Annotated in this window: 51 protein-coding genes (1 of these 51 only partly in view); 28 read left to right on the top strand and 23 right to left on the bottom strand. The window is 66.5% G+C overall.

Annotated elements, in window-relative coordinates:
• The 3 genes from IHE57_RS13435 to IHE57_RS13425 form a co-directional block, all read left to right on the top strand.
• Window positions 1–896: the 3' portion of a hypothetical protein gene (locus IHE57_RS13435; protein WP_209326184.1), read on the top strand. It extends 22 nt beyond the left edge of the window; the window shows 896 of its 918 coding nt (coding positions 23–918); its start codon lies beyond the left edge, outside the window; the stop codon is at window positions 894–896.
• Window positions 897–977: 81 nt separating this feature from the next.
• Window positions 978–1,439 carry a DUF3151 domain-containing protein gene (locus IHE57_RS13430; protein WP_209373735.1) on the top strand — a complete coding sequence of 154 codons (462 nt, stop codon included), beginning with the start codon at window positions 978–980 and terminating at the stop codon, window positions 1,437–1,439.
• A 187-nt stretch (window positions 1,440–1,626) separates the two neighbouring features.
• On the top strand, window positions 1,627–3,126 hold the full coding sequence (locus tag IHE57_RS13425) for an MFS transporter (RefSeq protein ID WP_209373734.1): 1,500 nt from the start codon (window positions 1,627–1,629) through the stop codon (window positions 3,124–3,126).
• A gap of 136 nt (window positions 3,127–3,262) precedes the next feature.
• Here the strand turns inward: IHE57_RS13425 and IHE57_RS13420 are convergent, their stop codons facing one another.
• The 7 genes from IHE57_RS13420 to IHE57_RS13390 all read right to left on the bottom strand — a co-directional run bounded on the left by IHE57_RS13420 (window position 3,263) and on the right by IHE57_RS13390 (window position 8,516).
• On the bottom strand, window positions 3,263–4,201 hold the full coding sequence (locus tag IHE57_RS13420; RefSeq protein ID WP_209373732.1) for a polyphosphate polymerase domain-containing protein: 939 nt from the start codon (window positions 4,199–4,201) through the stop codon (window positions 3,263–3,265).
• Window positions 4,198–4,833 carry a DUF4956 domain-containing protein gene (locus IHE57_RS13415; protein WP_209373731.1) on the bottom strand — a complete coding sequence of 212 codons (636 nt, stop codon included), beginning with the start codon at window positions 4,831–4,833 and terminating at the stop codon, window positions 4,198–4,200. The genes IHE57_RS13420 and IHE57_RS13415 overlap by 4 nt, the downstream gene beginning before the upstream one ends.
• Before the next feature lie 93 nt (window positions 4,834–4,926).
• Complete coding sequence (locus tag IHE57_RS13410; protein WP_209326189.1) at window positions 4,927–5,595, bottom strand: response regulator transcription factor; 669 nt, start codon at window positions 5,593–5,595, stop codon at window positions 4,927–4,929.
• Window positions 5,592–7,028 carry a sensor histidine kinase gene (locus IHE57_RS13405; protein ID WP_209373729.1) on the bottom strand — a complete coding sequence of 479 codons (1,437 nt, stop codon included), beginning with the start codon at window positions 7,026–7,028 and terminating at the stop codon, window positions 5,592–5,594. Before IHE57_RS13405 ends, IHE57_RS13410 begins: the two co-directional genes overlap by 4 nt.
• Complete coding sequence (locus IHE57_RS13400; protein WP_209373727.1) at window positions 7,018–7,467, bottom strand: hypothetical protein; 450 nt, start codon at window positions 7,465–7,467, stop codon at window positions 7,018–7,020. Before IHE57_RS13400 ends, IHE57_RS13405 begins: the two co-directional genes overlap by 11 nt.
• A gap of 69 nt (window positions 7,468–7,536) precedes the next feature.
• The gene (gene crcB / locus IHE57_RS13395; protein ID WP_209373725.1) at window positions 7,537–7,914 is read right to left on the bottom strand and encodes a fluoride efflux transporter CrcB; all 378 of its coding nucleotides are present in this window, start codon (window positions 7,912–7,914) and stop codon (window positions 7,537–7,539) included.
• Entirely contained in the window at window positions 7,911–8,516 is a 606-nt protein-coding gene (locus tag IHE57_RS13390) for a fluoride efflux transporter FluC (RefSeq protein ID WP_253720273.1), read from the bottom strand. Before IHE57_RS13390 ends, crcB begins: the two co-directional genes overlap by 4 nt.
• A 156-nt stretch (window positions 8,517–8,672) precedes the next feature.
• On the opposite strand from IHE57_RS13390, the gene IHE57_RS13385 reads away from it, so the two are divergent.
• The 4 genes from IHE57_RS13385 to IHE57_RS13370 all read left to right on the top strand — a co-directional run bounded on the left by IHE57_RS13385 (window position 8,673) and on the right by IHE57_RS13370 (window position 14,620).
• A complete protein-coding gene (locus tag IHE57_RS13385) occupies window positions 8,673–10,307 on the top strand; it encodes a sensor histidine kinase (RefSeq protein WP_209373723.1) in 1,635 nt (544 codons plus the stop codon).
• On the top strand, window positions 10,304–11,092 hold the full coding sequence (locus tag IHE57_RS13380) for a response regulator (RefSeq protein WP_209373721.1): 789 nt from the start codon (window positions 10,304–10,306) through the stop codon (window positions 11,090–11,092). Before IHE57_RS13385 ends, IHE57_RS13380 begins: the two co-directional genes overlap by 4 nt.
• 163 nt (window positions 11,093–11,255) lie before the next feature.
• Window positions 11,256–12,110 (top strand): ABC transporter ATP-binding protein, encoded by an 855-nt coding sequence (locus tag IHE57_RS13375; protein ID WP_209326195.1) that lies wholly within the window; start codon window positions 11,256–11,258, stop codon window positions 12,108–12,110.
• Window positions 12,107–14,620: an ABC transporter permease gene (locus tag IHE57_RS13370; protein ID WP_209326196.1), complete on the top strand. Its 2,514-nt coding sequence runs from the start codon at window positions 12,107–12,109 to the stop codon at window positions 14,618–14,620. Before IHE57_RS13375 ends, IHE57_RS13370 begins: the two co-directional genes overlap by 4 nt.
• Before the next feature lie 70 nt (window positions 14,621–14,690).
• On the opposite strand, the gene IHE57_RS13365 is transcribed toward IHE57_RS13370, so the two are convergent.
• The 3 genes from IHE57_RS13365 to IHE57_RS13355 all read right to left on the bottom strand — a co-directional run bounded on the left by IHE57_RS13365 (window position 14,691) and on the right by IHE57_RS13355 (window position 17,763).
• The gene (locus IHE57_RS13365) at window positions 14,691–15,230 is read right to left on the bottom strand and encodes a hypothetical protein (protein WP_209373720.1); all 540 of its coding nucleotides are present in this window, start codon (window positions 15,228–15,230) and stop codon (window positions 14,691–14,693) included.
• An 86-nt stretch (window positions 15,231–15,316) separates the two neighbouring features.
• Window positions 15,317–16,441, bottom strand: coding sequence for an FUSC family protein (locus IHE57_RS13360; RefSeq protein WP_366933961.1), 1,125 nt, complete (start codon window positions 16,439–16,441; stop codon window positions 15,317–15,319).
• A gap of 71 nt (window positions 16,442–16,512) precedes the next feature.
• On the bottom strand, window positions 16,513–17,763 hold the full coding sequence (locus IHE57_RS13355) for an aminotransferase-like domain-containing protein (RefSeq protein ID WP_209373717.1): 1,251 nt from the start codon (window positions 17,761–17,763) through the stop codon (window positions 16,513–16,515).
• 308 nt (window positions 17,764–18,071) lie between these two features.
• Here IHE57_RS13355 and IHE57_RS13350 point away from each other — a divergent pair, with 308 nt between their 5' ends.
• The 4 genes from IHE57_RS13350 to IHE57_RS13335 all read left to right on the top strand — a co-directional run bounded on the left by IHE57_RS13350 (window position 18,072) and on the right by IHE57_RS13335 (window position 22,586).
• Entirely contained in the window at window positions 18,072–19,358 is a 1,287-nt protein-coding gene (locus tag IHE57_RS13350; protein WP_209326199.1) for an adenylosuccinate synthase, read from the top strand.
• A gap of 242 nt (window positions 19,359–19,600) precedes the next feature.
• Entirely contained in the window at window positions 19,601–20,527 is a 927-nt protein-coding gene (locus tag IHE57_RS13345) for a Bug family tripartite tricarboxylate transporter substrate binding protein (protein WP_209373715.1), read from the top strand.
• 11 nt (window positions 20,528–20,538) lie between these two features.
• The gene (locus IHE57_RS13340; RefSeq protein ID WP_209373713.1) at window positions 20,539–21,072 is read left to right on the top strand and encodes a tripartite tricarboxylate transporter TctB family protein; all 534 of its coding nucleotides are present in this window, start codon (window positions 20,539–20,541) and stop codon (window positions 21,070–21,072) included.
• Window positions 21,069–22,586 carry a tripartite tricarboxylate transporter permease gene (locus IHE57_RS13335; protein ID WP_209373711.1) on the top strand — a complete coding sequence of 506 codons (1,518 nt, stop codon included), beginning with the start codon at window positions 21,069–21,071 and terminating at the stop codon, window positions 22,584–22,586. Before IHE57_RS13340 ends, IHE57_RS13335 begins: the two co-directional genes overlap by 4 nt.
• Window positions 22,587–22,653: 67 nt before the next feature.
• Here IHE57_RS13335 and IHE57_RS13330 read toward each other — a convergent pair whose 3' ends face one another.
• From IHE57_RS13330 to IHE57_RS13320, 3 genes are all read right to left on the bottom strand, one after another.
• Complete coding sequence (locus tag IHE57_RS13330) at window positions 22,654–23,097, bottom strand: carboxymuconolactone decarboxylase family protein (protein WP_209373708.1); 444 nt, start codon at window positions 23,095–23,097, stop codon at window positions 22,654–22,656.
• Between the two features lie 104 nt (window positions 23,098–23,201).
• Window positions 23,202–23,480, bottom strand: coding sequence for a hypothetical protein (locus tag IHE57_RS13325; RefSeq protein WP_209326201.1), 279 nt, complete (start codon window positions 23,478–23,480; stop codon window positions 23,202–23,204).
• Window positions 23,481–23,581: 101 nt separating this feature from the next.
• Window positions 23,582–24,334, bottom strand: a complete 753-nt coding sequence (locus IHE57_RS13320) for a helix-turn-helix transcriptional regulator (RefSeq protein WP_209373707.1) — start codon at window positions 24,332–24,334, stop codon at window positions 23,582–23,584.
• An 87-nt stretch (window positions 24,335–24,421) separates the two neighbouring features.
• Between IHE57_RS13320 and IHE57_RS13315 the strand changes: the two genes are divergently transcribed.
• The 4 genes from IHE57_RS13315 to IHE57_RS13300 all read left to right on the top strand — a co-directional run bounded on the left by IHE57_RS13315 (window position 24,422) and on the right by IHE57_RS13300 (window position 28,198).
• Window positions 24,422–25,774 carry a CynX/NimT family MFS transporter gene (locus IHE57_RS13315; RefSeq protein WP_209373704.1) on the top strand — a complete coding sequence of 451 codons (1,353 nt, stop codon included), beginning with the start codon at window positions 24,422–24,424 and terminating at the stop codon, window positions 25,772–25,774.
• Between the two features lie 44 nt (window positions 25,775–25,818).
• Entirely contained in the window at window positions 25,819–26,655 is an 837-nt protein-coding gene (locus IHE57_RS13310; protein ID WP_209373702.1) for a helix-turn-helix domain-containing protein, read from the top strand.
• Window positions 26,656–26,781: 126 nt separating this feature from the next.
• A complete protein-coding gene (locus tag IHE57_RS13305) occupies window positions 26,782–27,195 on the top strand; it encodes a VOC family protein (protein ID WP_209373701.1) in 414 nt (137 codons plus the stop codon).
• Between the two features lie 85 nt (window positions 27,196–27,280).
• Complete coding sequence (locus IHE57_RS13300) at window positions 27,281–28,198, top strand: arylamine N-acetyltransferase family protein (RefSeq protein ID WP_209373699.1); 918 nt, start codon at window positions 27,281–27,283, stop codon at window positions 28,196–28,198.
• Window positions 28,199–28,217: 19 nt separating this feature from the next.
• Here the strand turns inward: IHE57_RS13300 and IHE57_RS13295 are convergent, their stop codons facing one another.
• Window positions 28,218–29,417 (bottom strand): GAF domain-containing protein, encoded by a 1,200-nt coding sequence (locus IHE57_RS13295; RefSeq protein WP_253720266.1) that lies wholly within the window; start codon window positions 29,415–29,417, stop codon window positions 28,218–28,220.
• A gap of 164 nt (window positions 29,418–29,581) precedes the next feature.
• Between IHE57_RS13295 and IHE57_RS13290 the strand changes: the two genes are divergently transcribed.
• On the top strand, window positions 29,582–31,402 hold the full coding sequence (locus IHE57_RS13290) for a flavin-containing monooxygenase (protein ID WP_209373697.1): 1,821 nt from the start codon (window positions 29,582–29,584) through the stop codon (window positions 31,400–31,402).
• 170 nt (window positions 31,403–31,572) lie between these two features.
• On the opposite strand, the gene IHE57_RS13285 is transcribed toward IHE57_RS13290, so the two are convergent.
• On the bottom strand, window positions 31,573–32,094 hold the full coding sequence (locus IHE57_RS13285) for a TetR/AcrR family transcriptional regulator (RefSeq protein ID WP_209373695.1): 522 nt from the start codon (window positions 32,092–32,094) through the stop codon (window positions 31,573–31,575).
• A gap of 140 nt (window positions 32,095–32,234) precedes the next feature.
• Here IHE57_RS13285 and IHE57_RS13280 point away from each other — a divergent pair, with 140 nt between their 5' ends.
• Window positions 32,235–33,806: an MFS transporter gene (locus IHE57_RS13280; protein ID WP_209373693.1), complete on the top strand. Its 1,572-nt coding sequence runs from the start codon at window positions 32,235–32,237 to the stop codon at window positions 33,804–33,806.
• 99 nt (window positions 33,807–33,905) lie between these two features.
• Here the strand turns inward: IHE57_RS13280 and IHE57_RS13275 are convergent, their stop codons facing one another.
• The 3 genes from IHE57_RS13275 to IHE57_RS13265 are packed head-to-tail and all read right to left on the bottom strand — an operon-like array spanning window position 33,906 to window position 37,157.
• A complete protein-coding gene (locus IHE57_RS13275) occupies window positions 33,906–35,450 on the bottom strand; it encodes a tripartite tricarboxylate transporter permease (protein ID WP_209373691.1) in 1,545 nt (514 codons plus the stop codon).
• Between the two features lies 1 nt (window position 35,451).
• Window positions 35,452–36,123 carry a tripartite tricarboxylate transporter TctB family protein gene (locus IHE57_RS13270; protein ID WP_366933960.1) on the bottom strand — a complete coding sequence of 224 codons (672 nt, stop codon included), beginning with the start codon at window positions 36,121–36,123 and terminating at the stop codon, window positions 35,452–35,454.
• Window positions 36,120–37,157, bottom strand: coding sequence for a Bug family tripartite tricarboxylate transporter substrate binding protein (locus tag IHE57_RS13265; RefSeq protein WP_366933959.1), 1,038 nt, complete (start codon window positions 37,155–37,157; stop codon window positions 36,120–36,122). The genes IHE57_RS13270 and IHE57_RS13265 overlap by 4 nt, the downstream gene beginning before the upstream one ends.
• Window positions 37,158–37,514: 357 nt before the next feature.
• Between IHE57_RS13265 and IHE57_RS13260 the strand changes: the two genes are divergently transcribed.
• From IHE57_RS13260 to IHE57_RS13215, 10 genes are all read left to right on the top strand, one after another.
• Entirely contained in the window at window positions 37,515–39,758 is a 2,244-nt protein-coding gene (locus tag IHE57_RS13260) for a S9 family peptidase (RefSeq protein WP_209373687.1), read from the top strand.
• Window positions 39,759–40,022: 264 nt separating this feature from the next.
• Complete coding sequence (locus IHE57_RS13255; protein ID WP_209373685.1) at window positions 40,023–41,009, top strand: ABC transporter substrate-binding protein; 987 nt, start codon at window positions 40,023–40,025, stop codon at window positions 41,007–41,009.
• A gap of 95 nt (window positions 41,010–41,104) precedes the next feature.
• Window positions 41,105–42,088 carry an ABC transporter permease gene (locus IHE57_RS13250; RefSeq protein ID WP_209373683.1) on the top strand — a complete coding sequence of 328 codons (984 nt, stop codon included), beginning with the start codon at window positions 41,105–41,107 and terminating at the stop codon, window positions 42,086–42,088.
• A gap of 5 nt (window positions 42,089–42,093) precedes the next feature.
• Window positions 42,094–42,885 (top strand): ABC transporter ATP-binding protein, encoded by a 792-nt coding sequence (locus tag IHE57_RS13245; RefSeq protein WP_209373681.1) that lies wholly within the window; start codon window positions 42,094–42,096, stop codon window positions 42,883–42,885.
• Window positions 42,886–42,956: 71 nt separating this feature from the next.
• Complete coding sequence (locus IHE57_RS13240) at window positions 42,957–43,517, top strand: TetR/AcrR family transcriptional regulator (protein WP_209373679.1); 561 nt, start codon at window positions 42,957–42,959, stop codon at window positions 43,515–43,517.
• Window positions 43,514–43,873 carry a DMT family transporter gene (locus tag IHE57_RS13235; protein ID WP_209326390.1) on the top strand — a complete coding sequence of 120 codons (360 nt, stop codon included), beginning with the start codon at window positions 43,514–43,516 and terminating at the stop codon, window positions 43,871–43,873. The genes IHE57_RS13240 and IHE57_RS13235 overlap by 4 nt, the downstream gene beginning before the upstream one ends.
• Window positions 43,870–44,184, top strand: a complete 315-nt coding sequence (locus IHE57_RS13230; RefSeq protein WP_209326391.1) for a DMT family transporter — start codon at window positions 43,870–43,872, stop codon at window positions 44,182–44,184. Before IHE57_RS13235 ends, IHE57_RS13230 begins: the two co-directional genes overlap by 4 nt.
• A 498-nt stretch (window positions 44,185–44,682) precedes the next feature.
• Entirely contained in the window at window positions 44,683–46,911 is a 2,229-nt protein-coding gene (locus tag IHE57_RS13225) for a BCCT family transporter (protein WP_209373677.1), read from the top strand.
• A 19-nt stretch (window positions 46,912–46,930) separates the two neighbouring features.
• A complete protein-coding gene (gene betC, locus IHE57_RS13220; protein WP_209373675.1) occupies window positions 46,931–48,529 on the top strand; it encodes a choline-sulfatase in 1,599 nt (532 codons plus the stop codon).
• A gap of 134 nt (window positions 48,530–48,663) precedes the next feature.
• Window positions 48,664–50,064 carry a TIGR01777 family oxidoreductase gene (locus IHE57_RS13215; RefSeq protein ID WP_209373673.1) on the top strand — a complete coding sequence of 467 codons (1,401 nt, stop codon included), beginning with the start codon at window positions 48,664–48,666 and terminating at the stop codon, window positions 50,062–50,064.
• A gap of 53 nt (window positions 50,065–50,117) precedes the next feature.
• On the opposite strand, the gene IHE57_RS13210 is transcribed toward IHE57_RS13215, so the two are convergent.
• The 3 genes from IHE57_RS13210 to purL form a co-directional block, all read right to left on the bottom strand.
• Window positions 50,118–50,477: a hypothetical protein gene (locus tag IHE57_RS13210; RefSeq protein WP_209373671.1), complete on the bottom strand. Its 360-nt coding sequence runs from the start codon at window positions 50,475–50,477 to the stop codon at window positions 50,118–50,120.
• Between the two features lie 60 nt (window positions 50,478–50,537).
• Window positions 50,538–51,767 carry a cobalamin-independent methionine synthase II family protein gene (locus tag IHE57_RS13205; protein ID WP_209373669.1) on the bottom strand — a complete coding sequence of 410 codons (1,230 nt, stop codon included), beginning with the start codon at window positions 51,765–51,767 and terminating at the stop codon, window positions 50,538–50,540.
• 257 nt (window positions 51,768–52,024) lie between these two features.
• Entirely contained in the window at window positions 52,025–54,409 is a 2,385-nt protein-coding gene (purL, locus tag IHE57_RS13200; protein ID WP_209373667.1) for a phosphoribosylformylglycinamidine synthase subunit PurL, read from the bottom strand.
• A 198-nt stretch (window positions 54,410–54,607) separates the two neighbouring features.
• Here purL and trhO point away from each other — a divergent pair, with 198 nt between their 5' ends.
• On the top strand, window positions 54,608–55,519 hold the full coding sequence (trhO, locus tag IHE57_RS13195) for an oxygen-dependent tRNA uridine(34) hydroxylase TrhO (protein ID WP_209373666.1): 912 nt from the start codon (window positions 54,608–54,610) through the stop codon (window positions 55,517–55,519).
• Between the two features lie 42 nt (window positions 55,520–55,561).
• On the opposite strand, the gene IHE57_RS16775 is transcribed toward trhO, so the two are convergent.
• Window positions 55,562–56,017 carry a DUF1731 domain-containing protein gene (locus IHE57_RS16775; RefSeq protein WP_366933958.1) on the bottom strand — a complete coding sequence of 152 codons (456 nt, stop codon included), beginning with the start codon at window positions 56,015–56,017 and terminating at the stop codon, window positions 55,562–55,564.
• Complete coding sequence (locus IHE57_RS16770) at window positions 55,938–56,309, bottom strand: NAD-dependent epimerase/dehydratase family protein (RefSeq protein ID WP_343071944.1); 372 nt, start codon at window positions 56,307–56,309, stop codon at window positions 55,938–55,940. The genes IHE57_RS16775 and IHE57_RS16770 overlap by 80 nt, the downstream gene beginning before the upstream one ends.
• Between the last annotated feature and the right edge of the window lie 481 nt (window positions 56,310–56,790).

Below are 56,790 nucleotides of genomic sequence, written 5' to 3'. Positions count from 1 at the left end.
GCGTCGACAGAGACCGCTATGGGCGCGGAGTCAACGACCCTCTGCCGGCGGTCGAACCCGAATCCCATGAGCGTCTCCCGGTGCCCGAGCGTCCGGAGCCGAAGAAGTTCAACGCACCCCTGTGGGCCGGTGCGATCGTCCTCGTCGCCCTCGTCGGCGTGCTGCTGTTCAACATCTTCGGCAGCAAGGACCAGCTGACCGTCGATTCGCTCAATCCGCCGGCCGTCGCCGCACTCGACGGCGGTTCCGCCGTGTACCCGGCCAATTCGAAGCTCGCCTTCACGGAGAACGTGAAGTTCGGCTACCTCCCGGCGCCCACCCTGAGCGCTCTGAAGGACGGCACGATCGTCGCCGCCGACCCCGAGACCGCGGCGAAGTCGATGGGCCTGAAGAAGGGCCTCGACGAGGTCACCGCCGACGAGTTCGACGACGCATCGATCTCGCCTCCGCGCAAGGACACGAAGGCCGGTGAGCCCATCACCTGGGACGAACTCGTCGACGAGCTCGGCGGCGACACCGTCTTCCTGCCCGAGATCGATTCCGCTAAGGTCGCCGGTCCCGCCCTGCAGACCATCACCGAGGCGGAGCTGACGGATTCGACGATCGTGCGCACCGCCGACGCCGAGGTGGCCCGTGCCGCCGCCGATGCCGGCGTCGACGCGATGTTCACCGGGGACTATGCGACGTCGTCTCCCGAGGACCTTGCACAGTCCGGCTACACCGCGGTGGCAGTGCGCGCTGACGCCGTGTCGACCTGGGCCGATTCGGACCTCGATGTGTGGGCCACCGGCGTCAAGGACGAGAAGCAGCTCGACAAGCTCGCCGATGCGGGCGCCTTCGGCGCACTGAGCACGAACCCGTATGAGGTGCTGCCCTCCGAAGTGAAGACCGATTGAACGTGACTCGGAGGCGGGGAGCCGCCTCGGCGAGCAGATGACGATACTGATCAGGAAGGAACTGATCAAGAAGGAGAAGCAATGACCCAGCCCATCGGCAGCCCATCGCACATCGGCAACCTGGACGCGAGCCAGCTCGGGCCGCAGCCGACCTACCTGCCCGACGACCACCCGGACGTGGAGGCCAAGACGCGCATCGACGCCGGCGAGGAGCCCGTCGACGTCGTCGCCGCCCTCCCCGCCTCGTCGCTGGCCTGGGCCGAGCTCGCCGATGAGGCGCACAAGGAGGGCCGTCTCGTCGACGCCTATGCCTACGCCCGCGTCGGCTACCACCGCGGTCTCGACGCTCTGCGCGCCGCCGGCTGGCGCGGGGCCGGGCCGATCCCGTACTCGCACGAGGTCAACCGCGGATTCCTCCGCGCCCTCTACGCGCTCGGCCGGGCCGCCGGCGCCATCGGCGAGGGTGAGGAAGCCGCCCGCATCGAGGAGTTCCTGCGCTCGTCGGACCCGACCGCCGCCGAGGCGATCGGCAAGGGGGAGTAGGCCCGCTCTGACGGGACGGCTTCCTTGCGGCCCTGTCTGCGACAGAAAGCACTGGTTGCGAACAGGGCTTTCTGTCGCAGACAGGGCCGTTTGCAGTTGACAAGGAGAAGCAGCCCTCGAGGTGCGTGAGCAATCGCACCACGGTCACCGATTGTGCTTGTGAGCGCGGGGGAGTAGAACAATACGAATGAGTGATACTTCCGAGACGGTCATGACCGCCGAGCAGCGCAAGATCCTTGCGGTGATGCTCGTCCCGATGTTCATGTCGCTGCTGAGCGTCTCGATCGTCAATGTCATCCTCCCTGACATGCAGCGCTCGATCGGGGCGTCGAACTCGGCGATCCAATGGGTGCTCTCGGGCTATACGCTCGCCTTCGGCGTGCTCCTCGTCGCAGCCGGGCGCGCCGGCGATCTCTTCGGTCGGGGCCGCCTCTTCATCATCGGCGTCAGCGTCTTCGCCCTCGGCTCCCTCATCTCCGGGCTGTCCCCGGATCCGCTCGTGCTCAACATCGCCCGCGTCGTCATGGGCCTCGGCTCCGGTCTGCTCAGCCCCCAGGGCGTGGGGATGCTCCAACAGTACTTCCACGGCAAGGTGCGCGGTCGCGCCTTCGGGATGTTCGGCACGATCGTCGGCGTCTCCGTGGGCATCGGGCCCGTCCTCGGCGGCGGGCTCATCGCCGTGCTCGGCGAGGAGTGGGGATGGCGTTCGGCGTTCCTCATCAACGTGCCGATCGCCCTGGCAGCGATCATCCTCGGCCGGTTCTGGCTCCCGAAGAGCGCCTGGGTCGGCACCGACTCCGAGTCCGACACTGAGCCCGAGTCCGACACTGAGTCCGAGCCGCACGACCGGCAGCGCGCCGACTTCGACCCGGTCGGACTCGTCCTGCTCGCCGTGGGCACGCTGCTGATCATGCTGCCCTTCCTCGAACGCAGCGCAGGGGCCTGGATCTACGCGCTCGTCCCGGTCGGCGCCGTCGTCATCTGGCTGTGGGTGCGGTGGGAGAACCGCTACTCCCGCCGAGGCGGATCGCCGATGGTCGACATGCAGCTGTTCCGGACCCGCAGCTTCGCCTACGGGGCATCGCTGACGTCCATGTACTTCGTCGGCATGCCCGGCATCTGGGTCATCGTGGCCCTCTACCTGCAGAACGGCCTCGGGTTCTCCGCCCTCCATGCGGGCCTCGTCGGCCTGCCCTCGGCACTGCTCTCGGCCCTCGCCGCGCAGGCGGCCGGCCGCGTCGTGCTCACCTTCGGACGCAAGATGGTCGTCCTCGGGGTCGGAATCGGCCTGGCCGGGGTCGTCGCCTCGGCGCTCCTGGTGCTGGCCCATGAGGCCTGGGGCATCAGCATCTGGTGGCTGCTCCTCACGCTCGGGATCACCGGTCTCGGGCAGGGCATGGCGATCAGCCCGAACCAGACGCTCACCCTCGCCGAGGTTCCCGTCGACTACGCGGGAAGCTCCGGCGGCGTGATGCAGACCGGACAGCGCGTGGGCACGGCCATCGGCATCGCGATCGTCACCGCAGTCTTCTTCATCGTCCAGCCGATGGCCGGCTACGGCGCGGCCATCGTCGCAGGCTTCGGGTTCATCGCGCTCGTCATCGTCTTCGCCGGAATCATCGGACTGGTCGACCTCGCCCGCGGGCGGAAGAAGACACAGCCCCGGTCGGAATACACGCACTCCTGAGCTTCGGGCGCACGACAGTGCGGCCCGTTCAACGGTGCGGCTCGTTCAACGCTGAGTCAGAATATCGTCGCTGCCCCGTGTCGATATTCTGTCGCAGCGTTGAACGAGGCCGGGCTCCGGCTCAGCAGGGCCGACCTCACCGGAAGTACCGGCGGATCGTCCTCTCCCAGGGGTTGCTCGGCAGCTGCGGGTAGAGCAGCGCGGCCGAGACGCAGTACTTGCTCACCTTGTGCGGCCGGACGCCGACCTGCTTGAGCAGACCGTCCCAGATCCCGCCGCCACCGGGCGACTTGGTCTCGACGAGGACATCGCTCGGCCCGACGTGCTGCTCATCACCGTGGACCGCGCGGATGTCGAGGTCACAGGTCAGCCGCTGGTCCGCATGGCAGAGGGTGATGCGGTCGTAGACAGTCTCGACTACGGGTTCGAGGTCCGCGGCCCGCAATCGGGCACGGGCGCTCGCACTGTGGCCAGTGCTCGCGCTGCGGCCAGCGCTCCCAATGCGGTCGGCTGAGCTACGACCCGCCTGAGCCGGTGCTCCGTCGAGGACGGAGTCGATGAACTCCCGGTCCCCGGGCGTGAGCGTCAGCGGAGACTCGAGGGGATGGGCGATGCGCTCCTTGACCGTCTGACCGCGGTAGCCCTTCGACTTCACCTCGAGATGACAGGTCCCGGTATCGACATAGGTGCGGGTGCGGACCTTGAACCGGTGCCGACGCTCCTGGACATGGTCACGGTAGAACCGGAAATCGGGAGTATCGAAATAGGTGGTGCGGTACTCGAAGCGGTGCTTGCCGCCGATCTCGAGGACACGGAAATCGTCCCGGGTCGCCGCGAGCAGGTCGATGAAGAGCCCGCGCGGAAGGAAGTACTTCCGATCGACGCGAGTCATCAGCCTCGCCTGCGCGTTGATCTCGTCGAGCGAGATCGGTGCCAGCCGCTGCAGCTGCGTCTCGAGGGCGAGCCCGCTCGCGGTGGCGGCCTCGGCGCTGTCGGCGCTCGCCGGCCCGCCTGCCAGGGCGGGGTTCATGCCCTCGTCGGGGACTGCCTCGGCGATGGTGGCGTCCCGCATCATCGGACCTCGGTGTCGAGCATTCCCGGCATATGGTCGGCAGCGGCGCGGCTGCCGGGCTGCGCGGCCTCGGCGGCACCGGACCGGCGGCGGGGCTTGGCCCGGTAGCGGACGTCGACGAGCGTGGTGTCGCGGACGAGGTCGATGTCGAGGACCTCGACGCGGACGGTGTCGGCGGCGAACATCTCGGTCAGGTGCGCCATCAGCGCGTCCCGATCTGTGATCGCACGGTCCAGGGTCAGGGTGTGACGGTGCGTCGAGGCGGCGATGAGCGGGCTGTCGAGGACCGCGATGGCCAGGATGACGAGCGCGGAGAGCACGGGGGTCAGCCACATCGGCTCCGGATGGAGTCCGGCCAGCAGGCCGAGCGCCAGGGCCGTGAAGTAGTAGGCGATCTCCTGCTGCGTGATCTGGTCCGAGCGCAGACGGATGATCGAGAGGATGCCGAACAGACCCATGCCCAGCCCGACGCCGACCTCGACCGATCCCAACGCCGAGGTGACCGCGACGACTCCGATGTTGAGCGCAACATAGGACAGCAGCAGATCGCGCCGACGGTGACGGCGGAAGTACAGGACGTAGGCGAGTACGACGATGGCGACCAGATCGGTGCCCACGGCGATGGCGAATGGCATGGTTCCTCCTTTTGACGTTCACCATCCACTCTGGTGGGCGAGGTTAAGACCACGATGAGGTGAAGATGAGAGCTTTCACATCTTCGAGAGCTTTCACATCTTCGTCACGCGCAGCCGGTAGCCGGCGCCGCGGACGGTCTCGAACGTCTCATGGCCGAGCTTCTCCCGCAGATAGCGCACGTAGACGTCGACGACATTCGAACCGGGGTCGAAGTCGAGGCCCCAGACCCGGCTGAGCAGCTGGGCGCGGCTGAGGACCTGGTCGGGGTGTTTGACGAAGACCTCGAGGAGGGTGAATTCGCGGGAGCTGAGCTCGACGGTGGTGTCCCCGATATGGGCGCGGCGGGTGCGGACGTCGAGGGCGATATCGCCGGCCCGCAGCACCGTCGCCTCCTGCGGGTCGGCGGCGCGCAGGCGCAGCCGGATGCGGGCGAGGAGCTCATCGAAGGCGAACGGCTTGCGCATATAGTCATCGGCGCCGCTCGACAGTCCGGCGACGGTGTCCTCGATCGACTCCCGGGCGGTGAGGATGATGACGGGCAGCTCATGGCGTTCGCTGCGGATCATCCGCAGCACGCTGAAGCCGTCGAGGCCCGGCAGGCCGAGGTCGAGGACGACGAGGTCGTAGCGGCCGGTGCGCACGAGCTCGATCGCCTCGTGGCCGTCCTCGACGACATCGGGGGAGAACCCCTCGGCCCGCAGCCCCTTGGCCACGAAGGAGGCGATGCGGTCTTCGTCCTCGACGATGAGTATGCGGGTCAACTGGTCTCTCCTTCTTCCCGGTGCCAGGGCAGTCGCAGCAGGAACGTCGCCCCTTCGCCCTGGACGGAGCTGACGGTGACGGACCCGCCGTGGGCCTTGGCGATGCGGTCGACGATCGTCAGCCCCAGGCCCGTGCCCTGGCGGCCATGTCTGGTCTTCTTCGAGCGGGCGAAGCGTTCGAAGATCCGGCTCTGATCCTCGGCGCCGACACCGGTGCCCGTATCGCGGACCCACAGCTCGACCATCCTCTCGGAATCCTCGTCTGCGATCCGGCCGCCGAAGGCGATGGTGTCGGACTCGTCGGTGTAGTCAACGCTGTTGGCCGCCAGCTGCAGCAGCGCCTGCGTCAGCCGCTGTTCGTCGACGACGCCGAACGCCTCAGGGGTTGTGTCGATGATCCACCGGCGCGGGGCCAGTGCGCTCGCCTTCGAGAAGCTCTCGAGCACGAGGTCGGTGAGGTCCGCTTCGGCGAGGACGAGGAAATCGGGGCGCTCGCTGCGGGCGAGCATGATGAGCTCGTCGACGAGGCGGGACATGCGTTTGAGCTCGTCGCCGACGAGTTCGAGCGTGTGCCGCCGGTCCTCGGGATCGTCGCCCATGACGTCGAGGTGTCCGCGCACGACCGTGATCGGCGTGCGCAGCTCGTGACCGGCGTCGTCGAGGAACTGCCGCTGCCCGTCGAAGGCGGATTCGAGCCGGTCGAGCATCCGGTTGAAGGTGTCGCCGAGGTGGGCGACGTCATCGTTGCCCGTGACCTCGATCCTCCGGGTGAGGTCGTCCTCGCCGATGCCCGAGGCGGTCTCGCTGAGTTCGCGGATCGGAGCGAGGACGCGGCCGGCCACGAGCCAGCCGAAGAATCCCGCGGCGATGAGGGCGATGACCGCGATCCCGGTCATCGTCCAGATCGTCGCCCACGCCTCCTCGTACTGTCCGGCGAGGAATTCGACGATGACCAGCTGCGCCGTCTGGGACTGTCCTTCGACCTCGACGGGCATGACCGCATAGGCGACCCGCCCGGAGTCGGTGCTCAGCTCGCCGGTCTGCGGCGTGGTCACCTTCGCGGCCTCGGCGACGAATCCGGGATCCTTGTCGAGACGGACCGGGGGATTGTCGACGCTGCGCTGGTCCTCCTTGCCGTCGATGATGCTGAAGAAGGTCTCGGACTGCTCGGGCAGGTTGGTCTGCAGGTGGCTGGTCATGAGCTTCTGCACCGAAGCGTAGGGGCGACCGTCGGTGGGGTCGGGCTTCGAGGCGAAGTCGCGGAACTTGTCGACTTCGTGCTGCAGCTCCGCGTCGGCCTGGATCCTCACCCGGGACAGCTCGGCCCGGGCGGTCGAGAGGACGATGACGAAGACCGCGATCGTGAGCACGAGCATGATCCATGCGAGGATGCGCGTGCGGGCGGTCACCCCGCGGCGCTGATCAGTCGTCATCGTCGTCCTCGTCGTCATCCTCCGCGTCGTCATGATCGTCGTGGTCGTCGTCTTCATCGTAGGCGTCGTGACGGTCGTCATCGTCGCGGTCGTCGTCCGTGTCGTCGCGGTCGGCATCATCGGAGTCATGATCGTCATCGTCGCGATCATCGTCGCGCTCGTCGTCTCCGGCATGGCGCGGCGGGGCCGGGGCGATGCGTTCGGCGCCGGTGGCATCGCCGTCCGCGGATCCGGGCGGGGGAGAGCTCGGCGACTTCGGGGCGCGGGACTCTTCGAGCGTCGGTTCGCTCTGCGGCGCCGTCGTCGAGGTGGCCGAGGGGATGACGATCGGGGGACCGAGCTTCGTCTCATCATCGGCCAGCGACTTCCCGACGACGATCCAGGCGAGGACGCAGAGCAGGACGGCGCCGATGCCGAGAATCCAACCGTAGCGCCTCATGCCCCCAGTATGGACGAGGGGCGGGAGAGTTTCAGCGCCGCGGCGATGAGAGTTCTCTCATCCCCGGTCTCACACCAGTCCGCCGAGCCACAGGCCCACACCCGCGGCACCGGTGGCGAGCACGAGCGTGCCGAGGGCGTTGACCAGGCTGGCCGCCCATCTGCGCTCCTGCACCAGCCGCACCGTCTCCACACTGGCGGTCGAGAACGTCGTATAGCCGCCGAGGAATCCCGTGCCGATGACGAGATGCCAGACCTCCGGCAGCAGATGATGCGCGGTGAGTCCGGTGAGGAAGCCGAGGGCGAGCGAGCCCAAGACGTTGATGAGGATCGTCCCCCACGGCACGGCTCCGGCCAGGCGGGCCTTGATGAGTCCGTCGAGCAGCATGCGGACGGCCGCGCCGAAGCCGCCGGCGACGGCGATGCCTGAGAACACGATCCACGTCATCGCTGTCCTCCGTTCCGGGACTCGGGAGCCGCCTCGGCGAGGTCGGGATCGACGGGCACCTGCTGCGCCCCCGGTCGGCGGTGCGTGGCGGCTCCGACGGCGATGCCGGCCCAGGTGGTCAGACCGCCGAGGACGACCGTGGCCAGGCCATAGCCGATCCCCGCTGCCGCGGCGCCTCGGCCGAGCAGCTGTGCCGCATCCGCGGCCAGGGCGCTGTAGGTGGTGAAACCGCCCATGAAGCCGGTGCCGATGAGGATGCGCATCGTCCTCCGCACGCCTTCGTCGGGTCCGCTGCGGGCGAGGGCTTCGAGGAGGAGGCCGAGGAGGAAGGCGCCGAGGACGTTGATGGCGAAGATCGCGACCGGAATGCCGTTGACCGCGGGCACGGCGAGGCTGATCGCCTCACGGGCCGCGGTGCCGCCGATGCCGCCGACGAAGGCGAGACCGAGGAAGGAAGCGCGCAGGTGGGTGGGACGATGCATGTTCTCTCCTACCTTTCGGGCATGCCGGTGCCGACTGAGGTAGGGACTGTTGTCGAGGACCGTGAACGGGAACCCGAGGTTGGGTACGGCGAGCCCCACCGCCGCGGCGCATGCGATCATGCGTCGTGAGTCATTGTGTCATATCGCTTGGCGTCGCTGCTCAGGCTCAGCCCGGTCGAGGCAGACTCTCAGCATCGCCGGGGACAGCCGCAGCACCGTCGGGGTCAGCCCTCGGTATGATGCACCGTCGCCGGGGCGCGCACTAGCATGAAGCACATGAGCGATCGACCGTCCGAGACCCCGAGGAGCCTGCCCGATCCCGCACGAGCCGAACCCGACCGGCTGGAGCGCCTGCGCATCTTCCTCGCCTCCCGTCCCTGGATCTTCGACTCCATCGTCTGGGCGCTGCCGGTCACCTTCATCGGTGTGAGCACCGAACTCGCTACCGCCGAGGCCAGCGACCTGTCCTCCCTGCCGGTGCCCATCCACGTCCTCATCGCCCTGCTCCAGACGGTCCCCTTGGCCCTGCGCCGCATAAGACCGCTGATGAGTTCGACCGTCATCGCAGTCGGCTGCCTGCTCAGCGTGATCACGATGATCGGCCCGAACCTCGGGATCGTGGCCGTGCCGCTGACCATCTATTCGACGACGGCCTTCGGCACCCGGGCCCACGGCCGCATCGTGCTCGTGTTCGGCCTCGTCGGAGCGCTGCTGCTCGGCGGGTGGCTGTACCTCGTATCGCTGCAGGCCACGATCGGGCCCGATTCGCGGCCCTTGGAAGCCGGCGAGTATCTGCTGCTTGCCACGATGGTCGCCCTGTGCGCGGCGATCGTCCTCATCGCCTGGCTGCTCGGCGGGGTCGTCTTTCGCAGGCGGCGTGAGATCGAAGGCGTCAGGGAGCGCAACCGCCTCCTCGAACGCGAACGCGAATCCGAGACCCGCCTGGCCGCCGATGCCGAGCGCATGCGCATCGCCCGGGAGATGCACGATGTCATCGCCCATTCGCTCTCCGTCGTCATCGCCCAGGCCGACGGCGGCCGCTATGTCGCCAAGACCGATCCGAGCGCGGCCGTCGGCGTCCTCGAGACGATCTCCCAGACGGGACGCGAAGCCCTCGCCCAGACCCGCTCACTGCTCGGCTTCCTCCGCTCCGACGAGGACGACAGCCGGTCCAAGGCTCCGCTGCCGGGCATCGGCGACATCGAATCGCTCATCGCCGATGTCCGTTCGGCAGGCCTGCCGGTCTCGGCTTCGGGGATCTCCGGCTTCGACGAGGAGCAGCTGCCCGACGGGGCAGCGCTCGCGGTGTACCGGATCGTGCAGGAGGCGCTGACGAATGTGCTCAAGCACGCCGGCAGCAGCGCGCGCGGACATGTCAGCCTGCAGGTCGAAGGCCGTGAACTCGTGATCCGCATCAGCGACGACGGGGCCGGGGAGGAGCCGGAGAAGGACCGCGCCGGAAACGAACGCGCCCACGGCCACGGGATCATCGGCATGAAGGAGCGCGCCGCCCTCTACGGAGGCTCGTTGAGCACGCGGACGATCCACTCGACGGGGATCACCGATTCCGCCGACGCTCCCGGTTCGGCCGGCATGTCCGGTGCCTCCGGCACCTCGGGGGCCGAGCCCGCGTTCACCTCGGGCAATGTGCCCGGCAGCGCCTTCGGGACCGCGACCGGGTTCCTCGTCGAGGCCCGGTTCCCTCTCAAACGCGGTGCCGAGGCGAGTGCGAAGGGCCTCGACGACGAAGGTGCGAACGACGTCGGCGCGGCGGGCGCGGATAATGTCGGGGAAGCGGGGGCGAATGTCGCAGGCGCGACCGCGCTCGGCACGACGTCCGGCACGACGTTGCCGGGCACGGCGCTGCCGGGCACGACGACGCCGGGCGACGAGAACGGGGGCAGGCGATGACCGAGCAGGCAGCGGATCCCGACACCCTGCGCGTCGTCCTCGTCGACGACCAGGCCCTCGTGCGGGCCGGCTTCGCCATGGTCATCGACTCCCAACCCGATATGCACGTGGCCGGTCAGGCCGGCGACGGGGCGGCCGGCATCGACATCGTCGGCCGCGAACAGCCCGATGTCGTGCTCATGGACGTGCGCATGCCCCGCGTCGACGGGATCGAGGCGACCGAGCGGATCCTCGAGCTCGCCGACAGCGGTCGGATCCGCACCCCGAAGATCATCGTGCTCACGACCTTCGACGATGACGAGTACGCTCTGCACGCCCTGCGGGCCGGAGCCTCCGGCTTCCTCCTCAAGGACACCCTCCCCGAGATGCTCCTCGACTCGATCCGCACCGTCATCGACGGGGGAGCCGTCATCGCCCCCACGACCACCAGGCGCCTGCTCGACAACGAACTGCTGCCCCGCCTCGGCGCCGGCGGACGGGGCACCGATCACGCGGCAGGCGGCGGGCCGGGCGAAGCGGCACCGAAAGCCGAAGCGGCGCCAACGCAGCCGAGCCTGCTCGACGATGCCGCGGCCCGTCGCCTCGACTCGCTGACCCCGCGCGAGCGGGAAGTGCTCGTGCTCATCGCGCAGGGACTGAGCAACACGGAGATCGGGCAGCGCCTCTTCCTCGCCCAGCCGACGGTCAAGACCCACGTCGGACGCATCCTCATGAAGCTCCAGGCCCGCGACCGCGTCCAAGCCGTCGTGCTCGCCTACGAAGCCGGACTCGTCGGCGGGCACTGAGGCAGGGGCCCAGATCCCGAGGGCAGGCACCCTCAGCGTCTGAGCCTGTCGGCCCGCTGTCATCCCCTGGTATGACTCGAGGCCGCCGAGGCGACCGCGGCCGCCCGCGAAGACCATCCTCCGGTCCGATGCCTCCTCCGCCCGCAGCGACGAGACTGGAGGCATGAACTCATCACATGCAGACTCCCATCCGTCCTCCGGTCCGGCCACCGCGCCGGCCCCGGCAATCCGCGCCATCGGACTGCGCAAGACCTACGGAGACGGCGACGCCATGGTCCGCCCCCTCGATGACCTCAGCCTCGACATCGAGGCCGGACGCTTCACCGCCATCATGGGGCCCTCCGGTTCGGGCAAGTCGACGCTGCTGAATATGCTCGCCGGCCTCGACACCCCTGATTCGGGCGAGGTCATCATCGGTGGGACCGCGCTGTCGGGACTCAGCGACCGCAAGCTCACCGCGCTGCGCCGCGACCGCATCGGCTTCGTCTTCCAGTCCTTCAACCTCGTGCCCGCGATGGATGCGGAGGAGAACATCCTCCTGCCCTCGCAGCTGGCGGGGAAGAAGACGGATCGGCGCGTCTTCCGCCGCATGGTCGACCTCCTCGGGCTGAGCGAACGGCTCCACCATCGCCCGCACGAGCTCTCCGGAGGCCAGCAGCAGCGCGTCGCCGTCGCCCGTGCCCTCGTCTCGCAGCCGGACGTCATCGTCGCCGACGAACCCACCGGCAACCTAGATTCGAACTCCGGCGAAGAGGTGCTGAGCATCCTGCGCTCCTCCGTCGACGAACTCGGACAGACCGTCGTCATGGTCACCCACGACCCGCGTGCCGCCGCTCGCGCCGATCGGGTCGTGCTCCTCGCCGACGGCCGCCTCGCCGGAGAGCTGATCGACCCGGATCCCGAATCCGTGGCCACCGCACTGATGAACGTCACCGCGACCACCGGTGCCGCGGCCGCCGGAACTTCGCGCGCAGGAGCTTCGCACTCCGGCGTCTCACACGCAGGGGGTGGACGATGATCCGCATCGCCTGGTCCAATCTCCGCAGCGCCTCCGGTCGGCTCTTCGCAGCGACGATCGCGATCGCCGTGTCCGTGGCCTTCATCGTCGCCGCGCTCCTGTTCTCGCAGGCCTTCGGCGACACCCTCCGCGATCAGGTGCGCGCCCAATGGGCGGGCGCCGACGTCGCGGTCACCGCCTCCCAATCCGATCCGAGCGCCTCCGGCGACTCGCCCCTGACCGAGTCCCTGGCTAAGTCCGTGGCCGGTGTCGACGGCGCCGAGAGCGCGCAGCTGACCGAAACCGGCTTCGTCTCGGTGGCCGCGGGCGGTGCCACCGTCTCGGCCATGCCCACGAACGTCCCGCAGAACCAGGACGAGACGATCGCGGGCTCGGCGCCGGGCTCGGACGACGAGCTCATGCTCCACGAAGCCGATGCGACGACCCTCGACGTCGGCGTCGGCGATGAGCTGACCATGAAGGCGTTCAACGGCGCCGGCGGCAGCGGTTCGAAGGAGCGGACGTACACGGTCTCCGGCATCATGCCGGGCTCGTCCGCCTCGGCGCTGGCCCTCTACCTCACCGATTCGGGCCTGCAGACGGTGCCGAGCGAACTCACAGCCGATTCCGTGCGCGTCGTCGCCGCGAACGGAACCGATCGAGCCGAACTCGCCGAGGAGGTCCGCGCAGTCGTCGCCGAGGCGGGGGAGAAGGACGCGCTCACCGTCCAGACCGTCGACCAGGTCGTCGACGCACAGCTCGAAGCGATGTCGGATTCCACGAACGTCCTCAACACGGTCGGCCTGGCCTTCGGGCTGCTGGCCGCCGGAGTCGCCGCGCTCGTCATCTCGAACACGTTCAACGTCCTCGTCGCCTCCCGCACCCGAGTGCTCGCGCTCGTCCGCGCCGTCGGCGCCTCCAAACGGCAGGTGCGCGGTGCCGCGGTGATCGAGAGCCTCAGCCTCGGGGTGATCGGCTCCGTGATCGGCGTCGGGCTCGGACTCCTGCTCGGCTGGGGACTCGCGGCCGCCGCCCGCGCGTTCTGGATGCCCGAGTTCGCACAGATGTCCCTGACACCTCTGGCCCTCGTGGCCGGGCCGGCCGTCGGCATCCTCGTCACGGTCGCCGCCGGACTCATCCCCGCGCTGCGGTCCTCCCGCGTCTCGCCCATCGAGGCGCTGCGTCCCGTCGACGTGCCCGCCGCGGCTCCCCGCTTCCGGTGGATCCGCACGAGCATCGCGCTCGTCCTCGGCATCGCCGGAATCGCCCTGTGCCTGCTCGGGGCGAGCTCGCAGTCCGTGCTCTTCGGCATCCTCGGCTGCTTCGGCCTCTTCGTCGCACTCCTCATCGGAGCCAGGGTCTTCGTGCCGCCGCTCGTGGCCCTGCTCGCCCGGATGATCGCCCTGGTCACCAGGCGCTCGCCCACGGTCAAACTGGCCGGACGCTCGGCGAGCACCGCCGGCGGACGGACCGCCTCGACGACGGGTGCCCTGCTCATCGGGATCACCCTGGTCACAGCCGTGGTCGTCGGTTCGGCGAGCCTGCAGCGCACCCTCGAACTCGCCACCGCCGAGGACACTCCCGTCGACCTCGTCGTCGCCGACAGCGGACACGACGTCGATACGGTCCTCGACGACTCGACCGTGGTCGAGGACCGAGTGGAAGTTCCTGCCACGGCCGCCTCGGTGAGCATTGAGGGCTCCGAGGGCTCGCACGACCTCACGATCGCCAGCGCCGCCGAGGCGGGGGATTCCCCCGTCGTGCGCAGCGGCGGCTACGAGGCCGAGCAGGGGACGGTGCTCATCTCCCCGGACGAGCTCGGTGTCGACGGTCTCACCTCCGACATCGACGGCAAGCCCGTGACCGTGGCGGTCGGCGGTGAGACGCTTAAGCTCGAGGCCGTCGGCTCACGGGACGTCCCGGCCGGCACGGCGCTCGTCAGCGGTGCTGATGCGAAGACCGTCGAACAGGCCGCAGGCGACGCCGTGGCGGAGCAGACCTGGGTGAAGATCGCCGATGACGCCTCGAGCTCTCAGATCGAGGCGCTGACCTCGGAACTCGACGGGATCGGCGTCGACTCCGATGCGGAACCGGCACTCAACCGGGCGGAGTACGCCTCGATGTTCCAGGTCGCGCTCACGGTGGTGCTCGGTCTCCTGGCGGCGGCGGTGATCATCGCGGTGATCGGCGTGAGCAACACGCTGACGCTCTCGGTCATCGACCGGCGGCGAGAGGGAGCGCTGCTGCGCGCACTCGGGTTCACACGACGGTCGATGTCGCGGATGATCACGGTCGAATCGCTGCTGATGACGGTCATCGCCCTGGTCGTCGGAACCGCGGTGGGAACGTTCTTCGGCTGGGTGGGCACCGCCTCGATCACCCCGGACGCGACCGACCCGGTGCTGTCGGTGCCGCCGCTGCAGCTCGGGCTGATCGGAGTGGCCGCGGTGCTGGCCGCCGTGCTCGCCTCGGCGATTCCGGCTCGGACCATGTCGCGGATCGCCCCGGCCAAGGGCATGAGCATGGAATGAGCGCCGAATGCACTGCGCGCCGCGACCTCGAGGAGTTCGAGGTCGCGGCGCGCAGTGTGTGGGAGCTGTCTCAGTCCTCCCAGTCGGTGCAGGTCATGGTTCCGTCGAGCGTGGCCGAGCCGAGCTTGGTCCCGTCGAAGGTCACGCTCTCGTCGCCGACGTCGACGCCCTTGGGGTTGTTGGCCTTAAAGGGGCGGCCCTGACCGATCTTGGCCATGACGAAGTCTGTGCCCTCGGCCTTGACCAGCGGCAGTTCGTTGTTCGTCTTGCCGATGATGTGCTGGAGGCTGCCCGGTTCCCCGGAGCAGTAGACATCGGTGGGTTCGATCGTGACGGTCTTCTCACCGGTGTCGAGAGTCAGCTTCGAGTCCGCGGAGTCGTCGGCGGACTCGGAGTCCTTCTCCTGATCGGACGAATCGTCCGAGTCCTCGTTCTCGTCCGAGTCCTCGGGCGGGGCCTGCTCGCTGGGGGTCTCCTCGGCGGCCTCCGGGCTCTGGGACTGCGTGTCTTCGCTCTGGGGCTGCTCGGAGTCGTCCGAGGCGGAGCCGGAGCATCCGCTGAGAGCGAGGAGACCGGCGAGGGCAACAGTTGAAATCGATCTGATACGCATAGGTCCATTATCGCCGAGAAATCAGGCTGCGTCCCCCGAAACCCGGGTCCGGAGTACGTGCGATTGTGCACATCTGGGACTCAGAGTCATTTCTGGCGAGAGCGCTTCTCCCCCTCACGCGCTTCGCGATCGGAGGCGACGTCGTCGACGATGACAGCGATGTGGCGCACGCTGGTGATGAGCGCGCCGTAGAGCGGCCAGGTCTGCGAGGGCAGCTCGCCCTGCACGAGCCGGCTCGAGAGTTCGTTGAGTCGATCGTGGATCGGTGCCACGTCCGCATCGGGATCGGCGACGGACTTCCCGGCGTCGGTGACGATATCGGCCCACTCGACCCGGAACCGGTCATCCCACTTCCCCTCGCCGTAGGAGGCCTCGGACAGGGTGCGCGTGAGATTGCGCAGGTGGGACACGCCCTCGTCGACCCGCTCGAGGATGTCCTCATAGCCGACCTTCGCCGAGGAGGAGCCGCTGCTCCCATGCGAGGCGGAACGGCGTGCTCGGAGGTAGTCGCGGGGATTGACCCGCCGGCTCTCCCGCGCGAAGCGCACGGACGCCCAGGCGGAGTTGAGCTCCTCGCTCATCGACAGGGTCTCCTGCAGCCAGCTGTCCGACTGGTCGGTGTCCCAGGACTCGCGGAACTCCCGGCCCATGCTGCACAGGACGTCGCCCATCCTGCGGTTGATGCTGTCGACGTACCGGGCCGCCTGCTGATCCCGCAGCGGTGGGATGACGATGAGGTTGACGGCCAAGCCGATCGCCACTCCGAGAGCGAGCTCGCCGATGCGCTCGCCGAGGAGGGGCTGCTGACTGCTGAATCCGCTGCCGAGGATGAAGATCGAGGTCGTGGCGATGGCGACGCCCTCGTCGCGGATCCAACTCAGACGGGCACCGGCCAGTCCCACGAGCAGCGCCAGGGCGAAGGTCCAGAGGCTGACACCGAGGAAGTTGCCGATGAGGAAGGAGATCCCGACCCCGATGGTCGAGGCCACCGTCGTCTGGATTCCGCGTGAGAAAGAGCGGTGGACCGTGGCGTGGACTGTCAGCAGCGCCGTCCACGGAGCGAGGAACGGCATCTGCGAGTCGAGTACGTATCCCGAGAGCCACCAGGCGGCTGTGGCGGCGATGACGCTCTTGCCGATCTGCAGCAGATCGGTGGAGACCTCGGGTTCGCGCAGCCATGCGCGCACTCGTGTGAACGGCTGATCCGGCACGGGCGTCTCCTCCTGATGGAAATCGGTCAGGCGATCAGCCTATCTGCGCGCTCACCAGGTGGGAAGCCACCTTATGCCCGGTGACGGCCGACGGCTCCGCGCAGGCGCTCCAATCCCTCGTCGATGCGTTCGGGGGTGTTCGAGGCGAAGCACAGACGCAGCGCATTCGAGAACTTCCCCGCGGGGGAGAAGGCGGGGCCGGGAATGTAGGCGACGCCGTCCTCCAGGGCGGTGGGCAAGAGCTCCTCGGTGTTGATCGTCTCGTCGTCGAAGGTCACCCACAGGAAGAACCCGCCGTCGGGGTCGGTGGCGCTGACTTCGCCGGGGAAGAGACGTTCGAGACCCGCTGACATCGTCAGCTTCCGTTCTCTGTAGGCCTCGCGCAGAACCTCGACGTGGGACTCGGCACCGCCTTCGGACAGCCATTGGGCGACGAGATGCTGGTTGGGCACCGGCGCGCATGTGTCCATCGTCTGCTTGGCGTTGACCGCGAGCTCGCGTACAGCCGGATCGACATCGATCCAGCCCAGCCGCAGTCCGGGGGCGACGAACTTCGAGAACGTGCGGACACCGAAGATGAGGGGATCGTTCGGACTGAGGTCGCTGAGCGCCGGCAGGGACTCGCCCGAGAAGCGCAGCATGCCGTACGGATTGTCCTCGATGATGACCGAGCGGTGGCGGTGGGCGAAGGACAGCAGCCGTTCGCGTCGCGGCAGGGACATCGTCACGCCTGCCGGGTTCTGGAAAGTGGGGACCGTGTAGATGACCTTCGGGGCCCGGCCGGTGCGGGCGACGTGGTCCTCGAGCGCCTCGACCTGCATGCCGTCCTCGTCGACGGGGATCTCGAGGATCTCCGCCTCGTAGCTCATCGCGGTGGCCGAACCGTTGGTGTAGGTGGGGGATTCGCAGGCGACGAGGTCGCCGGGACTGACGAAGAGCTTGAACCCGAGGTCGAGGCCCTGCATGCCGCCGGAGGTGATGAGGAGGCGGTCGGGGTCCCCCTGCTGCTCGACGGGGATCTGGTTCGTTGAGGAGAGGTAATCGTGCAGCGCATCGAGGAGGACCGGCTCGCCCTTCGTCTCCCCGTAGGTGAAGTTCGCCGGATCGAAGACTTCCCCGGCGATGCGCGCGAAGTCCTTGGCCGGCAGCATGTCCGGGGCGGGAGCGCCCATGCCGAACTTCACGATGTCATGGTCATAGGAGGCCAGCAGCGTGGTGGAGGCGTCGATGACGGATCCGACGAGCTGATCGGCGCGGCTGGCGAATGGCAGCGAGGGGTTCTGCGAAGAACTCGTGGTCGCATTCATTGAGGTGGTGGACATGAGCAACCTCCTACGAGCGGTGATGCCCTGAAGTCGACTGCTCCGGCGACGTTCAGAAGGCTCCTGCCCGAACGACGGAATACGTGGGTGACCTCAGCATAGGGCCGACCACCTCGGCGAACAAGGGCAGCGCGCACGGCCTGGACGGAGAGGGCAGGGCAGGTTGCCTCGGCCGGCAGGGACAGGTTCTGTTGCCTGGGTGGACGGGGAGAGGCGAAACCGTTCGCCCGCTGACGGCCGTGTCGGTGTGACCCAGTAGACTTGGCGCGTAATGACATCCCCCTCTCACTTCGAGGTGAAGTACTCTCATGCCAGCAATCGTTGTCGTCGGCGCTCAGTGGGGCGACGAAGGTAAAGGTAAGACCACCGACATCCTCGGCACCAGCGTCGACTACGTGGTCAAGCCCAATGGTGGGAACAACGCAGGCCACACGGTCGTCGTCGGCGGAGAGAAGTACGAACTCAAGCTCCTGCCCGCGGGCATCCTCTCACCGAACGTCACCCCGGTCATCGGCAACGGCGTCGTCGTCAACCTCGAGGCTCTGTTCGAGGAGATCGACGCCCTCGAATCCCGTGGGGCCGACACCTCGAAGCTGCGCATCTCGGCCAACGCCCACCTCGTGGCTCCCTACCACCAGACCCTGGACAAAGTGACCGAGCGCTTCCTCGGCAAGCGGGCCATCGGCACCACCGGCCGCGGCATCGGACCGGCGTATATGGACAAGATCGGACGGTTGGGAATCCGCGTCCAGGACGTCTTCGACGAGTCGATCCTGCGGCAGAAGATCGAAGGCTCGCTGCGGCAGAAGAACGAACTGCTCGTCAAGGTCTACAACCGTCGTGCCGTGTCGGTCGAGGAGATCGTCGAGTACTTCGAGCCCTTCATCGAACGGCTGCGGCCCTATGTCGCCGAGACCGAGCTCATGCTCAACGAGGCCCTCGACCGCGACGAGGTCGTCGTCATGGAAGGCGGCCAGGCGACGATGCTCGACGTCGACCACGGCACCTACCCCTTCGTCACCTCCTCGAACCCGACCGCCGGCGGATCCTGCGTGGGTTCGGGCATCGGACCGACTCGCATCAACCGCGTCGTCGGCATCGTCAAGGCCTACACCACTCGTGTCGGCGCCGGACCGTTCCCGACCGAGCTCTTCGACGAGATGGGCGAGTACCTGCAGAAAGCCGGCGGCGAGTACGGCGTCAACACCGGACGTCCGCGCCGCTGCGGCTGGTACGACGCGGTCATCGCCCGCTACGCCGCACGTGTCAACGGCTTCACCGACTATGTGCTGACCAAGCTCGACGTGCTCACCGGGATCGACCGGATCCCCGTCTGCGTCGCCTACGAGGTCGACGGGCAGAGGGTCGACGAGATGCCGGTGTCCCAGACCGAGTTCCATCATGCGAAGCCGATCTTCGAGTACTTCGACGGGTGGAGCGAGGACATCACCGGCGCTCGGACCTTCGAGGACCTGCCGAGCAACGCGCAGAAGTACGTGACCGCACTCGAGGAGCTCTCGGGCTGCCGCATGTCGGTCATCGGGGTCGGTCCCGACCGCGAACAGTCGATCGTCTGCCACGACCTGCTGGACTGAAGCTCGGCCAGTGGTGCCACGGCCTGGTTCGTTCCGACAGACGGCACCGCCGGGCCGGACGTTCAGGCGACGCGTCTCATTCTTTCAGGCTCCATTGAGGTTGGGGAGCCGAGATTGGTAACGTGCCGACCATGTTCCATTTCGGGATCCAACCGGCGCGACCGTTCTCGCTGCCGCGAGCAATCAGACGCATCGTCAGTACATCTGCCGGTCTCTCGCTGGTCGTCGCGACGACTGCCTGCATGCCCGACATCCACAGGAACGAAGGGTTTCCGCCGCCGCGCGTGACCGCGATCGCCGCAGGTTCGCCCGGGGGCGGCCTCGATCTGACCACTCGCATCACGAAAGACGGCTTCGATGCGGCCGGAATCGACACCTTCATGTCGATCGAGAACATGGGAGGAGGCGGCGGCAATCCCGCCCGTGCTGCCGTCCTGCAGAGGGAGAGCGACGGGACTTCTGTCGTCTTCGAATCCAATCGCATCTTCCTCTCCAACATCACCGGCACGACAGATATGTCCTTGGACGACTTCACTCCGCTGGCTCAGCTGACGACTGACTACGAAGTGTGGATCGTGAAATCAGGATCGAAATACAGCTCCGCAGAGCAGGTGCTCAAGGCCATCAAGCAGGACCCTGGCTCGGTCAACTTCGGAATCGGCACGGTTCCCAGCGATGATCAGCTCAATATCCTCCGTCCCGCGAGCGAGTACGGTGTGGAAGACCTGACTCGACTCAACCTAGTTGCATTCTCCGACGGCGGAGACCTCAACAATGAGCTTCTGGGAGGCCGCATCGACGTGGCGTCGACGGGGATGTCCGAGGCGATGGAGCTTGTCGACAGCGGCGACGTCGAGATCGTTGCGGTCTCGGCCCCCGAACCGGTCGCTGCTGCCCCGGAAGCACCGACATGGCATGACCTCGGCCTGAACATCACGATCAACCACTGGCGGGGTGTATTCGGCCCTGCGGACATGCCGCAGGATGCGGTCGACTGGTGGCGAGAGTCTTTGGAAAGAGCCGTCGAGTCAGACGAATTCGTTGAACAGGCCGAGTCTTTGGGGATCAACCCTGACTATGTTGCCGGAGACGAATGGCTCGATACGGTGATTCGCCCCGAACAGAAGGAATCGACCGAGGTGCTGACGAAAGTGGGCTTGGTGAAATGAGCGCAAAACGGGTGACGCCCCAGTCCATTGACGACCAGCGAGCCGACGTCGGAAGTCGGACCGCCTCGGCGGCGCTCTCGAGCGTTGTGCTCGGCTTCCTCGCAGTCTTCTATGTCATCAACGCCTTCCTGCTGCCGGACGCTGCTGTGGAGGAGGGGATCGGGCCGAAGACGTTCCCTCTCGTCGTCGGTATAGTCCTGCTCTGCACCACCGGTCTCGGCATCATCGCGATCGTGCGCGGCGGTGTCGAGGTCAGGCCCGTCGGCGGGCAGGAGGTTCTGCGCGTCGCGTCGTGCATCGTCCTCTTCGGCCTGTACACGGCCTCGATCTTCCTCATCGGTTTCGTCGAGGCGTCGGTGATCTTCTCGATGCTGGTGTCGATGACGGTGTTCGGAGTGCGACTCAGTGCGGTCAGAGCTGTCGGCCTCTTCGTCATCAACATCGTCATTGCGATGGCGCTGTTCCTCATCTTCGACGTCTGGCTCCATGTCCTGCTGCCCGTCGGCTGGTTGGAGTTCTGGGTCTTCGGAGGTCTGCAGCTGTGAACACCATCAACGAACTGCTCTCCGCACTCAGCGGAATCGCCACCTCGCCGAGCCTGCTGCTCATCATCCTCGGCGGAGTCGTTCTCGGAACCGTCGCCGGCCTGCTTCCGGGCATCGGTCCGTCGACGGCCATTGCGCTACTGCTGCCGGTTGCGATCACCGTCCCGGCCGAGGTCTCGCTGCCGCTCATGGTCTCGTTGTATCTCGGTGCCGAATACGGCGGCAGGATCTCCGCGATTCTGCTGAATATCCCCGGGGACCCAGGAGCCATCATGACCACGCTGGACGGGCACCCGATGGCGTTGAAGGGCAAAGCGGCGACCGCGTTGTCGATCTCCGCTCTCGCGTCATTCGTCGGGAGCGTGCTGGCCTTCTTCGGATTGGCCTTCATCGCCGGACCGATGTCAGAACTGGGTTTGGCTTTTGGACCCGGAGCCTACTTCGCCGTCGTTGTCATGGCCCTCGTCCTCAGTGCGACCCTTGTCGGTTCGGCTCCGATGCTGGGGCTGACCGCGGTGGCAATCGGTGTTGCCGTGTCGACGGTCGGAATCGAGCTTCAGTCGGGTCTTCCCCGCTTCACATTCGGCAGTTTCACGCTGTTGGAGGGAATCGATCCGATCGTAGCCATCATCGGTGTGTTCGGCGTTGGGGAGATCCTGGCCAGCACCGCGATGAGCAAGGACTTCCAAACAGTGTCGAAGCTGTCCGGACGATTCCTGCCTACAGGTCTCGAACTCAGACAGGGGACACTTCCCAGCCTGCGAGGCTCGATCATCGGCTTCATCGCCGGTGTGCTGCCGGGGGCGGGTACCACGATCGCCGCTTTCTTCTCCTACGGTCTGGAGAAGAGACTTGCGCCGGAATCGGCCGGTATGGGCAAAGGTGCCGTGCGAGGACTGGTTGCCCCGGAATCCGCGAACAACGCGGCGGTGTCCGGTTCGATGGTTCCACTGCTGACCCTCGGCATCCCCGGTTCGGGGACCACGGCGGTCCTCCTCGCCTACCTGATGATGTACGGTCTCAATCCCGGCCCCGGATTCTTCGATGCGAACCCTGAACTGGCGTGGACGATCATCGGTGCACTGCTGGTCAGCGCGATCCTGGGTGTGGTCATCAATATCGGAGCATCCCCGCTGCTGGCGAAGATCCTCGCCATTCCCATGCCTTTCATGGCTCCGGTGATCCTCATCCTCGCGCTCATCTCGTGCTACAGCATCCACAATTCAGCGACCGATGTGTATATCGCTTTGGCGTTCGGTGTGCTTGGCTATGTGATGCGTCTGGTCGGAATGTCTCCGGCTCTGCTCGTCATCGGTTTGGTCTTGGGCGAAATGCTCGAGCGCAATCTGCAACAGGCACTCGGCCTGACCGGAGGCAACTTCTGGGCAGTCATCTCGGACTCGCTGGCCCTGGTGTTCATCGTCATTGCGGTGCTCGCGCTCGTCTCGGTCCTGCCATGGAGGAGACTGTTCGGCAAGAAGGCGACTGAAGCGAAAGCGGACGTAACCAAGTGAAACGCGGGTGACCGCGCCTGTACACGGCCCGGTTCGTTCCGACAGACGGCACTACCGGGCCGGACGTTCAGTCCAGGTGCTGGTGGGTGCTCACAGCGAGGCGGTTCCAGACGTTGATCGCTGAGATCGCCATGAGCAGCTCGACCATCTCCTGTTCGGAGAAGACGGCAGCGGCGGCCTTCCAGGTCTCGTCCGAGACGCCGTCGGCGATGTGCGTGACCTCCTCGGTCATGCGCAGCGCCGCCTGCTCACGGTCGCTGTAGACAGAGGTCGCTTCCTTCCATCCCGCGAGGACGTCGACCTTGACCTGATCGACCTCGGCCTTCCGGGCCTCACCTGCGTGCATATTCAGGCAGTAGGCGCAACCGTTGAGCTGGGAAGCGCGCAATTTGATCAGGGACAGCAGCCCCTCGCCGAGGCTGCCTCGGTGGATGTACTTCTCCAATGAGTAGAGCGGCTGGTAGGCCGCCTCGTCGACTGCCAGGATGTTCAGGCGCTGGGTGTCGGACATGTGCATCATCTTCTTCACATCGTGCGATTAGTCTGACGTCTGCTCGTCAGCCGTGTCTGTCTCGCACGATACGCCGCTGCTGGACGTGGGGCCAGGGCCGCGGCTCAGTCGCGCAGCTTGCGGATGGACTCGACGGCTCCGTCGTAGGCTGCGGTGATGTCGACGATGTCGATCCGGTCCGGCAGATCGCCCGACGCCTGATGGCTGAGCATGAACTCGACCACGGCGCGGGCGGTCTCCTCATCGTTGTGCAGGACCCCCTCGGAGGCGTCGTCGACGTCGGCAAGCATGAGGACGAGCTCATCGGTGCCGGTGGCCGTGTGGATGAGGGCGAGGAACTCGCCGGTGTCCTGCAGTTCGATCTCGATCTCTTCTTCGGCCATTGCCAGCCTCCCGTAACTCGATGAATGCGAGGGATCTGCTGCCAGCATAGACCCGTCGGTCAACCGAAGGGCGGAAGGGCGGCCTACATATCGGGCCGGGTTCAGTCGCGCAGGGAGTGCTGGTACCGACCCGGGCTCATCCCGACCAGAGAGGTGAAGGCGGTGATGAACGAGCCAGGGTTGGCCCAACCGCATTCGGCGGCGGTGTCGTAGACGCTCAGCCCATCGGCCAGGAGCAGCAGCGCCCGATGGACTCGCAGCTCCGATCGCCACTGGCGGAACGTCATTCCGGTCTCCCGTTGGAACAGACGCGACAGGGTCCGCTCGCTCGCTCCGACCTGATGGCCGAGCTCGGCCAGAGACACCGGATTCGCCAGGTCCTCCTCGACGAGCTTCGTCACGGCCAGCAGCCGATCATCATGGGGCTCGGGCAGATGCAGCGGCTGCTCGCCGGTGGCCGTCAGCTCGTCGATGATGACGAGACGCAGCCGGTCCGTGCTCGCCTTCGACCGGCGCCGCGGGCCCGTCAGAGCCAACATGGCCTCCGTGGCCAGCGGGGTCGTCGCCAACACGGCGGGCCGAGCGACGAGGGCCTCGGCCATCTGTTCGGGGAGGAAGACCACGCGCATGTCCGCAGCCCCATGCGCCCGGTGCTGATGCTCGAACTCCGCAGGCACCCAGACGACGCGATTCGACGGCGCGATCCACGAGCCTTCACTGGTCACCAGGGACAGCACCCCCGTCGCCGGATACACCAGATGCCCGAGGTCGTGGGTGTGCGCCGGCGTCCGCTCATCGTGGCCGAGTAGGTGGATGAGTTCCGGACTGAGGGATTCGTGGCTGAATTTGTCCATTTGCAGTCAGTTTAATGGTTCCCCGCCGAGGCGGGGCCCGTTTGAATGGGGGAGTACCGAAGGACCGGACAGAACGAAAAGGATGCAATGAAGAGACTCGACCCGAACACCGACCCGGAACCCTCCCGCACCGAGGAGGGCAGCGTCCTCGTCGCACCGCCTCGGCGGACGGCACCTGGCGGCGATCGGAGTCGGCTCGGTCTGCTGGTCCTCGGGGCCGGGCTCATCCTCATCGGGCTCAACCTGCGCATCGGGGTCGCCTCGGTGGGACCGGTCCTCGGGGACATCCTCGACGATCTCCGTCTCAGCGCCACGGTCGGCAGTCTGCTGACGACGATCCCGGTCTTCGCGTTCGGTGCGTTCGCGTTCCTCACTCCGGGTCTCACGCGTCGGTTCGGCATGCACCGGGTGCTCGGGATCCTCATGATCGTCCTCGCCGCCGGCATCGCCCTGCGACTGCAGCCGAGTCTGCTCGCGCTCTTCTCCGGTACGGTGCTCGTCGGCGCGGCCATCGCTGTCGGCAATGTGCTGCTGCCGACGGCGATCAAGAGCGACTTCTCGCATCGTGCCGGTCTGATGATGGGGCTGTACTCGACGGCGCTGTTCCTCGGCGCGGCGCTCGCCTCCGGACTGACGGTGCCGATCATGTCGGCCGTCGGCGGATCCTGGCGTTGGGCGCTCGGCATCTGGGCGGTCCCGGCTGTTCTGGCCGCACTGCTGTGGATTCCGCAGATGCTGCGGCGCCCGGCGAGCTTCTCGGGCGCGGGCGCAGTCGCGGGCTCGGACGCGACGGCGGACTCGCCCAGCGAGATCGGGGAACCGTCCTTCCGCTCGATCCTCACCGATCCCATCGCCTGGGCGGTCACCGGCTTCATGGGGCTGCAGTCGATGAGCTACTACGCGGCGCTGACCTGGGTGCCTGTGATCTTCCAGGACAGCGGCATGGCCGCCGATCGTGCCGGGTGGATGCTCTCCTTCTCCGCCTTCCCGGCGATCCTCACCTGCCTCTTCACTCCATCGATCGCTCAGCGGCTGCGGCCTCGGTGGATCGGCGTGGCCGCCGCCTCGGTTCTCGTCGGTGCCGGGTTCGCCGGTCTGCTGGTCGCACCCGTGGCGGGAGCCTATGTGTGGATGACACTGCTCGGGATGGGGCAGGGCGCGGCGATCAGCCTGTCGCTGTCCTACATCGTGTGGCGGTCCCCGGACGCTCACCACACCGGTCATGTCTCGACCATGGCGCAGGGCTTCGGCTATCTCTTCGCCGGTCTCGGACCCCTCGGCCTGGGATGGCTGCACACGGTCACCGGTTCATGGACCGCACCGTTGATCGCACTCCTCGCCCTGCTCGTCCTCCAGCTGGTCAGCGGCGCATTCGCCAGCCAGGACCGCCACGTCCGTGCCCGGAGCGCCCACACTCGCGAGGTGCTGGTGCGCGGCTGAGAACCTTCCGGCCGGCCGCTCAGCTGTGGGATTACACTGTGTGCATGACTGCGGCACCTGTCGACGAACTCATCCGCAGCCCGCACCCGCGTCTGCGGCCCTATGTCGGTGACTACGTCGGCTACGACATCTCGGGCGTCCCCGCAGGGACGCACCTGGGTCTGCCATCGGGCGCGATGACGTTCATCGTCTCGATCGACGAGCCGCTGCGGCAGTGGGACCCGGAGACCGGGGCGGTCGAGGACTTCGATGTCCTGCTGGCCGGGCTTCACCTCCGAGCGACGCACATCCGGCACAACGGGGCAATGACCGGCATCCAGATCAACTTCACCCCTTTCGCCCCGCGGATCCTCTTCGATGCCCCGGCGGTCGAGTTCGCCCACCGCAGCGCCGAGCTCGGCGACATCTCAGCGCCCATCGCCGCCGAGCTCCACGAGCGAGTCAACTCCGCAATGACTTGGGCGGCCCGTTTCGACGTCATCGACGAGGTGCTCCTGCGCGCCGTCGACGAGGAAGCACGACCGCGCGCGGAAATGGTTGAGTCCTGGAAGCACATCGCGGACTGTCACGGACAGGTTCCGGTCGCACTCCTCGCCGACCGGATCGGGTGGAGCCGGCGACATCTCAACGGCCGGTTCCGCGCGGAATTCGGCATCGGGGTCAAGGATACGGCGCGGGTCATGCGCTTCGACCGAGCCAGAAGAATGATCGACACCGGCGGAGCTTCGCTGGCCGAGATCGCGGCAGTGTGCGGCTATGCCGACCAGTCCCATCTCAACCGTGATTTCAAGTCACTGACCGGCACGAGCCCGCGACAGTGGCTGAAAGAGGACCCTGTCGTGCGCAAGTTCCGCAGTGACGTTCCGGGGACGAACCGATAGATCGGATGCCGGGCATGATTTTCCGCAGTTCCCATTTGTCCAAGACCTCGCCGAGGCGGTCGATCCATGATGGAAGCACGGGACAGCAGACGGCTGTCCGATGACGAGCGAATTCTAGGAGCTGACATGTCGAATGGAACCGCAGCGAACATCTGGCCGACCTTCCGCTATCGGGATGCGAAGGGTGCAATCGCCTTCCTGCGGGAGGCCTTCGGATTCGAGGTCGTGGTCGAGTACGCGAACGCCGACGACCCGCAGCGGGTCGACCATGCCGAACTGGCCTGGCCCGAAGGCGGAGGCATCATGCTCGGCTCGGCCCGCGACGACGGGGGTGTGATGACGAAGACCGGTGTCGCCTCCGGCTCGGTCTACGTTGCGGCAAGCAACGTCGAGGAGCTCTACCATCGTGCGATCAGTGCCGGGGCCACCGTAGTCATGGGCCTGACCGAGCAGGACTACGGCTCACTCGACTTCTGTGTGCAGGACCCCGAGGGAGTGCTCTGGTGCATCGGAACGTACCGGGGCGCGGGCGAGGAGTGACCGGGGCCCACACGGTTTTCGCGGACTAGGCTGAGAGCCGGAAACTGATGTGCCGACTCTGCGGAGCACGAGAGGAGACCACTCGATGACGACGACCATGGCGTCCTCGCTGCTGGAACGATATATCGAACGGCTCGGTCTTGAGGCCTCCGTGCCCGAGCTGCGCCAGCGGGCCGGAGGGGCCTCGGGACAGGTCGTCGAACTCCTCGACGATCTGCTCCGCGCGCACATCCACGCGATCTGCTTCGAGAATCTCGACGTCGTGGCTGCGCGTGCTCGCGGCGAAATCCGAGCCGTCTCCGTCTCCCTCGACGAGGTCGCTGACAAACTCCTCGGGGGTCGTCGCGGCGGGTACTGCCACGAACATGCGGTGCTCATGCGTGGGATCCTCGCGGAGCTGGGGCTTGCCGTCTATCCGGTGCTGGCGCGTGTCCACCTCGGCGCCGGACGCGTCGAGCCCGCAGGGCTGACCCACCAAGCGACGATCGTCGGGCTCGGTTCCCAGCGGTACCTCGTCGATCCGGGCTTCGGCGGCGGCACTCCCGAGTGTGCGCTGCCTCTGTCCGGAGAAGCGCGGGCGACCGTGCGCGGGGAGCATCGCATCGCCCGGGCGGAATCGGCGCTCGAACCTGCCATGCGTGCCGAGAGCGAATGGGTTCTCCAGTCCCGGACCAGCGATGACCAGGACTTCCGCAATGTCTACGCCTTCGCCGATAGGCCCCGACAGCGTTCGGACATCGAGGTCTCGAACTGGTACACCTCGACGAAACCGGGAACCCGTTTCACAGGTCCACCGGTTCTCGCTCGGTCTCTGCCCGATGGCGGAAAGCTGACCGTGGAGGGGCGACAGCTGCGGTACGTCCGCCGCGGTGCGGTGCCCGAGCGTCGGGAACGGACGATCACAGATGCCGCGGATTTCGCTCGAGTGCTCACCGAGGATTTCGAACTGAGAGTCCGGTGCGAGTTCGCCGCTCTCGTGTGGGGTGCGAACTCCCAGTCCTGATCGAACCGATCAGCCCTGATCAGCAGGACCCGCTGGAGGCGGAGTCGGGACCGTCGAGCCGCGCGAGCACTCCTTCGGCCCAACGATACGGCTGAGTGGCGAGGAGGGCGCCGACCGAGCGGCGCACCCGCGAGATCTCGGCACGCACGGTCACCAGATGATCGGCGTCGCCGTAGAGCTTTCGGCTGAGCTGGGATGCGCTGATGCCCGCCGCCCCGGCCTCGGTGATCGCGGCGAGGACCTGCGCCCTGCGAGGAGTGAGCGGGATCGTCAGCGGCTCGGTGTCCGAGTCGATCTCGAGTACGGCCGGGTGAGCCGAGAGCCTGAGCGTGACCAGGACCGGCCGATCAGCCTCGGTGCCGGAGGGGCGCAGCAGCCAGCCGCCGGTGATCTTCTCCGGCAGGCACAGCCCCGCACCGGGGATGAGGATCGAGCGGTCGGCCGCGGGCGCTTCGATGCGGTCGCGGCTGCGGACCCCCTGCTGATAGGCGACCCAGCCCTCTTCGTCGACGACCAACGCGGGACCCGGTGTGCCGGCGAGCATGGCGGACATGCGGTCGCGCAGGCTGTTCAGCTGCTCCTGCTGGACGATCATCAACCGCGCCTCGGCCAGCCGCACCGCAGTCGTGACCAGTGACCGCACCGCCGGGTGGAGGGTGAGCGCCGGCCCGCTGATATCGACGACGCCCAGGAGGGTTCCGTCGTGCGGATCATGCACCGGCACGGCGCTGCAGTACCACGGGTGCTGGGTGGACTCGAAGTGCTCGGCGGAGAACAGCTGGACGGAAGATTCCTCGGTCAGGGCAGTGCCGATGGCGTTCGTGCCGACCACCGACTCGGACCAGTGCGCCCCCTCGACGAAGCCGAGATCATCGGCCTGACGGCGAGCAGAGGCGGCACCGTCACGCCACAGGATGACGCCCTCGGCATCGGTGACGACGAGGATGTAGGGCGCGGCGTCGGGGGCTCTCAGCAGAACGGACTTCATCTCTTCGACGACCAGCCGCAGCTTCGAACGCTGTCGGCGGGACTCGATCTTCGCATCATCATCGACGACTCGGCGGTTGGCCCCGGCGGGGTCGAGGCCCAAGCGCAGCATTCGCTCCCACGAGCGCCTGACGAGCGCGCGCGGTTGCACCGGCGGCGGGGCCCCGGTGATCACAGCATCGTGAATGCGTGTCAGATCTCTGGCGAGATGCGCCAGGTCCGGCTGAGGCATGAGACGAGTATAGGCAGAGACGCAGTCCCTGACCATGGAATCGGCTCGGACGATGCGGCCGCACCTCACAGTGCTCATCCGCCTCATGCAACTCGATGCAACTCTTCCCGCGCACGTGCTCTCGGCATAGCTTGGACTCACTGTACTCAATGAGGAGGAATGAGATGACCACGACGATCGAACGACCGCAGCTGACCGCCGACGACATCGCCACGAGGTGGCTGCAGGATTTCGAGTCCGCGCTCAGCCGCCGTGATATCCCGGCCGCGGCCGGGATGTTCGCCGCCGCCAGCTATTGGCGGGACCTGGTGTCCTTCACCTGGAACCTCAAGACGGTCGAGAATCCCGACGGGGTCGCCGATCTGCTGACCCACAATCTCGACCGGGTCTCTCCTGCCGAATTCGAACTCAGCGAACCCGCCGCCACCGCGGACGGAGTGACCGAAGCATGGTTCACCTTCACCACCTCGGTGGGGCGGGGGAAGGGGCTCGTCCGGCTCATCGACGAGGACGGCACCAAGGCCTGGACCGTGCTCACCGCGCTGCAGGAGCTCACCGGCCATGAGGAGCCACGGGGGACACGGCGTCCCAAGGGTGCGGTGCACGGCGTCGATCCCGAACGGAAGAGCTGGTCGGAACGACTCGCCGAGGAGGACGCGGCCTGGGGCAGGACCGCCGATCCCTACATCCTCGTCGTCGGTGGGGGACAGGGCGGGATCGCCCTCGGCGCTCGCCTGCGTCAGCTCGGGGTGCCCGCCCTCGTCGTCGATCGGTGGGAGAGGCCCGGGGATCAGTGGCGCTCGCGGTACAAGTCGCTGTGCCTGCACGACCCTGTGTGGTACGACCACCTGCCCTATCTCAAGTTCCCCGACAACTGGCCGGTGTTCGCACCCAAGGACAAGATCGCGGACTGGTTGGAGTTCTACACGAAGGTGATGGAGATTCCCTACTGGTCGTCGACGACGGCCACCTCGGCGACCTACGACGACGAGACGGGCCAGTGGACCGTGGACGTCGACCGTGACGGCGAGGCGGTTACGCTGCGGCCGACTCATCTGGTGATGGCCACGGGGATGTCGGGCAAACCGAACATTCCGACGTTCCCGGGCGCGGACGTGTTCAAAGGTGAGCAGCAGCATTCATCTCAGCATCCCGGCCCCGACGCCTACGCGGGGAAGAAGGTCGTCGTCATCGGCAGCAACAATTCGGCCTTCGACATCTGCGGAGCACTGTACGAGAACGATGCCGATGTCACGATGGTGCAGCGATCGAGCACGCACATCGTCAAGAGCGATTCGCTCATGGAGATCGGCCTCGGCGACCTCTACTCGGAGCGGGCCCTGGCGAACGGAGTGACGACGGAGAAGGCGGACCTCATCTTCGCTTCCCTGCCCTATCGGATCATGCACGAGTTCCAGATACCGCTCTATGACCAGATGAAGGAACGCGACAAGGACTTCTACCAGCGGATGGAGGATGCCGGTTTCGACCTCGACTTCGGAGACGACGAGTCCGGTCTGTTCCTCAAGTACCTGCGTCGCGGCTCGGGCTACTACATCGACGTCGGATCGGCCGAACTCGTCGCAGATGGGAAGGTCAAGCTGGCGAAGGGACAGGTCGACCACCTGACCGAGGACGCCGTGGTGCTCGACGACGGGACCGAGCTGCCGGCCGACCTCATCGTCTACGCCACCGGGTACGGGTCGATGAACGGCTGGGTCGCCGACCTCGTCGACCAGGAGACTGCGGACAAGGTCGGCAAGTGCTGGGGCCTGGGCTCGGAGACGACGAAGGACCCGGGCCCGTGGGAGGGCGAGCAGCGCAATATGTGGAAGCCCACCCAGCAGGAGAACCTGTGGTTCCAAGGCGGCAATCTCCACCAGTCGCGGCACTACTCGCTCTACCTGGCCCTCCAGCTCAAGGCCCGCTACGAAGGGATCGAGACTCCGGTGTACGGACTGCAGGAGGTCCATCACCTGAGCTGAGCTGATGCTCTGGGCAGTTCAGAGCTTCAGCGGGACGCTGGGTGGACGAAATGGGCTGATTCTGGTGAAGCAGAAGCATCCCATTTCGTCCACCTTGAGTCCGGTTCGCGTGAGCCGCGGCCTGCTATCGGGGCAGATGCTCGGTATCGGGCCAGATGTCGTTTGCGGTTCTACAGCCCCAGGCGCGTGAGCACTCGTTTCACGTGTTCGAGCGCTTCGCCCTGGGAGAGGCCGAAGTTCTGGTTGAAATACATACCGTCGCCGATGAGCTGGATCGTCATCGCGAGATCCGGATCGCCGAGGTGGGCGTTGAGGACGTCGAACCAGGCTTCGCGGGTCTTACGCAGCGCGGCCTTGGCATCGTCGTTCTCCAGGGCGAGGCATCCGGCCGCGATGAGACTGCGATCGAGCGCCGTGCCGACCTCGGCCGAGGTCTCCAGATAGTAGTAGTGGAGACGCTCTCCTGCGGCTTTCATGTCCTCGATGTCCTCGGCGACCAGCTGGTCGAGGCGCTTGAGGCTGCCGTTGATCAGCTCGGCCTTCGAACCGAAATGGTAGAGGAGGCCGCCCTTGGAGACTCCGGCCTTCGCCGCCACGGCGTCGAGCGTCGCCCCAGCCGTTCCATGCTCATCGAGCAGAACGTCGAACGCGTCGAGCAGCTTCTCTTTGGTCTCGGTCGGATTGCGTGCCATGGCCCCGAGCCTAGTCGATGCGCTTGCGGCTGAAGCGACGTGACGGCACGGCAGCTCCTGCCCGCACGCTGCCTGAGCACCGCATTCGGGACGACGCTCCCACTTTTCAACTGTACCGTCCGGACGGTACAGTTGCGGTTATGACGACGACAATCGCTCCTCAGCTGCGCGCCGGCCGGCGCGAGTGGGCCGGCCTGGCTGTGCTCATGATCCCCGTGCTGCTGATCTCGGTCGACAACACGGTCCTGGGGTTCGCCATCCCGGCCATCAGCGTCGGTCTCCACCCCACGGGAACGCAGCTGCTGTGGATCGTCGACATCTACGCGCTCATGCTCGCCGGTCTGCTCGTGGTGATGGGCAGCCTCGGCGACCGCCTCGGCCGTCGTCTCCTGCTCGTCATCGGCTCGTGCGGTTTCGGGGCGGCCTCTCTGCTGGCGGCGTTCTCCGTCTCACCGGAGATGCTCATCATCGCGCGGGCGCTGCTCGGCATCTTCGGCGCCACGCTCATGCCCTCGACCCTCTCGCTGATCCGCAACATCTTTTCCGATGACAAGGACAGGCGGATCGCGATCGCGACCTGGGCCGCGATGTTCTCCGGCGGCGCCGCGCTCGGACCCATCGTCGGCGGCGTCCTCATCGAGCACTTCCACTGGGGTTCGATCTTCTTCATCAACCTGCCGCTGATCGCGGCCTTCATCCCGCTGGCAATCTGGCTGCTGCCCGAGTCGCGGGACCCGAACCCCGGCCGTGTGGATCCCGCCTCGATCGTGCTGTCGATGCTCGCGCTAGCGCCCCTGGTGTTCGCGATCAAGCACGCGATGGCAGCGGGCCCGGACATGCTCTTCTGGGTGACCGTGTCGGTGGCGCTCGGGGCGGGCGCGAGCTTCGTGCTGCGCCAGCTGGCCCTGCCGACCCCGATGCTCGACGTCCGGCTCTTCGCCAACAAGGTGTTCACCTCGGCCGTGGCCTCGAACCTGCTGAGCATCATGGGCCTGGCTGGTTTCCTCTACTTCGGCACCCAGTTGCTCCAGCTCGTCCTCGGGCTCTCCCCGGTCGAGGCCGCACTCGTGCTCATCCCCGGCCTGGTCACATCGATCGTCGCCGGCTACCTCGTCGTGCCGATCGTCGCTCGATTCGCCCCGCGGGTCGTCGTCCCCGCGGCCCTGCTGCTCAACGCACTCGGTATGGGCATCGTGGCGTTCACCCCCGAGCACACGGTGACCGGAATGCTCGTGGCCTTCCTCATCCTCGGCATCGGCCTCGGAGGCGCGGAGGTCGTGACGAACGACCTCATCCTCGCCGCGGTGCCCGCGAACAGGGCCGGAGCCGCCTCGGCGATATCGGAGACCGCCTACGAGTTCGGCTCCGTCATGGGCACCACCGTCCTCGGCGGGCTCTCGACCTTCGTCTTCGGTTCCGCGCTGCACTCCGCGATCGGTGATGATGCGAACCGGGCCCAGTTCGACACCTTGGGCTCGGCCCTCGAATACACCGCGGGACTCGGCGGGCAGGCTGCACACCGCACCGCCGAGGCGGCAGTCGCGTCCTTCGAGACCGGCGTGCAGTGGGCTGCCGGTGCCGCTGTCGTCCTTGTCGTCATCGCCGCTGTGCTCACGAGCATCGGCCTCAAGGGGGCCGGCCGGCTGCTGCCTGGCGCGAGTGCTGGGGCGGAAGGGCAGGAGCCGCGCCCCTGTCCGAAAGATGACGACTGAGGCTGAGGCCCTCGTTCAAGCCTGCGCGCAGATGTCGAATCGTGCGTGCCTCGACATCTGCGCTGCGGCTTGAGCGAGCGGCGGTGAGGTTCGTCGCCGTCAGGAGATCGGTGACTCCGCCGGAGCGGCCGCACGCTGAACCTGCCTCTGCCGCTTACGCGCCAGCACCCGTCCGACGCCGGTGTAGACGAGCGCGCCGATGAGGATGATGTAGAGGACGATCGTGATCGGCGAGGACACCAGCACCGAGGCGTCTCCGCCCGCGGCCAGCAGCGCATCGCGCAGGTTCGACTCCGCCAGGGGACCGAGCACCATGCCGATCATCAGCGGTGCCAGAGGCACACCGTAGCGTTTGAGCACGAAGCTGATGACGGCGATGCCCAACAGCACGAGCAGCTCGAACGTCGACGCCGAGGTCGCATAGATGCCCAGACCGCAGAAGACCGCGATGCCACCGTAGAGGTACGGGTCCGGGATCCTCAGCAGCTTCGCCCACAGGGGAGCGAACGGCAGGTTGATGATGAGCAGGACGACCATCGCGACGAAGAAGCTCGCCAAGAGTCCCCAGACGAGTTCGGGGGAGCGGTCGAAGAGCAGCGGACCGGGCTGGATGCCGTACTGGCGGAACGCGGCGAGCATGATCGCCGCGGTCGCCGAGATCGGCAGACCCAGAGCCAGCAGCGCACCCATCGCGATGCCGGTCGTGGCCGAACCGGCCGCCTCGGGGGCGGCGAGGCCGCGGATCGCGCCCTTGCCGAACTGCGGCTCCTTGCGCCGTGAGTCGAGCTTGCGCTCGAGCCCGTACGCCATGAATGTCGGCACATCGGCGCCGCCGACGGGAATGACGCCGAAGGGCAGACCGATCGCGGTTCCGCGCAGCCACGCCGGCAGCGCTTCCCCTACTTCCCGGCGGGAGAGGAACGGCCGGCCGGAGGAGTTGACCGTATTGTCCTTGGCCTGCCGGCGGATCCGCGAGGCGATGAAGAACACTTCGCCGAGGGCGAGAATGCCCACGGTCACGGTGACCAGGGAGACTCCGTCGAAGAGCTCGGGCACGCCGAAGGTGAAGCGCTCCGTGCCCGAGACCGAGTCGATGCCGATGACGGAGAACCCGATGCCGAGCACGAGTGCCATGAGCCCCTTGAGCACGGAATCGGCGACCACCGAGGAGGTGGCGACGAAGGCGAAGAGCGCAAGGGCGAAGAACTCGGCGGGGCCGAAGCTCGTCGACAGATCCGCCAGTGCCGGGGCGACGAAGACGACGAGGAAGCAGGAGATGAAACCGCCGATGAACGCGCCGATCGCGGCCGTGGCCAGGGCTTGCGGAGCGCGACCGTCCTTGGCCATCTTGTGGCCTTCGAAGGTCGAGGCGATCGCCGAGGCCTGCCCGGGCGTATTCATGAGAATCGCCATCGTCGAATCGCCGAAGAGCCCGCCGAAGTAGACGCCGGCGAACATGATGAAGGCGCCGGTCGGGTCGAGTGCGAAGGTCATCGGCAGCAGCAGCGCCACCGCCATCGACGAACCCAGGCCCGGCAGCACGCCGACGGCGGTGCCGAGGAAGCAGCCGACGAGGACCCAGAGCAGGTTCATCGGCGTCAGAGCATGTGCGAAGCCCTCGAAGAGCGACTGAAGAGCATCCATCTCAGAAGCCACCTCCCAGGATTCCCGAGGGAAGGTTGAGCCCCAGCAGCACCGCGAAGGCGATGTAGACCAGGGACGAGAACGTCAGTGCCAAGGTGAGGTCGAACAGCGGCTTCTTCGAGCCCATCGACCGGGCGACGCACCAGAACAGGAGCGCCGCGGCGATGATCCACCCGGCGAATTCGAGGATGAGCGCGAAGGCGGCGAAACCGCCGGCGCCCCAGGCCAGGGACACGAAGTCGCTGTGCGTGCGGTGCTTCGAATCGGCGACCCGGGCCTCGGCGAGGGCCCTGCGGTCCTCGGCCGGCTCGTCCTCCTCGTGCGGGGACAGTCGCGAAGCCGCGACCGCAGAGGTGACCGGAGTCGAGAACGCCTTGTCCTCTTCGATCTCGGCGGGCAGCTCCGCGTCGGCGTCGACCGGTTCCGGATTGCGGATATAGGCGATCGTGAGCAGGATCGTCAGCGCGTAGCCGACGAGCATGATGAGCATCGGGAAGAACTGCGGACCCGGTTTGTCGGCATCCTCGGCGACCTCCATCGTGAGGATCCCGACGAGCAGGTAGGTCGAGAACGCCCCCATGATGAGCGGCACGACGAGCCCTGAGCGGCCCTGCCACCAGGTCCCGGCGCCGAGGTGGCCCGTCCGGGTCTTCGTCTGCGTCTGCGCGCTCACAGTCCCAACTCCTTCAACAGCTTCTCCACTCGTGAGGTGTCTTCCTTGACGAACTCGGCGAACTCCTGACCGGTCAGCCACACATCGGTCCATTTGTTGCGCTCGAGCGCGTCCTTCCAGGCCGCGCTGTCGCGGGTCTTCTGGAGGATCTCGAGCAGCTGCGCGGATTCGTCGCCGGTGATGTCAGGGGCACCGAGCCAGCCGCGCCAGTTCGTCAGTGTGACCTCGTAGCCCTGTTCGGACATGGTCGGCACATCGTCGAATCCCCTGATGCGCTGCGGTGCGGCCACGCCGATGGCCTTGATCCGGCCGGCTTCGATCTGGTCGGAGACCTCATTGAAGCCGCAGGAAGCGAAATCCGTCGTCCCCGACAGCAGGGTCTGGATCGCCTCGCCGCCGCCTGACTTCGGGATGTAGGTGATGTCCGAGGCGGAGATCCCGCCGAGGAGGGCCAGCTGGGCGATGGTCAGGTGATCGACGGATCCGGCCGAACCGCCCGTCCAGACGAACTTCTTCGGGTCCTTCTTCCAGGCGGAGACGACATCGTCGACGGTGTCGTACGGGGCATCCGCAGCGGCGATGAGCACATCGTAGTCCTCGGCCACGCGGGTCAGGAGCGTCGTGTCGACGAAGCCGACCGGGGACTCGTTGAGCGCGATGCCGCCGACCATGGCCGTGCCGGTCGCCAGAATGGTGTCGGCCTGGCCGTGCATGGTCGAGAACTTGCCGAGCCCGATGGTTCCGCCGGCACCGGGGATGTTGACGACCTGCGCGTTGTTCGCCAGAGCGTTCACGCGCATGGCCTGCTGCGTCTCGCGGGCGAAGCCGTCCCAACCGCCGCCGGCACCGGCAGGGGCGATGAGGGTGAGGTTCGAGGACAGATCGCCCTTCGCCGAGGCGGCCTTGACCGAATAGGTCGTCGCGGTTCCGATCGCCGCCACGGCGATGGCCCCGTAGGCGATGCGGCCGAACATGCGTCGGGAGGGATGTGAGGATTCCACGGTGGAGTCCTCGTCAGGTGGCGCCTTTGGCACGGACTTCTCCTTCGAAGACAGATGTGATGTGAGACTCACCCTAAGGGGGCGCGGCAGCGAACGGTGCTCTTGTGCTCACTGTGCGCGTTCTGCCCATTGAGTGCGTTGTGCGCATTCTACTCGCGGGGGCTTCGGCACGTCTGTCGGGCACTTCGGCGCACGTCTGCGGCGGCGGGCACGTTTGCTTCTGGCCGCGAGGGTCGCTCGCGGCGGCGAGGGACGTTTGTGGTCACAGCGCCGAGGTGAATAGCCGTTCTTCGCGTTTTCGCCTCGGTTGAGTGACCACAAACGGACGCTGCACAAGCTGCTTCGTGCTCGGGGCGAGGGCTGCCGGGAGGGAATGGCTAGGGTGGGACTATGACTGATTCCGACTCTCCGAACTCTGCCCGTGCGGCATGGATCGCGGCCCCGGTGACAGCGCCGGCGGCCAAGAAGGTCCCTTTCGAGCGCACCCATCACGGACATACCTTCGTCGACGACTACGAGTGGATGCGCGAGAAGGACTCGCCCGAGGTCATCGCCCACCTCGAGGCCGAGAACGCCTGGACGAAGGCGCAGACGGCTCACCTCGAAGGACTGCAGGAATCGATCTTCACCGAGATCAGGACCCGCATCAAGGAGACCGACATGTCCGTGCCCAACCGGCGCGGCGACTTCTGGTACTTCTCCCGCACCCGGGCCGGGCTCGACTACGGCATCAGCGTGCGCGTTCCCGTCTCCGGGCCCGAGGACTGGACCCCGCCGGAGGTCGGCGAGGACGCGCTGCCGGGCGAAGAGGTCGTCTTCGACTCGAACATCGCCGCGGAGGGCGAGGAGTTCTTCTCACTCGGATCCTTCTCTCTGTCCGACGACGGCCGGTGGCTCCTCTACGGAGTCGACACCACCGGCGATGAACGGTACACGCTGCGGCTGCGCGATCTCGAGACCGGCAGAGACCTCGATGACACGATTGAGGACACCTTCGCCGGGGCCTCCCTCGACCCGAGCGGTCGCTGCGTCTTCTACACCACCGTCGACGATGCCTGGCGACCCGAGAAGGTGTGGCGCCACCTCGTCGGCACCAGCAGCGACGAGGATGTGTGCATCTTCCACGAACCCGATGAGCGCTACTTCGTCGGATCCGGGTTCTCCCGTTCGGGCCGGATGATGTTCGTCGTCACCGGCTCGAAGACCACCAGCGGCTACTGGAGCATCAGCGCCGACGACCTCGAGGCCGAACCGCAGGCCGTGTGGCCCCGCGAAGAGGGGGTCGAGTACGCCGTCGAGCACGCCGTCATCGGCGGTGAGGACCGATTCCTCATCACCCATAACCGCAACCGCGCCGACTTCGAGCTCGTCGACGTCCCCGCTGCCGATCCCGCTGCGGACTCCCGCCCGGTGCTCGCCGAGGTCGCAGGGCTGCGCATCGAGGACGTCGACGCCTTCTCCGACTTCATCGCGATCAGCTACCGCCGAGGCGGATTCGCCCGGGTGGGAACCGTCGCCCTCGACGCGGACGCCGCCCTCGACACCGACGCCGCCCTCGCCGCCGATGACGGGGCCTCGTCCCCGTTCGGCCCCCTGCAGGAACTGCCCTTCGGTCGGGAGACCGGGACGCTGCTGCTGGCAGGCAACCCCGAGTTCGCCCAGACGAGCATCCGTCTGCTCTTCACCTCCATGTCCACACCGTCCGTGCTCTATTCCCACAGGGTGGCAGACGGCACCGACACGGTCCTCAAGCGCCAGCCGGTGCTCGGTTCCGTCGATCTCGACAGGTACGGCGAGACCCTGCTGTGGGCGTCTGCCGACGACGGCACCCAGGTGCCGATATCCGTCGTCTACCGCAAGGATCTCCATCGTTTCGCGGATGCGGGCACGGCCGCCCCGACGCTCGAAGAACCGGCACCGCTCGTGCTCTACGGGTACGGGTCCTACGAAGCGAGCATGGACCCCTATTTCTCGGTCTCGCGGCTGTCGCTGCTCGACCGCGGGGTCGTTTTCGCCATCGCGCATGTCCGCGGCGGCGGCGAAATGGGCCGCCACTGGTACGACGAGGGCAAGACCTTGGCGAAGAAGAACACCTTCACGGACTTCATCGCCGTCGCACGCCACCTGACCGACACGGGCTGGACGACTGCGGAGCGGCTCGTGGCCACCGGCGGATCGGCCGGCGGACTGCTCATGGGGGCCGTGGCGAACATGGCCCCGGAGCTCTTCGCCGGAATCAGCGCACACGTGCCCTTCGTCGACGCACTGACCTCGATCCTCATGCCGGAGCTGCCGCTGACCGTCATCGAATGGGAGGAATGGGGCGACCCGCTGCACGACGCGGACGTGTACGAGTACATGCGCTCGTACTCTCCCTATGAGAACGTCGCGGAGGTGACCTATCCGAAGATCCTGGCCGTGACCTCCCTCAACGACACCCGGGTCCTCTACGTCGAACCGGCGAAATGGGTGGCACGGCTGCGCGAAGTCGGCGCCGACGCCCTGCTCAAGACCGAGATGGCCGCCGGCCACGGCGGTGCCTCCGGACGCTATGACGCGTGGAAGGAGACCGCATTCGACTTCGCGTGGATGCTCGATGTTCTCGGATGTTCGGACGTCCAGATCGAACCCTGATAGGACGTCTGTCGCGTGAGATAACGATACTGGGACGATTGTCCCCAAAACCCCCAATCGGCACCCGGTGTCAGGGCCGGGCCATACAGTGGATATCATCACATTCGAAGTGATGCACGTCATGGACTCAGGACGGTCTGAGCCGGAACGCCGCATCACTCGACTGCGCAGTCACCACTCCATCGCGTGCGAAGGGCGGTGGCATCGGGCGCAGACTTCGTGACGGATCCGCATCAGCGGACCGAGTTTTCAAAGGGGAGTAGCATGCGTCTCAGGAAATTGGCCACAGCGATGGTGGCGGTCGGTTCGATACTTGCGGTTTCGGCCTGCTCCGGCGGTGACGGCGGAGGCGACGGCGGCGGTCAGGACGAGTCGTACAAGATCGGCATCTCGCAGCTGGTCCAGCACCCAGCGCTCGACGCCGCCAGCGAAGGTTTCAAGAAGTCGTTCAAGGACGCCGGAGTCGAGGTCGAATGGGATGAGCAGAATGCTCAGGGCGAGCAGGCCAACGCCACCTCGATCGCCCAGACCTTCGCAAACGGGGACTTCGATCTCGTCCTCGCCGTCGCCACCCCGGCCGCGCAGGCCGCGGCACAGGCGATCACGAACGTGCCCGTGCTCTTCACCGCCGTCACCGACGCCGAGGAAGCCGGGCTCGTCGACACCGCTGACAAGCCCGGCGGAAACGTCACCGGCACCTCTGACCTCAACCCGGTCGCCGAGCAGCTCAAGCTGGTCAAGGATCTCAAGCCCGATGCGAAGACCGTCGGCATCGTCTACAGCTCCGGTGAGGTCAACTCCCAGGTGCAGGTCGACCTCGCGAAGGAGTCGGCCAAGGACCTCGGGGTGGAGATCAAGGAGGCGACGATCGCGAACTCGGGCGAACTGGCCCAGGCCGTCGGCTCGCTCGGCAAGGTCGACGCCTACTACGTGCCCACCGACAACAACGTCGTCTCGGCCGTATCGACCATGGTCCAGGCGGCTGAGAAGAACAAGGCTCTGCTCGTCGGATCCGAAGCCGGACAGGTCGAACAGGGCGCGGCGATCACCCGCGGCATCGACTACACGAAGCTCGGCGAACAGACAGGGCAGATGGCTCTGAAGATCCTGCAGGACGGGAAGAAGCCGGCCGAGATGCCTGTTGAGACGAGCTCGAACCTCGAACTCGTCGTCAACCCGAAGGCCGCCAAGGCCCAGGGCGTGGAGATCCCGAAGAAGCTCATCGACGAAGCTGACAACGTCATCGAGTGACCTTCACCTGAGGCGATCGGCCCCGTGGTCGTCGGCAGTGCTGTCGGCGGCCTCGGGCCAGCACGAACCACTACACACCATATGAACGGAAACCCATGTTCGGAGCATTGGAGCTCGGGCTCATCTACGGCGCGATGGCGCTCGGGGTCTATCTGACCTTCAAGGTCCTCAACTTCCCAGATCTCACCGTCGACGGAAGCTTCACCACGGGCGGCGCCACCGCAGCCTCCCTCATCATCGCCGGAGTCAACCCCTTCCTGGCCACCGCCGCTGCGATCGGCGCCGGACTCATCGCCGGCTACATCACCGGTCTGCTCCACACCAAGGGCGGCATCGACGGTCTGCTCGCGGGCATCCTCACCATGATCGGCCTGTGGTCGATCAACCTGAGGATCATGGGCAAGGCGAACCTGCCGCTGCTGCGAGAGGACACCGTGTTCACCCCGCTGCGGGAGAACATGTGGCTGGGCACCTGGATCTCGATCGCCATCCTGATCGTGTTCACCCTGGTGCTCAAGTTCGCCATCGACTGGTTCCTCACCACCGACCTGGGACTGGCCATCCAGGCTACCGGCAACAACAAGGAGATGATCCGCAGCCTCGGCGTCAACACCGACAACTCGACGATGCTCACGCTGGCCCTGTCCAACGGATTCGTCGCCCTCTGCGGTGCCCTCGTCGCCCAGTACCAGGGCTTCTCCGACATCAGCATGGGCATCGGGCTCATCCTCGTCGGACTCGCATCAGTCATCCTCGGTCAGGCCGTGTTCGGCAACCGCAATATCTTCATGTCCAGCCTCGGTGCCCTCCTCGGCTCGGTCTTCTACCGGCTGATCATCTTCCTCGCCCTGCGAGCCGGACTCGACACCAACGATATGAAGCTGACGACCGCACTGCTCGTCGTCATTGCCCTGCTGCTGCCCAGATGGGGCTTCCTCAAACGGATCCCCTCACTGCGCGGCCGCGGAAACCGCGCCCCGGCGACAGTGCCGCAGGGAACCACGGACATGAAGGACCCCGCTGAGATCGCCGAAGTCCCGGCCGGGGCCGCCGGCGCAGGGGCCGGGAAAGAGGGCTGAGGACCATGCTCAAGATCGACAACATCTCCAAGACCTTCTTCCCCGGCACGGTCAATGAGCGCAAGGCTCTGCAACATCTGTCACTCGAACTCGAGGAATCGGATTTCGTCACTGTCATCGGCTCAAACGGGGCCGGCAAGTCGACGCTGCTCAACACGATCTCCGGTCGGCTTCCCATCGACACGGGGTCGATCGCGATCGACGGCGCCGAGGTCTCTCGCATGCCCGAATACAGACGGGCGAAGTACCTGGGGCGAGTGTTCCAGGACCCGATGGCCGGCACCGCACCCGACCTCACGATCGAGCAGAACCTGTCCCTGGCGCTCAAGCGCGGCCAGACTCGCGGGCTGGGACCGGGCACCACCTCGGCGCGACGTGCGCACTTCCAGGACGAGCTGGCCACGCTCGAACTCGGTCTCGAGAACCGACTGAAGACGAAGGTCGGACTGCTCTCGGGCGGGCAGCGCCAGGCGCTGAGCCTGCTCATGGCCGGCTTCACCCAACCGCGGATCCTGCTGCTCGACGAACACACCGCAGCCCTCGATCCGCAGCGCGCCGCGCTGGTGACGGCGCTGACGAAGAAGATCGTCGAGAACGATGGGCTGACCACGCTCATGGTCACCCACAATATGGAGCAGGCGATCGCGCTGGGCAACCGGCTGATCATGATGCACGAGGGCCAGATCATCTACCAGGCCACGGCCGAGGAGAAGAAGGATCTGACCGTCGAGACTCTGCTCGGAGAATTCTCGAAGCTCAAGGGTGCAAGTCTGGGGGACCGGGCACTGCTCAACTGAACCTGCTGTCGTCATTTCCGTCGATGGGTTCGCCTGGCTTACTTTACCGACCGGTTGGTAAAGTCGGGCGCATGGCAAAAGACGCACGGGAACGGATTCTCCGAGCCGCGAAGGCACTGGCCGAGTCCCACGACTCGGTGCAGGGAGTGACCGTCTCGCTCGAATCGGTTGCGCACGAAGCGGGGCTGACCAAGCCCGGGCTGATGTATCACTTCCCCACGAAGGAAGCTCTCATGCTCGGGTTGGTCGACCACGCCGCCGAGGAGTGGGCGCGGCGGCTTCGCGAGCACACCGGACGCACGAGCGCTGAGCTGACGTGCTTCGAGCGACATCGTGCCTATGTCGCGGTCGCGACCACCGCCGAGGTCTCCCGCGGCGACTATTGGATCTTCTCCGATGCGCTCTACCACCCGAAGCTCGCGCAGGCGTGGAGCCGCCACCTGAGTCCGTGGTTCGACACCGGTGGCCTCGATCAGCGTGTGGTCTCGCTGCTGACTGCGGCCCGGTTCTGCGCCGATGGTGCTTGGATGTCCGAAGCCACCGGTGTCTTCCCCTCCGACGACCTCGCGGCGGTGCGCGAGCATGCGCTCGGCTTCATCGACGCGGCCGAGAAGAACGAGGGGACATCGTGACCGCCCGCAGACTGCTGCTCCTCATCGGGGCGATCCTCGCCGAGGTGGCCGCCACCCTGATGCTGCGCGCCGCCGTGGACGAGCCCATCTGGATCCCCGGTGTCGTGCTCTTCTACGCGACGGCGTTCTTCATCCTCGGCCTCACCCAGCGGATCGGAATGCCGCTCGGCGCCGTCTACGCCACCTGGTCGGCCAGCGGAGTCGCACTCGTTGCGATGCTCGGCCTGGTGTTCTTCGGCGATGCGCTCGGCATCGGGGCGATCATCGGCATCGCGATCATCATCGTCGGCGTCGTCCTCGTCGAGTCCGGTTCCCCTGACGAACCCGAGGCCGTGGAGACGGGGGCGGGCGAATGAGCTGGCTGTGGCTGTCCCTGTCCATCCTCAGCGAGGTCGCCGGCACCCTGTGCCTGCGCGCCAGCGCCGGACTCCAGCGCAAGATCTGGTTCATCCCCGTCGCCATCAGCTACACCGCAGCCTTCATCTTCCTCGGGCGCACTCTTGCGGCGGGCATGCCGCTCGGAGTCGCCTATGGGCTGTGGGCCGCCTGCGGCGTCGCGCTCGTGTGCCTGCTCTCGCGAGTGATCTGGAAGGACCCGCTGACCCGGCGGGCCCTGATCGGCATCGGACTCATCGTCCTCGGCGTCATCCTCGTCGAAACGGGCTGAAGCCGGCCGATACGCCCTGTGATCCTTATCTCTGCACTCCCGGGATCGGGCACGAGCCGGACGGCCGACCGACAGCGAACGGCACGGGCAGCAACGACCGGCAGGGACAGCATGGTCCGGGACGCTTTCAGGACTTCATTGAGAAGCATTCAGGAAGCTGTTATCGTCCGAGAGTATGCCCATTTTCGGTGATCTCGTCCCGCAGCTCTGCGGACGATCGACCCCGAAAGGACTTCGCCCGACCCCGAATCGGCTGCGACCCACCTTAGGCTTCGCCAATGACTCTTGGGAGCTCGCGGCCATCGGCTGGTGCGGCGGAGAGCCCTGAGGCCCGGCGGAAAGACCGCCGATATTCCGACCACTCAGTGAACCTTCGGACCGCCTGACTCCCTGCCCGCATCCGCCGTGCTGACCATTCGATGTCAGCAGGCGATGCCGAGTGTGCCATGCGGTCCGTGTCCGATCGCATGACACACGTGCATGAGAAAGAGCCAGCGTATGAAAGACGATCTCAGACCCGGGAGCGATCAGGCCCCGCAGACTATCGGTGCCGACAGCGGCCACGCCCCCGACAGCACCCAGCCCGCCGAACACACCCAGTCCGCGAGCGAGTCTCCTCGCGCACCCCGGGAGCGGATCAAGGCCGACGCCCGACGAGTCGGAGCCGAGACCAAACGCGTGAGCCGGGAGACCGGCCGCAATCTCGGCAAGTTCGACTACCGGCGTCCGCGCGTGCCCGATTCCGCAGCGGCCGAGCAGGCGAACTCCCACTACCCGCATGACACCCACCCGATCCTCGTCCCCGGCATCGCCATCGACGAGCAGCGGCGCCATTACTCGCTGGACAAGATCATCTTCGCGATCGCCGGATCGCTCACCGTCGCCTTCGTCATCTGGGGCATCTCAAGCCCCGGCAGCGTCGCCGGCGTCGCTCAGGCAGCCTACGACTGGGCCACCCTCAACGTCGGCTGGTTCTTCAACCTCGTCGCCATCATCGTGCTCGTCGCCCTCCTCATCCTCGCCTTCTCGCCCTACGGCAAGATTCCCCTGGGCAAGGACGGTGAGAAGTCCGAATTCAGCACCTTCTCCTGGGTCGCGATGCTCTTCGCCGCCGGCATCGGCATCGGAGTCCTCTTCTTCGGGCCCTCTGAGCCGCTGACGTACTTCGTCACGCCGCCGCCGCTGACGAACGACCCCGAGACCACCGAGGCGCTCCACGGCGCGATGGCCCAGACCTACTTCCACTGGGGCTTCCACGCCTGGGCGATGTATGCCCTCGTCGGCGGCGCCATCGCCTATGCCGCCTACCGCCGAGGCCGCTCCCTGCTGCTGTCCTCGATCTTCGTCACCCTCTTCGGCAAACGCCGGTCCGAGGGCTTCGCCGGCAAACTCGTCGACATCTTCGCCATCGTCGCCACCCTCTTCGGCACGGCCGCGGCCCTGGGCATCGCGGCCATGCAGATCGGCACCGGCGTCAGCATCGTCTCGGGTGCGGGGCCGATGACGAACAATATGCTCGTCGTCATCATCCTCGTGCTCACGATCGGCTTCATCGTCTCAGCGGTCTCCGGCGTCTCACGCGGCATCCGCTACCTCTCGTCCATCAACATCGTCCTCACCGTCGGCATCGTCGCACTCGTGCTGTTCCTCGGACCCACCCTGTTCCTGTTCAACCTGCTGCCCTCGGCGCTCATGGAATACCTGGGTTCGATGTTCGACATGATGGGCCGGTCCCTGTCCTGGGGCGGCGAGACGCAGGAGTTCCAGTCGGTGTGGACCGTCTACTACTGGGCTTGGTGGATCTCCTGGTCGCCGTTCGTCGGCACCTTCATCGCCCGCATCTCCCGCGGTCGCTCCATCCGCCAGTTCATCCTCGGCACGATCTTCATCCCCTCGGCTCTGCTCTTCGTCGCCTACGGCATCATGGGCGGAACCTCGATCTCGATGTATCGCGACGGAGCCGCAGGATTCACCGACAGCATGGAAGCCCCCGAGGTGTTCTTCACCCTCATCGACAACCTGCCCTATGTCGAATGGCTGCCGTTCGTCGTCATCGTCGTCCTTGCGATCTTCTTCATCACCTCGGCGGATTCGGCCTCGGTCGTCATGGGCATGCTCACCAGTCGCGGTGATCAGGAGCCGAAGAAATGGGTCGTCGTCTTCTGGGGACTGGTCATGTCGGGAATCGCCGTGGTGATGCTCCTCCTCGGCGACGCCAGCGCCCTCGAGGGACTGCAGCAGCTCGTCATCGTCACCGCGGTGCCGTTCGCGATCGTCATGCTCTTCATCATCCTCGCCTGGTTCAAGGAGCTGCGCACTGACCCGCTGGCGCTGCGCCGACAGTATGCGCTCAACGCGGTGGACAACGCAGTGGTCACCGGTGCCGATGCCTATGGTGACGACTTCGCGCTCCAGGTCGTGCCCACCGAGCCCGGTGACGGCGCCAACGGCGGGATCGACTCCGAACACGAGGACTACACCGGCTGGTACCAGCGCACCGATGAGAACGGCGAGCCCGTCGGCTTCGACTATGTGACCGGCGAATGGGCCGATGGGTGGACCCCGGATGCCGACTCCGATGCGGACCCCGCCGCAGACTCCGAATCCGAAACCGGCACCGCGGCGGAGCCCGATGCCGAGGCGGAGCCGGAGTCGACGTCCGGCGCCGGCGATGCAAGCGACTCGATCTCGGACGTTGCCGATACCGACACCGACCCCCGCCCCTGAGTCCAGAGAGGAACTCCACATGACAACCCCGAACATCGTCGTCATCCAAGCCGATCAGATGGCCGCCCAGTCCTTGGGCGCCTACGGCGATCAGGCCGCCTTGACGCCGAACATGGACGCCCTGGCCGCAGACGGAGCCGTCTTCGACCGTGCCTACTGCAATACGCCCCTGTGCGCACCCTCCCGGGCATCGATGATGACCGGGCGAATGCCCTCCGAGGTCGACTGCCTGGACAACGGCGACGACTTCGCCGCATCGACGCCGACCTTCGCCCACCGCCTGCGCAAGCTCGGCTACCATACGGCGCTCATCGGTCGCATGCACTTCATCGGCCCCGATCAGCATCACGGCTTCGAACAGCGACTGAGCACCGATGTCTACCCGGCCGATCTCGACATGGTCCCCGACTGGAACCGGCCGCTGGACGAGAAGCTGCACTGGTATCACGAAGCCGATCCCGTCTTCACTGCCGGCGCGGCCACTGCGAACGTCCAGCAGGACTTCGACGACGAGGTGATCTTCAAGACGCTGCGCCACCTCAACGACCGCAAACGAGCCAACCAGGCGGCCGGAACCGACCAGCCGTTCCTCATGGTCACCTCGTTCATCCACCCCCACGACCCGTACGAACCGCCGAAGGCCAACTGGGACCGGTTCGCCGAGGTGGACATCCCGGACCCGACCCACCCTGAGGTCCCCGATGCCGCCGCGGACCCGCACAGCCACCGGCTGCGCACCATGTGCGGCTTCGACCAGCGGGAACCGGGGCTCGAGGACGTGCGTCGGGCTCGCCGGGCCTACTATGCGGCGGTGAACTACATCGACGACCACATCGGAGCGATCCGGAGGAGGCTCGAGGAGCTCGACCTGGCGAAGAACACGGTCATCATCGTCACCAGCGATCACGGGGACATGCTGGGGGAGAAGGGGCTGTGGTTCAAAATGTCGCCCTACGAGCGCTCCTCCCGGGTGCCGATCATCATCAACGGCCCCGCCGAGGTGGTCACCCCGGGTCGCTATGCCAACCCTGTGAGCCTCATCGACCTCGCCCCGACGCTGCTCGAGATCGCTCGCGGCGGTGACGGCGCCTCGTCCGGTTCCGCGGAATCGATCTCCGCCTCGACGGTCGGGGCGGATTCCGCCTCGGCGGTGGATGAAGGGCTGGCCGGGACCTCGCTGTTCGAATCCGCCCGACGGGAGATCACGGGGGAGCGCGGACCGAGGGATCGGGACGTCATCATCGAATACTTCGCCGAAGGCACCTACCGACCGCAGGTGACGCTGGTGCGCGGTGAGTGCAAGCTCACGCTCTGTCCGGGAGACCCGGATCTGCTCTTCGATCTCTCCACGGATCCGGAGGAGCTGAGCAACCGTGCGGAGGATCCCGCTTATGCCGAGACGCTGAAGACGATGCGCGAAGAGCTCGAGTCCCGCTACGATCTCGAGCACCTCGAGGACCATGTGCTCGACTCGCAGCGCAGCAGGCAGCTCGTCGCCGATGCCCTCAAGGTCGGCACGGTCCGCCACTGGGATTTCGACCCCGAGCCGGACCACGGCTATGTGCGCGGGGACTTCTGGTCGGCCTTCCGCTTCGGCAAGATCCCCGCCGCCGACTGAACGACCGTCACCGGCGGCCTCCCGGGCACTGCACTCCTGCACCGGTGGGCCGTCGGTGAATTCTTTCGGCGTTGGGCGAGTTGCGGATCACACTTTCAGATTCGGGTGGCATGATTCCGAGTAGGAGGGATGTCATGACCATCTTCGAATGGACATCTGAAGTTCCGCTCGGCGCTGAGACCACGTACCACTGGCATGCTCAGCCCGGAGCCCTCACCAGGCTCTCGCCCCACTGGGCACAGGAGATCGTCGAGGAGAGCTACCCTCCGATCGAACCGGGATCCGTCGCACAGGTGCGAACCAGCGTGCCCGGCACCTACGGGCTGCTCCGGCGACCATTCAGCGCCGTGCACTCCGAAGGCCCGTCCCGGTTCTCCTTCGTCGACGAACTCAAGAAGGGCCCGCTGAGCCAGTGGCAGCACACGCATGAGTTCACCTCCGTCGCCGGCGGAACGAAGATCGACGACCATGTCGAATACGCAATGGCGCCGCAGAGCTTCGACGTCATCGACCGCGGCCTCAGCCGCTACCTCGAAGCCACGTTCGAAGCCCGCCATCGGCGCATGCTCATGGACATCGACTTCCTCGAAAGCACGAACGCACCCCTGGTGACGCGGAAGAAGGGCAAGCGCATCCTCATCACCGGCGGCAGCGGCCTGATCGGTCGTCAGGTCGCCGCCCTGTTCTCCACTGCCGGGCACTTCGTACGGCTGCTCGTGCGGGAGACCCCGAAGTTCCCCTACGAGTCCCACTGGAGCCCCGATCTCGGAATCCTCAATCCACGTGATCTGGCATGGGCGGACGCGGTCGTCCACCTCAGCGGGCGATCGATCGCCACGCGGTTCACGAAGAGCGCGAAGGAGGAGATCTGGTCCTCACGCATCGATTCGACCCGGCTGCTCGTCGAGACCATGCGGGGACTGCCCGAGGCCAAACGGCCCTCGGTCTTCGTCTGCGCATCGGCCGTCGGCTACTACGGCTCGAAGGCGGACGAGCCCGTGGACGAGACGGGACCGGCCGGGGACGGATTCCTCGCCGAGCTCTGTCAGGAATGGGAGAAGACGGCGGCCGGGGTCGAGGATGCCGGAATCCGACGGGTCTCGATCCGCACCGGGGTCGTGCTCAGCACCCTGGGCGGCCTGCTCAGACTGCAGGCACCGCTGTTCCTCGCCGGTGCCGGCGGACGGCTGGGCAGCGGCGAACAGGCCATGGCCTGGATCTCACTCGACGATGTCGCGCGTTCCTATGTGCATGCCGTGCTCTATGACTATGTGCGGGGACCGGTCAACGCCGTCGCCCCTGACCTCGTCTCGCAGGCGGAGTTCGCCGAGGCCCTCGCCGGCCATCTGCGCAGGCCCGCATGGCTTCCGACGCCCGGGTTCGTCACGGAACTCATGCTCGGCCGGGACGGGGCGAAGGAGCTGGCCCTGGCCGACCAGAGGGTTGTGCCGGAGAAGCTGCAGGAAACCGGTTACCAGTTCGCTCATCCCACGCTGGCTGATTGCTTCGACGAGGAGCTGGGCGGCGGGGCGTGAGCACGGCCGCCGACGTTCGCCTGAGAACGGACCCGGATCGACGACCGGCGTGACTATACGTCCTCGGGGCCCCACCGTGATGGTTGCAGCCTGCGGTACTGGCGGATGCCGGTTGCGATGAGCAGGATTCCGAGGGCGCAGAAGACGCTCGGTGCAGCGAAGGCGGGGATCGAATGTCCTGTCGCGACGCTCAGCTGCAGCCACAGGAGAGCGGAGAAGGAACCGCTGGAGATTCCCGAGAGGATGCGGAGAAACTCGATCAGCTGGGCGCGGGTGTAGTCCGAGTGGTCCTCGGAGGCCCAGAACGAACCGAAGAAGACGAACGGCATCGGGCATGCGCGCAGGGGCACTGCTTGCCACAGCGGTCGGATGAGGAACGCCACCGAGATCAGCAGGGAGACGGGAACGGGCATGCGACAGTCCCCTCCGCCCGGTCCGTGGGCCGAGCGGAGGGGACTGATCGATGAGGCGGTTCAGAAGCGCTTCGAGGCGAGCTCGGCGCCCTCGGTCAGCGACTGGAGCTTGGCGACGGCGATGTCCGGGTGGACGCGACCGCCCAGACCACAGTCGGTGGAGGCGACGACGTTCTCCGGGCCGACGAGACCAGCGAACCGGCCGATGCGTTCAGCGACGAGTTCGGGGTGCTCGACGACATTGGTCGAGTGGGAGACGATGCCGGGGATGATGTATTTGCCCTCGGGTAGCTTCTTCTCCTCCCAGATCCGCCATTCGTGCTCGTGCCGGACATTGGCGGCTTCGAAGGTGATGCCGGCGGCGTTGATCGACAGCACCTGATCGACGATCTCGATGAACGGCAGATCGGTCACATGCGGTCCGTGCCAGGATCCCCAACAGGTGTGGACGCGTACCTGTGCCGGGTCGATGCCGCGCAGAGCGTGGTTGAGTGCGTCGATGCGGATCTGTGTGAACGCGCGGTAGTCGTCGAAGCTGGGCTCCGGGTTGATCTGGTCGAAGTTCTCGGCCAGGGACGGGTCGTCGATCTGGACGGTCAGCCCCGCCTCGGTGATGGCGAGGTATTCCTCGCGCAGAACATCGGCCCACGCCCAGATGAACTCCTCATCGCTTGAGTAGTACTCGTTGGCGATGCGCGAGGCCGAACCAGGCGACAGAGCGTTGATGTAGCCGGCACGCTCGTCGTAACCGGCGGCGGCCAGACCTGCTTTGAGGTTCGCGATATCACGGTTGACCTGGTCCTGACCGATGTAGCTGATCGGGCCGGTGGCTTTCGGGAACTGGACTTGGTCGCCAGTGGAGGTTCCCGCATCCGGGTCAGCGTAGACGTTTGGAAAGAGATTGCGGTCGCGGCGGTCGGGGAAGCTCGTCAACACGATGCGGCCGTCCGTTGAGCGGTTCGCCGGAGTTTCCCACAGATCGTGGTCGGCCAGTTCGAGCCCGCCGGTGCGGGCGAACGAGTAGTGCCACCATGCTCCGTAGTCGAAGTCGGCGGCCATGGCGTGGCCGTATTCGCCGTCATTGGGCAGCGAGATGCCGAGGTCCTTCTGGCGCCGGACCAGATCGGCGACGCTGGCGGCGAGCAGTTCTTCGAACTCTCCGCTATCGGCTGCGGAACTCGCCTCGCCGGCCAGGCGGGCGGTGTTCTGCGCCTGCCTGGCCTTGTTGGCCTCGATGAGTTCGGGGGTGCGGGGCAAGGACCCCGCGTGGGATGTGCGGATCGTCGTCATGACTGACTCCTCTGTGCGTTCGTCGGTGTCGCGGCAGATCGGCCGCGGCTCTCTCCCACAGGCAATCACATTCGCTGTTGCGCATGTGTGGCCTCTGTCATCTGCGGTCACGTGCGTCGGCCCCCGCCGAGAAACGCCGAGGGGACCACTCGGCGCCGAGCGCACCAGTTGCAACTGGTCCGGTCGAGGCCAAGTGGTCCCCTCGGTGACTGCCCGCCTCGGTGACTGCCTGCCGCGGCGGCTGCGAGCCCGCCGCTTCAGACCGCGGTTTCGGTCACTGCCGCAACGCTTCCGCCGAACTGCTCCTGCAGCGTGCCCTCGTGAGCTCGACCGAGTTCGTCGAGGCCGATGGTGAAGTGGTCGACGACGTCCAGGGACGGATCCTGATCTCCCGCGTCGGTCATGCCGATGCGCACGAACGGGAACCGGCGTGCGGTGCACATGTCCTTGAACCGGACCTCCTCCGAACGCGGAACGGCCACGATCGCGCGGGCCGTGGATTCGGAGAACAGGGCGGTGAAGACGTCGATGCCGTCGCGTTCGCACACCTCGTCGAGCCAGATCCGAGCACCCGTGCCGAAGCGCAGGCACGATTCGACGAGCGCCTGCGACAGCCCGCCCTCCGACAGATCGTGAGCGGCATCGATCATGCCGTCACGCGAACAGTTGATGAGGATCTCGCCGAGCTCTTTCTCCGCCTCCGGCTTGTACTGCGGAGGAACCCCGCCGAGGTGGCCGGCCGTGACGTCGGCCCATGCCGAACCGTCGAGCTCCGTCTCGGTGGTGCCGAGCAGGTAGATGGTCTGGCCCGGCTCCCTCCACCCGCTCGGAGTGGCCCGGGTGACGTCGTCGAAGACGCCGAGCACGCCGACGACCGGGGTCGGGTGGATGGCCACGCCGCCGGTCTGGTTGTACAGGGACACATTGCCGCCGGTGACTGGGGTGCCCATGTCCTGGCAGGCCTCCGCCAGCGCTTCGACGGACTGCGCGAACTGCCACATGATCTCCGGGTCCTCGGGCGAACCGAAGTTGAGGCAGTCGGTGACCGCACGCGGGATGGCCCCGGCGGTCGTGACATTGCGGTAGGCCTCGGCCAGGGCCAACTGGGCGCCGCGGGCCGGATCGAGGTAGCAGTAGCGACCATTGGCATCGGTGGCGATGGCCACGCCGAGGCCGGTCTCCTCGTCGACGCGGATCACGCCGGCGTCATCGGGGTAGGCCTGAGCGGTGTTGCCCTGAACGTACTTGTCGTACTGCGAGGTGATCCACGACTTCGAGGCGAGATTCGGCGATCCCGCGAGTTCGAGGACGGTCGAGCGCAGCTCGTCATCGGTGGTCGCACGCACCAGCCCAGCCGATTCGACGGTGTTCGCGGCCACCTCGGCGGTCCATGCGGGCTCGGCCATCGGACGTTCGTAGACGGGGCCGTCGTGGGCGACCGAACGCGGGGGCACATCGACGATGACGTCGCCATGCCATTCGATGACGAGGCGGTCGGTGTCGGTCACCTCGCCGAGCACGGAGGTCTCGACCTCCCACTTGCCGACGATGGCCAGGAATTCGTCGAGGCGGTCAGGCCGGACGACGGCCATCATCCGCTCCTGGGACTCCGACATGAGGATCTCCTCGGGGGTGAGGGTCTCATCGCGCAGCAGCACGTCGTCGAGGGCGATGTGCATGCCGCCGTCGCCATTGGATGCCAGCTCCGAGGTGGCGCAGGAGATGCCCGCGGCGCCGAGGTCCTGGATGCCTTCGACGACGCCGGCGCGGAAGAGCTCGAGGCAGCATTCGATGAGGACCTTCTCCGCGAAGGGGTCCCCGACCTGCACGGCCGGACGCTTCGACGGCTTCGTGTCGTCGAAGGATTCGGAGGCCAGGATCGAAGCCCCGCCGATGCCGTCGCCGCCGGTGCGCGCGCCGAAGAGCACGACCTTGTTGCCCAGGCCCGAGGCATTGGCCAGGCGGATGTCATCATGGCGCATGACACCCACCGCCAGGGCGTTGACCAGGGGATTGCTCTGGTAGACGGAGTCGAAGACGGTCTCGCCGCCGATGTTCGGCAGACCGAGTGAGTTGCCGTAGTTGCTGATCCCGGCGACCACGCCGTGGACGACGCGGGCGGTGTCGGGGTGATCGATGGCGCCGAAGCGCAGCTGATCCATCACGGCCACGGGACGGGCACCCATTGAGATGATGTCGCGGACGATGCCGCCGACGCCGGTGGCCGCACCCTGGTGGGGTTCGACGTAGCTCGGATGATTGTGGCTCTCGACCTTGAAGGTCACGGCCCAGCCGTCGCCGATGTCGACGACGCCGGCGTTCTCACCGATGCCCACGAGCAGGTGCTTCTTCATGTCCTCGGTGACCTTGTCGCCGAACTTCGACAGGTGGACCTTCGAGGATTTGTAGGAGCAGTGCTCGGACCACATGACCGAGTACATCGCCAGCTCCGCCGAGGTGGGCCTGCGCCCGAGGATCTTCTTGATCTGCTCGTATTCGTCGGCCTTGAGGCCGAGGTCAGCGAAGGGCTGCTCGACGTCGGGGTTCGCCGCAGCGAACTCGACCGTCTCCTTGACCTTCTTCGAAGCATTCTGCGGGGAATCGACCTGCGTGGAATCCGCAGAGCTGAGGTTTGACGTCATGTCCTCTTCGGGGCCCTTTCATACGACACGGCACTCACGGCCAATCTTAGCCGGGGTCGGCGCGAGGGGGCGAAGCGCGTCCACGACGTTCCGCCTCGGCGAGGCGCACCGGGGCGACAGGGGCGACAGGGGCGGCGGCGCACGTGGTGGGAACGCCTGGGCGGGAGTGCGTTCGCGTGCCCACTTAGAATGGTGGGCATGGCAACTCCCAAGATCGTCCTGTTCTATGTCTTCACGCCGCTGGCCGACCCCGAAGCGGTCAAGCTGTGGCAGCACGCGCTCGCTGAGGGCCTCGGACTCAAGGGCCGTGTGATCGTGTCCAAGGACGGCATTAACGCGACTCTGGGCGGGGACGTCTTCGACGTCAAGCAGTACGTGCGGGCGACGAAGTCCTATGCGCCGTTCAAGAAGGCCGACATCAAATGGTCGAACGGGCAGGGCGATGACTTCCCGCGTCTGAGCGTGAAGGTGCGCTCGGAACTCGTCACCTTCGGCACACCCGACGAGATCAAGGTGACCGAGGAAGGGGTCCAGGGTGGAGGCGAACACCTCAAACCCGGTGCGCTGCACAGGCTGCTCGACGAACGCGGCGACGAAGTCGTCTTCTTCGACGGGCGCAACGCCATGGAGGCCCAGATCGGTAAGTTCCGTGATGCCATCGTCCCGGATACGGATACCACTCGCGACTTCATCGCCGAGATCGAGTCAGGCAAATACGACGACCTCAAAGACAAGCCGGTCGTCACCTACTGCACCGGCGGAATCCGCTGTGAGGTCCTGTCCGTGCTCATGAGGAACCGCGGGTTCGAGGAGGTCTACCAGCTCGACGGCGGCATCGTCCGCTACGGCGAGACCTTCGGCAGCTCCGGCTACTGGGACGGCTCGCTCTACGTCTTCGACAAGCGCATGCACGTCGAGTTCGGCGAGAACGTCGAATCGATCGGCCTCTGCGTCAGCTGCGGGACGAACACGGCGGAGTTCGTCAACTGTGCGAACCTCGACTGTCGTCAGCAGTACCTGCGCTGCGCCGACTGCACAGAGCGGGGATTGCAGTCCTACTGCCCCGACTGCGTCGAGCAGGGCACCTTCGCCGAGGCGACCGCGGGCTGAGCATCGGCGGCCGATGTGGGGCGCCGGAGTGAGTGCGACCCGTCAGCGCAGCAGACTCTTCGCCGCCGCTTCGACGTCGGTCCACCGGATTTCGAATCCCGCGGCTTCGAGCCGTTCGGGCTCAACCCACCGGCTATTGAGCACCAATTCCGATTCCTGTCGCAGGATGAGCATGCCGATCTCCAGCAGCCGCCTCGGGGCAGGGATGCCGATGGCCGTGCGCACTGCCCGCCGCAGGGCTGACACCAGGTTGGAATTGTTCGTCACGTTCGGGCTCGAGACGTTGATCGGGCCGGCGATCTCCTCATGGTTGTCGATGAAACGAACGGCGCGAATGACATCATCGATGTGAACCCAGCTGAACCGCTGCCGTCCGTGGGTCGGCGGGTGTCCGTGCCGCAGAGTCGGTCCCGATGCCTCAGGGCCGATACCGCGATAGCGGCGATGCGGGAACCAAGGGCCTTCGTACTGGGGCCCGCCCCTCGCCGATCTCCCCATGCTCTTCTGTCTGCGGCCGGTCCATCGAATGACGGTAGATGGTGGCCGTACTCGAATTGATCCACAGCCGAGGAGGCGCCGAGGCAGCCCGCACAGCATCGTTGAGGGCGCGGGTGGTGTGCACCCGCGAATTCCAGATCTCCTGGCGGTTCGCATCGGTGTACCGACACCCGACACTGCGACCTGCGAGGTTGATGAGCAGGTCGGAACCGTCAATGAGCTCGGCGACTCCGGCCCGGTCGTCCCATATGGCATCGGACGGATGGGGGCCGGCCGATGGTGCGCACCTCATAGCCCCACTTGCGCAGAGACTTGAGCAGAGTTCGTCCGATGAATCTGGAGGCGTCGGCGACCACAGCGAGCCGAGAGGCCGCGCCCGGCATGCGAGAACGGGTTTCCACGGATGCTGTTTCCTCGGACCGCATATCTAAATCGGGAGGCTAACACCGGGTGAAGTCCAGTCGTGTCGGAGACCCGTGTTCTGTGTGGTGGGTGTCACGTGGTTGAGGTGGGGTTTGGATTTGCGTGGGGGTGTTGGCCTGGTCTAGAGTTATATCTCGTTGCCCCGCGGAAACGAGGTCCACAGGACAGGGTTTCCACCGGGTCTGACCAGCACGAACAATCGTTCGGGTGCCGGTTCGGAACGGGTGGGGCAGCACAAATGAAACTGATACCCCCAGTGAACGTGACCCGGTTTCGGGTTTCGGTGATGGGTGTGTGTTTGTGGTTTGAGAATCCAATAGCGTGTTTGTTTGAACAAGTTTGTGATGCCA

Source organism: Brevibacterium renqingii (assembly GCF_017808105.1).
Lineage (GTDB): Bacteria > Actinomycetota > Actinomycetes > Actinomycetales > Brevibacteriaceae > Brevibacterium > Brevibacterium renqingii.
This window is presented reverse-complemented; position numbering and strand designations above follow the sequence as displayed.

What these genes read in the sequence shown, in the direction of transcription:
- IHE57_RS16770 (WP_343071944.1), bottom strand. Translation starts at nt 56,309, where the DNA reads ATGAGGTGCGCACCATCGGCCGGCCCCCATCCGTCCGATGCCATATGG.
- IHE57_RS13375 (WP_209326195.1), top strand. Translation starts at nt 11,256, where the DNA reads ATGAACTCATCACATGCAGACTCCCATCCGTCCTCCGGTCCGGCCACC.
- IHE57_RS13250 (WP_209373683.1), top strand. Translation starts at nt 41,105, where the DNA reads ATGTTCGGAGCATTGGAGCTCGGGCTCATCTACGGCGCGATGGCGCTC.
- IHE57_RS13290 (WP_209373697.1), top strand. Translation starts at nt 29,582, where the DNA reads ATGACCACGACGATCGAACGACCGCAGCTGACCGCCGACGACATCGCC.
- IHE57_RS13350 (WP_209326199.1), top strand. Translation starts at nt 18,072, where the DNA reads ATGCCAGCAATCGTTGTCGTCGGCGCTCAGTGGGGCGACGAAGGTAAA.
- IHE57_RS13325 (WP_209326201.1), bottom strand. Translation starts at nt 23,480, where the DNA reads ATGGCCGAAGAAGAGATCGAGATCGAACTGCAGGACACCGGCGAGTTC.
- IHE57_RS13305 (WP_209373701.1), top strand. Translation starts at nt 26,782, where the DNA reads ATGTCGAATGGAACCGCAGCGAACATCTGGCCGACCTTCCGCTATCGG.
- IHE57_RS13285 (WP_209373695.1), bottom strand. Translation starts at nt 32,094, where the DNA reads ATGGCACGCAATCCGACCGAGACCAAAGAGAAGCTGCTCGACGCGTTC.
- IHE57_RS13385 (WP_209373723.1), top strand. Translation starts at nt 8,673, where the DNA reads ATGAGCGATCGACCGTCCGAGACCCCGAGGAGCCTGCCCGATCCCGCA.
- betC (WP_209373675.1), top strand. Translation starts at nt 46,931, where the DNA reads ATGACAACCCCGAACATCGTCGTCATCCAAGCCGATCAGATGGCCGCC.
- IHE57_RS13240 (WP_209373679.1), top strand. Translation starts at nt 42,957, where the DNA reads ATGGCAAAAGACGCACGGGAACGGATTCTCCGAGCCGCGAAGGCACTG.
- IHE57_RS13345 (WP_209373715.1), top strand. Translation starts at nt 19,601, where the DNA reads ATGCCCGACATCCACAGGAACGAAGGGTTTCCGCCGCCGCGCGTGACC.
- IHE57_RS13320 (WP_209373707.1), bottom strand. Translation starts at nt 24,334, where the DNA reads ATGGACAAATTCAGCCACGAATCCCTCAGTCCGGAACTCATCCACCTA.
- IHE57_RS13215 (WP_209373673.1), top strand. Translation starts at nt 48,664, where the DNA reads ATGACCATCTTCGAATGGACATCTGAAGTTCCGCTCGGCGCTGAGACC.
- IHE57_RS13400 (WP_209373727.1), bottom strand. Translation starts at nt 7,467, where the DNA reads ATGAGGCGCTACGGTTGGATTCTCGGCATCGGCGCCGTCCTGCTCTGC.
- IHE57_RS13365 (WP_209373720.1), bottom strand. Translation starts at nt 15,230, where the DNA reads ATGCGTATCAGATCGATTTCAACTGTTGCCCTCGCCGGTCTCCTCGCT.
- IHE57_RS13245 (WP_209373681.1), top strand. Translation starts at nt 42,094, where the DNA reads ATGCTCAAGATCGACAACATCTCCAAGACCTTCTTCCCCGGCACGGTC.
- IHE57_RS13255 (WP_209373685.1), top strand. Translation starts at nt 40,023, where the DNA reads ATGCGTCTCAGGAAATTGGCCACAGCGATGGTGGCGGTCGGTTCGATA.
- IHE57_RS13430 (WP_209373735.1), top strand. Translation starts at nt 978, where the DNA reads ATGACCCAGCCCATCGGCAGCCCATCGCACATCGGCAACCTGGACGCG.
- IHE57_RS13225 (WP_209373677.1), top strand. Translation starts at nt 44,683, where the DNA reads ATGAAAGACGATCTCAGACCCGGGAGCGATCAGGCCCCGCAGACTATC.
- purL (WP_209373667.1), bottom strand. Translation starts at nt 54,409, where the DNA reads ATGACGTCAAACCTCAGCTCTGCGGATTCCACGCAGGTCGATTCCCCG.
- IHE57_RS13405 (WP_209373729.1), bottom strand. Translation starts at nt 7,028, where the DNA reads ATGACGACTGATCAGCGCCGCGGGGTGACCGCCCGCACGCGCATCCTC.
- IHE57_RS13425 (WP_209373734.1), top strand. Translation starts at nt 1,627, where the DNA reads ATGAGTGATACTTCCGAGACGGTCATGACCGCCGAGCAGCGCAAGATC.
- IHE57_RS13370 (WP_209326196.1), top strand. Translation starts at nt 12,107, where the DNA reads ATGATCCGCATCGCCTGGTCCAATCTCCGCAGCGCCTCCGGTCGGCTC.
- IHE57_RS13205 (WP_209373669.1), bottom strand. Translation starts at nt 51,767, where the DNA reads ATGACGACGATCCGCACATCCCACGCGGGGTCCTTGCCCCGCACCCCC.
- IHE57_RS13355 (WP_209373717.1), bottom strand. Translation starts at nt 17,763, where the DNA reads ATGTCCACCACCTCAATGAATGCGACCACGAGTTCTTCGCAGAACCCC.
- IHE57_RS13390 (WP_253720273.1), bottom strand. Translation starts at nt 8,516, where the DNA reads ATGATCGCATGCGCCGCGGCGGTGGGGCTCGCCGTACCCAACCTCGGG.
- IHE57_RS13415 (WP_209373731.1), bottom strand. Translation starts at nt 4,833, where the DNA reads ATGCCATTCGCCATCGCCGTGGGCACCGATCTGGTCGCCATCGTCGTA.
- IHE57_RS13295 (WP_253720266.1), bottom strand. Translation starts at nt 29,417, where the DNA reads ATGCCTCAGCCGGACCTGGCGCATCTCGCCAGAGATCTGACACGCATT.
- IHE57_RS13315 (WP_209373704.1), top strand. Translation starts at nt 24,422, where the DNA reads ATGAAGAGACTCGACCCGAACACCGACCCGGAACCCTCCCGCACCGAG.
- crcB (WP_209373725.1), bottom strand. Translation starts at nt 7,914, where the DNA reads ATGACGTGGATCGTGTTCTCAGGCATCGCCGTCGCCGGCGGCTTCGGC.
- IHE57_RS13330 (WP_209373708.1), bottom strand. Translation starts at nt 23,097, where the DNA reads ATGTCCGACACCCAGCGCCTGAACATCCTGGCAGTCGACGAGGCGGCC.
- IHE57_RS16775 (WP_366933958.1), bottom strand. Translation starts at nt 56,017, where the DNA reads ATGGGGAGATCGGCGAGGGGCGGGCCCCAGTACGAAGGCCCTTGGTTC.
- IHE57_RS13210 (WP_209373671.1), bottom strand. Translation starts at nt 50,477, where the DNA reads ATGCCCGTTCCCGTCTCCCTGCTGATCTCGGTGGCGTTCCTCATCCGA.
- trhO (WP_209373666.1), top strand. Translation starts at nt 54,608, where the DNA reads ATGGCAACTCCCAAGATCGTCCTGTTCTATGTCTTCACGCCGCTGGCC.
- IHE57_RS13420 (WP_209373732.1), bottom strand. Translation starts at nt 4,201, where the DNA reads ATGATGCGGGACGCCACCATCGCCGAGGCAGTCCCCGACGAGGGCATG.
- IHE57_RS13300 (WP_209373699.1), top strand. Translation starts at nt 27,281, where the DNA reads ATGACGACGACCATGGCGTCCTCGCTGCTGGAACGATATATCGAACGG.
- IHE57_RS13275 (WP_209373691.1), bottom strand. Translation starts at nt 35,450, where the DNA reads ATGGATGCTCTTCAGTCGCTCTTCGAGGGCTTCGCACATGCTCTGACG.
- IHE57_RS13230 (WP_209326391.1), top strand. Translation starts at nt 43,870, where the DNA reads ATGAGCTGGCTGTGGCTGTCCCTGTCCATCCTCAGCGAGGTCGCCGGC.
- IHE57_RS13280 (WP_209373693.1), top strand. Translation starts at nt 32,235, where the DNA reads ATGACGACGACAATCGCTCCTCAGCTGCGCGCCGGCCGGCGCGAGTGG.
- IHE57_RS13310 (WP_209373702.1), top strand. Translation starts at nt 25,819, where the DNA reads ATGACTGCGGCACCTGTCGACGAACTCATCCGCAGCCCGCACCCGCGT.
- IHE57_RS13380 (WP_209373721.1), top strand. Translation starts at nt 10,304, where the DNA reads ATGACCGAGCAGGCAGCGGATCCCGACACCCTGCGCGTCGTCCTCGTC.
- IHE57_RS13260 (WP_209373687.1), top strand. Translation starts at nt 37,515, where the DNA reads ATGACTGATTCCGACTCTCCGAACTCTGCCCGTGCGGCATGGATCGCG.